At 69.2% G+C, this 56,418-nt stretch carries 53 protein-coding genes and 3 pseudogenes (2 of these 56 cut by a window edge); 33 read left to right on the top strand and 23 right to left on the bottom strand.

Annotated elements, in window-relative coordinates:
• From ABZS64_RS14065 to ABZS64_RS14055, 3 genes are all read left to right on the top strand, one after another.
• A protein-coding gene (locus ABZS64_RS14065) for a transglutaminase domain-containing protein (RefSeq protein ID WP_355827946.1) crosses the window boundary here: on the top strand, positions 1-655 show its 3' portion. 98 nt of this gene lie to the left of the window's left edge; the window shows 655 of its 753 coding nt (coding positions 99-753); its start codon lies beyond the left edge, outside the window; its stop codon occupies positions 653-655.
• A gap of 55 nt (positions 656-710) precedes the next feature.
• Positions 711-1,667, top strand: coding sequence for an aldo/keto reductase (locus ABZS64_RS14060; RefSeq protein WP_355827943.1), 957 nt, complete (start codon positions 711-713; stop codon positions 1,665-1,667).
• Positions 1,668-1,780: 113 nt separating this feature from the next.
• The gene (locus tag ABZS64_RS14055; RefSeq protein ID WP_355827940.1) at positions 1,781-2,221 is read left to right on the top strand and encodes a GNAT family N-acetyltransferase; all 441 of its coding nucleotides are present in this window, start codon (positions 1,781-1,783) and stop codon (positions 2,219-2,221) included.
• A 34-nt stretch (positions 2,222-2,255) separates the two neighbouring features.
• Here ABZS64_RS14055 and paaN read toward each other — a convergent pair whose 3' ends face one another.
• The 8 genes from paaN to ABZS64_RS14015 form a co-directional block, all read right to left on the bottom strand.
• A complete protein-coding gene (gene paaN / locus ABZS64_RS14050) occupies positions 2,256-3,953 on the bottom strand; it encodes a phenylacetic acid degradation protein PaaN (protein ID WP_355827937.1) in 1,698 nt (565 codons plus the stop codon).
• A gap of 6 nt (positions 3,954-3,959) precedes the next feature.
• Complete coding sequence (locus ABZS64_RS14045; RefSeq protein ID WP_355827934.1) at positions 3,960-4,934, bottom strand: hypothetical protein; 975 nt, start codon at positions 4,932-4,934, stop codon at positions 3,960-3,962.
• Between the two features lie 35 nt (positions 4,935-4,969).
• Positions 4,970-6,463 (bottom strand): APC family permease, encoded by a 1,494-nt coding sequence (locus ABZS64_RS14040; RefSeq protein ID WP_355827968.1) that lies wholly within the window; start codon positions 6,461-6,463, stop codon positions 4,970-4,972.
• Positions 6,464-6,923: 460 nt separating this feature from the next.
• Positions 6,924-7,661, bottom strand: a complete 738-nt coding sequence (locus ABZS64_RS14035) for a response regulator transcription factor (protein WP_355827931.1) — start codon at positions 7,659-7,661, stop codon at positions 6,924-6,926.
• Positions 7,662-7,783: 122 nt separating this feature from the next.
• A complete protein-coding gene (locus tag ABZS64_RS14030; RefSeq protein ID WP_355827928.1) occupies positions 7,784-10,441 on the bottom strand; it encodes an FtsX-like permease family protein in 2,658 nt (885 codons plus the stop codon).
• Positions 10,438-11,145, bottom strand: coding sequence for an ATP-binding cassette domain-containing protein (locus ABZS64_RS14025; RefSeq protein ID WP_355827925.1), 708 nt, complete (start codon positions 11,143-11,145; stop codon positions 10,438-10,440). Before ABZS64_RS14025 ends, ABZS64_RS14030 begins: the two co-directional genes overlap by 4 nt.
• Positions 11,142-11,837 (bottom strand): ABC transporter ATP-binding protein, encoded by a 696-nt coding sequence (locus ABZS64_RS14020; RefSeq protein ID WP_355827922.1) that lies wholly within the window; start codon positions 11,835-11,837, stop codon positions 11,142-11,144. Before ABZS64_RS14020 ends, ABZS64_RS14025 begins: the two co-directional genes overlap by 4 nt.
• The gene (locus ABZS64_RS14015) at positions 11,837-12,445 is read right to left on the bottom strand and encodes a hypothetical protein (protein WP_355827919.1); all 609 of its coding nucleotides are present in this window, start codon (positions 12,443-12,445) and stop codon (positions 11,837-11,839) included. Before ABZS64_RS14015 ends, ABZS64_RS14020 begins: the two co-directional genes overlap by 1 nt.
• A 159-nt stretch (positions 12,446-12,604) precedes the next feature.
• On the opposite strand from ABZS64_RS14015, the gene ABZS64_RS14010 reads away from it, so the two are divergent.
• The 3 genes from ABZS64_RS14010 to ABZS64_RS14000 all read left to right on the top strand — a co-directional run bounded on the left by ABZS64_RS14010 (position 12,605) and on the right by ABZS64_RS14000 (position 15,977).
• Positions 12,605-13,891, top strand: a complete 1,287-nt coding sequence (locus ABZS64_RS14010; protein ID WP_355827916.1) for a HAMP domain-containing sensor histidine kinase — start codon at positions 12,605-12,607, stop codon at positions 13,889-13,891.
• A 65-nt stretch (positions 13,892-13,956) separates the two neighbouring features.
• Positions 13,957-14,628 carry a response regulator transcription factor gene (locus ABZS64_RS14005; RefSeq protein ID WP_355827913.1) on the top strand — a complete coding sequence of 224 codons (672 nt, stop codon included), beginning with the start codon at positions 13,957-13,959 and terminating at the stop codon, positions 14,626-14,628.
• Positions 14,625-15,977 carry an ATP-binding protein gene (locus tag ABZS64_RS14000; RefSeq protein WP_355827910.1) on the top strand — a complete coding sequence of 451 codons (1,353 nt, stop codon included), beginning with the start codon at positions 14,625-14,627 and terminating at the stop codon, positions 15,975-15,977. Before ABZS64_RS14005 ends, ABZS64_RS14000 begins: the two co-directional genes overlap by 4 nt.
• Here the strand turns inward: ABZS64_RS14000 and ABZS64_RS13995 are convergent.
• From ABZS64_RS13995 to ABZS64_RS13985, 3 genes are all read right to left on the bottom strand, one after another.
• Positions 15,958-16,770, bottom strand: coding sequence for a hypothetical protein (locus tag ABZS64_RS13995; RefSeq protein WP_355827907.1), 813 nt, complete (start codon positions 16,768-16,770; stop codon positions 15,958-15,960). The two genes, ABZS64_RS14000 and ABZS64_RS13995, sit on opposite strands and share 20 nt — an antisense overlap.
• Positions 16,771-16,840: 70 nt before the next feature.
• The gene (locus ABZS64_RS13990) at positions 16,841-17,788 is read right to left on the bottom strand and encodes a M56 family metallopeptidase (RefSeq protein ID WP_355827905.1); all 948 of its coding nucleotides are present in this window, start codon (positions 17,786-17,788) and stop codon (positions 16,841-16,843) included.
• Complete coding sequence (locus ABZS64_RS13985) at positions 17,785-18,156, bottom strand: BlaI/MecI/CopY family transcriptional regulator (RefSeq protein WP_355827902.1); 372 nt, start codon at positions 18,154-18,156, stop codon at positions 17,785-17,787. The genes ABZS64_RS13990 and ABZS64_RS13985 overlap by 4 nt, the downstream gene beginning before the upstream one ends.
• A gap of 114 nt (positions 18,157-18,270) precedes the next feature.
• Between ABZS64_RS13985 and ABZS64_RS13980 the strand changes: the two genes are divergently transcribed.
• Genes ABZS64_RS13980 through ABZS64_RS13970 form a run of 3 tightly spaced genes read left to right on the top strand, consistent with a single transcriptional unit; the run spans position 18,271 to position 20,236 of the window.
• Positions 18,271-18,939: a DedA family protein gene (locus tag ABZS64_RS13980; RefSeq protein ID WP_355827899.1), complete on the top strand. Its 669-nt coding sequence runs from the start codon at positions 18,271-18,273 to the stop codon at positions 18,937-18,939.
• A complete protein-coding gene (locus ABZS64_RS13975; protein ID WP_355827896.1) occupies positions 18,936-19,541 on the top strand; it encodes a phosphatase PAP2 family protein in 606 nt (201 codons plus the stop codon). Before ABZS64_RS13980 ends, ABZS64_RS13975 begins: the two co-directional genes overlap by 4 nt.
• The gene (locus tag ABZS64_RS13970; protein WP_355827893.1) at positions 19,538-20,236 is read left to right on the top strand and encodes a phosphatase PAP2 family protein; all 699 of its coding nucleotides are present in this window, start codon (positions 19,538-19,540) and stop codon (positions 20,234-20,236) included. Before ABZS64_RS13975 ends, ABZS64_RS13970 begins: the two co-directional genes overlap by 4 nt.
• A 32-nt stretch (positions 20,237-20,268) precedes the next feature.
• Here the strand turns inward: ABZS64_RS13970 and ABZS64_RS13965 are convergent, their stop codons facing one another.
• Complete coding sequence (locus ABZS64_RS13965; RefSeq protein ID WP_355827890.1) at positions 20,269-20,661, bottom strand: DUF5997 family protein; 393 nt, start codon at positions 20,659-20,661, stop codon at positions 20,269-20,271.
• Positions 20,662-20,719: 58 nt separating this feature from the next.
• Between ABZS64_RS13965 and ABZS64_RS13960 the strand changes: the two genes are divergently transcribed.
• Both ABZS64_RS13960 and ABZS64_RS13955 read left to right on the top strand, forming a co-directional pair.
• Positions 20,720-21,481 carry a LysR substrate-binding domain-containing protein gene (locus ABZS64_RS13960; RefSeq protein ID WP_355827887.1) on the top strand — a complete coding sequence of 254 codons (762 nt, stop codon included), beginning with the start codon at positions 20,720-20,722 and terminating at the stop codon, positions 21,479-21,481.
• 122 nt (positions 21,482-21,603) lie between these two features.
• A complete protein-coding gene (locus ABZS64_RS13955; RefSeq protein WP_355827884.1) occupies positions 21,604-22,422 on the top strand; it encodes a DUF2785 domain-containing protein in 819 nt (272 codons plus the stop codon).
• 10 nt (positions 22,423-22,432) lie between these two features.
• Here ABZS64_RS13955 and ABZS64_RS13950 read toward each other — a convergent pair whose 3' ends face one another.
• Positions 22,433-23,071 carry an alpha/beta hydrolase gene (locus tag ABZS64_RS13950; RefSeq protein WP_355827881.1) on the bottom strand — a complete coding sequence of 213 codons (639 nt, stop codon included), beginning with the start codon at positions 23,069-23,071 and terminating at the stop codon, positions 22,433-22,435.
• Positions 23,072-23,151: 80 nt separating this feature from the next.
• Positions 23,152-23,712 (bottom strand): hypothetical protein, encoded by a 561-nt coding sequence (locus ABZS64_RS13945; RefSeq protein ID WP_355827878.1) that lies wholly within the window; start codon positions 23,710-23,712, stop codon positions 23,152-23,154.
• 199 nt (positions 23,713-23,911) lie between these two features.
• On the opposite strand from ABZS64_RS13945, the gene ABZS64_RS13940 reads away from it, so the two are divergent.
• The 6 genes from ABZS64_RS13940 to ABZS64_RS13915 all read left to right on the top strand — a co-directional run bounded on the left by ABZS64_RS13940 (position 23,912) and on the right by ABZS64_RS13915 (position 30,566).
• Positions 23,912-24,736: a hypothetical protein gene (locus ABZS64_RS13940; RefSeq protein ID WP_355827875.1), complete on the top strand. Its 825-nt coding sequence runs from the start codon at positions 23,912-23,914 to the stop codon at positions 24,734-24,736.
• Positions 24,733-25,260 carry a histidine phosphatase family protein gene (locus tag ABZS64_RS13935; protein WP_355827873.1) on the top strand — a complete coding sequence of 176 codons (528 nt, stop codon included), beginning with the start codon at positions 24,733-24,735 and terminating at the stop codon, positions 25,258-25,260. The genes ABZS64_RS13940 and ABZS64_RS13935 overlap by 4 nt, the downstream gene beginning before the upstream one ends.
• 73 nt (positions 25,261-25,333) lie before the next feature.
• A complete protein-coding gene (locus ABZS64_RS13930; protein WP_355827870.1) occupies positions 25,334-25,909 on the top strand; it encodes a hypothetical protein in 576 nt (191 codons plus the stop codon).
• A gap of 263 nt (positions 25,910-26,172) precedes the next feature.
• Positions 26,173-27,195, top strand: a complete 1,023-nt coding sequence (locus ABZS64_RS13925; protein ID WP_355827867.1) for a chitinase — start codon at positions 26,173-26,175, stop codon at positions 27,193-27,195.
• Positions 27,196-27,482: 287 nt separating this feature from the next.
• Positions 27,483-29,018, top strand: coding sequence for a S8 family serine peptidase (locus tag ABZS64_RS13920; protein ID WP_355827864.1), 1,536 nt, complete (start codon positions 27,483-27,485; stop codon positions 29,016-29,018).
• A gap of 141 nt (positions 29,019-29,159) precedes the next feature.
• On the top strand, positions 29,160-30,566 hold the full coding sequence (locus ABZS64_RS13915) for an FAD-binding oxidoreductase (protein ID WP_355827861.1): 1,407 nt from the start codon (positions 29,160-29,162) through the stop codon (positions 30,564-30,566).
• Positions 30,567-30,627: 61 nt separating this feature from the next.
• Here the strand turns inward: ABZS64_RS13915 and ABZS64_RS13910 are convergent, their stop codons facing one another.
• The gene (locus tag ABZS64_RS13910) at positions 30,628-31,632 is read right to left on the bottom strand and encodes a D-cysteine desulfhydrase family protein (RefSeq protein WP_355827858.1); all 1,005 of its coding nucleotides are present in this window, start codon (positions 31,630-31,632) and stop codon (positions 30,628-30,630) included.
• 256 nt (positions 31,633-31,888) lie between these two features.
• Between ABZS64_RS13910 and ABZS64_RS13905 the strand changes: the two genes are divergently transcribed.
• On the top strand, positions 31,889-32,035 hold the full coding sequence (locus ABZS64_RS13905) for a hypothetical protein (protein ID WP_355827971.1): 147 nt from the start codon (positions 31,889-31,891) through the stop codon (positions 32,033-32,035).
• Positions 32,036-32,104: 69 nt separating this feature from the next.
• Here ABZS64_RS13905 and ABZS64_RS13900 read toward each other — a convergent pair whose 3' ends face one another.
• Both ABZS64_RS13900 and ABZS64_RS13895 read right to left on the bottom strand, forming a co-directional pair.
• The gene (locus ABZS64_RS13900) at positions 32,105-34,174 is read right to left on the bottom strand and encodes a SpoIIE family protein phosphatase (RefSeq protein ID WP_355827854.1); all 2,070 of its coding nucleotides are present in this window, start codon (positions 34,172-34,174) and stop codon (positions 32,105-32,107) included.
• A gap of 235 nt (positions 34,175-34,409) precedes the next feature.
• The gene (locus tag ABZS64_RS13895; RefSeq protein WP_355827852.1) at positions 34,410-34,628 is read right to left on the bottom strand and encodes a hypothetical protein; all 219 of its coding nucleotides are present in this window, start codon (positions 34,626-34,628) and stop codon (positions 34,410-34,412) included.
• Between the two features lie 600 nt (positions 34,629-35,228).
• Here ABZS64_RS13895 and ABZS64_RS13890 point away from each other — a divergent pair.
• The 6 genes from ABZS64_RS13890 (at position 35,229) to ABZS64_RS13865 (ending at position 42,635) form a co-directional block, all read left to right on the top strand.
• Complete coding sequence (locus tag ABZS64_RS13890; RefSeq protein ID WP_355827849.1) at positions 35,229-36,332, top strand: crosslink repair DNA glycosylase YcaQ family protein; 1,104 nt, start codon at positions 35,229-35,231, stop codon at positions 36,330-36,332.
• A gap of 233 nt (positions 36,333-36,565) precedes the next feature.
• Positions 36,566-37,561: an ABC transporter permease gene (locus ABZS64_RS13885; protein ID WP_355827846.1), complete on the top strand. Its 996-nt coding sequence runs from the start codon at positions 36,566-36,568 to the stop codon at positions 37,559-37,561.
• Between the two features lie 37 nt (positions 37,562-37,598).
• A complete protein-coding gene (locus ABZS64_RS13880; RefSeq protein ID WP_355827843.1) occupies positions 37,599-39,362 on the top strand; it encodes an ABC transporter substrate-binding protein in 1,764 nt (587 codons plus the stop codon).
• A 122-nt stretch (positions 39,363-39,484) separates the two neighbouring features.
• Positions 39,485-40,495, top strand: a complete 1,011-nt coding sequence (locus ABZS64_RS13875) for an ABC transporter permease (RefSeq protein WP_355827840.1) — start codon at positions 39,485-39,487, stop codon at positions 40,493-40,495.
• Positions 40,492-41,595 carry an ABC transporter ATP-binding protein gene (locus ABZS64_RS13870; protein WP_355827837.1) on the top strand — a complete coding sequence of 368 codons (1,104 nt, stop codon included), beginning with the start codon at positions 40,492-40,494 and terminating at the stop codon, positions 41,593-41,595. Before ABZS64_RS13875 ends, ABZS64_RS13870 begins: the two co-directional genes overlap by 4 nt.
• Before the next feature lie 38 nt (positions 41,596-41,633).
• Positions 41,634-42,635: a dipeptide ABC transporter ATP-binding protein gene (locus ABZS64_RS13865; protein ID WP_355827834.1), complete on the top strand. Its 1,002-nt coding sequence runs from the start codon at positions 41,634-41,636 to the stop codon at positions 42,633-42,635.
• 58 nt (positions 42,636-42,693) lie between these two features.
• On the opposite strand, the pseudogene ABZS64_RS13860 reads toward ABZS64_RS13865, so the two are convergent.
• Together ABZS64_RS13860 and ABZS64_RS13855 are read right to left on the bottom strand one after the other, a co-directional pair.
• Positions 42,694-43,388, bottom strand: a pseudogene (locus tag ABZS64_RS13860) (alpha/beta hydrolase).
• A gap of 88 nt (positions 43,389-43,476) precedes the next feature.
• Positions 43,477-43,656, bottom strand: a pseudogene (locus tag ABZS64_RS13855) (GNAT family N-acetyltransferase); the annotation flags it as partial.
• A 573-nt stretch (positions 43,657-44,229) separates the two neighbouring features.
• On the opposite strand from ABZS64_RS13855, the gene ABZS64_RS13850 reads away from it, so the two are divergent.
• Both ABZS64_RS13850 and ABZS64_RS13845 read left to right on the top strand, forming a co-directional pair.
• Positions 44,230-45,315, top strand: coding sequence for an S-(hydroxymethyl)mycothiol dehydrogenase (locus ABZS64_RS13850; protein WP_355827831.1), 1,086 nt, complete (start codon positions 44,230-44,232; stop codon positions 45,313-45,315).
• Positions 45,315-45,944, top strand: a complete 630-nt coding sequence (locus ABZS64_RS13845; protein ID WP_355827828.1) for an MBL fold metallo-hydrolase — start codon at positions 45,315-45,317, stop codon at positions 45,942-45,944. The genes ABZS64_RS13850 and ABZS64_RS13845 overlap by 1 nt, the downstream gene beginning before the upstream one ends.
• 100 nt (positions 45,945-46,044) lie before the next feature.
• Here ABZS64_RS13845 and ABZS64_RS13840 read toward each other — a convergent pair whose 3' ends face one another.
• On the bottom strand, positions 46,045-46,443 hold the full coding sequence (locus ABZS64_RS13840; RefSeq protein WP_355827826.1) for a VOC family protein: 399 nt from the start codon (positions 46,441-46,443) through the stop codon (positions 46,045-46,047).
• Positions 46,444-46,547: 104 nt separating this feature from the next.
• Positions 46,548-46,625, bottom strand: a pseudogene (locus ABZS64_RS13835) (serine dehydratase beta chain); the annotation flags it as partial.
• 176 nt (positions 46,626-46,801) lie between these two features.
• On the opposite strand from ABZS64_RS13835, the gene ABZS64_RS13830 reads away from it, so the two are divergent.
• From ABZS64_RS13830 to ABZS64_RS13820, 3 genes are all read left to right on the top strand, one after another.
• Positions 46,802-47,164, top strand: coding sequence for a bifunctional 3-phenylpropionate/cinnamic acid dioxygenase ferredoxin subunit (locus ABZS64_RS13830; protein WP_355827823.1), 363 nt, complete (start codon positions 46,802-46,804; stop codon positions 47,162-47,164).
• Complete coding sequence (locus ABZS64_RS13825) at positions 47,161-48,324, top strand: FAD-dependent oxidoreductase (protein ID WP_355827820.1); 1,164 nt, start codon at positions 47,161-47,163, stop codon at positions 48,322-48,324. Before ABZS64_RS13830 ends, ABZS64_RS13825 begins: the two co-directional genes overlap by 4 nt.
• Positions 48,325-48,451: 127 nt before the next feature.
• A complete protein-coding gene (locus ABZS64_RS13820; protein ID WP_355827817.1) occupies positions 48,452-49,600 on the top strand; it encodes an aromatic ring-hydroxylating dioxygenase subunit alpha in 1,149 nt (382 codons plus the stop codon).
• Here ABZS64_RS13820 and ABZS64_RS13815 read toward each other — a convergent pair.
• Positions 49,588-50,385, bottom strand: coding sequence for an IclR family transcriptional regulator (locus ABZS64_RS13815; RefSeq protein WP_355827814.1), 798 nt, complete (start codon positions 50,383-50,385; stop codon positions 49,588-49,590). The two genes, ABZS64_RS13820 and ABZS64_RS13815, sit on opposite strands and share 13 nt — an antisense overlap.
• A 144-nt stretch (positions 50,386-50,529) precedes the next feature.
• On the opposite strand from ABZS64_RS13815, the gene betA reads away from it, so the two are divergent.
• Complete coding sequence (gene betA, locus ABZS64_RS13810) at positions 50,530-52,191, top strand: choline dehydrogenase (RefSeq protein WP_355827811.1); 1,662 nt, start codon at positions 50,530-50,532, stop codon at positions 52,189-52,191.
• A complete protein-coding gene (locus ABZS64_RS13805) occupies positions 52,188-53,018 on the top strand; it encodes a methylenetetrahydrofolate reductase (RefSeq protein ID WP_355827807.1) in 831 nt (276 codons plus the stop codon). Before betA ends, ABZS64_RS13805 begins: the two co-directional genes overlap by 4 nt.
• Positions 53,019-53,085: 67 nt before the next feature.
• Here ABZS64_RS13805 and purU read toward each other — a convergent pair whose 3' ends face one another.
• On the bottom strand, positions 53,086-53,958 hold the full coding sequence (purU, locus tag ABZS64_RS13800) for a formyltetrahydrofolate deformylase (protein ID WP_355827804.1): 873 nt from the start codon (positions 53,956-53,958) through the stop codon (positions 53,086-53,088).
• A 219-nt stretch (positions 53,959-54,177) separates the two neighbouring features.
• Here purU and ABZS64_RS13795 point away from each other — a divergent pair, with 219 nt between their 5' ends.
• Together ABZS64_RS13795 and ABZS64_RS13790 are read left to right on the top strand one after the other, a co-directional pair.
• The gene (locus ABZS64_RS13795; protein ID WP_355827801.1) at positions 54,178-55,647 is read left to right on the top strand and encodes an aldehyde dehydrogenase family protein; all 1,470 of its coding nucleotides are present in this window, start codon (positions 54,178-54,180) and stop codon (positions 55,645-55,647) included.
• Positions 55,648-55,667: 20 nt separating this feature from the next.
• A protein-coding gene (locus ABZS64_RS13790; protein WP_355827799.1) for a glycine betaine/L-proline ABC transporter ATP-binding protein crosses the window boundary here: on the top strand, positions 55,668-56,418 show its 5' portion. Its footprint extends 338 nt past the window's final position; the window shows 751 of its 1,089 coding nt (coding positions 1-751); the start codon lies at positions 55,668-55,670; its stop codon lies off the right edge, out of view.

The raw sequence follows: 56,418 nt of genomic DNA, 5'->3' as shown, positions 1-56,418 counted from the left end.
CGACTGGCGTCATGCCCGGGTGCAGCTCCTGCTTGCAGCCGCCCGGGCCGCCGCTTCCGAGCCCGGAGAGCGCGCGCTGCTGCAGGCGGCGCACGGTCTCATCAGTGAGAAGGTCCAGCCGGTCTACGCACTCAATGACGCGCAGCCCGTCTCCCGGACGCTGGCGAAGGGCGTCGGTTCGTGCAGCCAGCGGCTGGCCGTGCTCGAGGCGGTTGCCCGCGCGGGCGGCATTCCCACGCGTGTGCGTGGCCTTCTGGTGGACGGCTCGTTCTGGTACTCGCGCTTTCCCCGGCTCCGCCGTCTGGTGCCCGACACGGTTCTGCTCGCCTGGCCGGAGTTCGGCATCGGGCAGACGTGGTTGGGCGTTTCCGAGCTGTACGCGCCGCTCGACGCGCTCAGCGCGGCCAACCCCCGCGGTTTCACCAACACCGGCTCGCAGACGCTCTTCGAGGCACTGGCCTCCACCGCCGTGGACTGGGACGGATCGACCTGCGGCTCGGACAGCTGCTCGTCCTTCGACCTGTCGGCGCTCGTGCGCGAGGACCTCGGGCGCTTCTCCTCGCGGGACGAGCTCTTCGCCGCCCACGGTCAGACCTTGTGCCCGCCGGCCAGGATCATCGGCGGTGCGCTGATGGGCCGTCGCGCGGCAGCCTGATCGGACCGGCCGGTACCTGACAGCTGTCCATGATGCTCCGTCGTAGGGTGACGGTGTGACGACGAAGACGGGGACGAGCGGTGGGCGGCTGCTGTACGGGTGTATGGGGCTTGGCGGGAGTTGGGACACCGAGCCCTACGGTGCGCAGGACATCGCAGATGCCGAGGCAGCGATCGAGGCGGCGCTGGAGGTAGGGATCACCACGTTCGACCACGCCGACATCTACCGGCACGGGAAGGCCGAGGCAGTCTTCGGTGAGGTTCTCGCCCGCACCCCAGGGCTGCGTGAGCGCATCGTCGTGCAGACCAAGTGCGGTATCCGCCTTGCGGACGGCGAGCGGCCCGGTATCTACGACCTCCGTGGTGAGACCATCGCCCGGCGGGTCGAGGAGAGCCTGGCTCGTCTGCGCACCGACGTCATCGATGTGCTGCTGCTGCACCGGCCGGATCCCCTGGCGGACCTGGACGACATCGCCGAGGCACTGACGTCGCTGCACCGGCAGGGGCTTGTGCGGCGGTTCGGTGTGTCGAACATGGGCGCCGTGCAGATGGCCCCCCTTCAGGCGCGTCTCGACGTCCCGCTGGTTGCCAATCAGCTGGAGATGAGCCTGCAGCGGCGGGACTGGCTCGAAGCCGGTGTCCTGGTGAACACCCCGGAAGCAGCCGCAAACGGATTCCCGTTCGGGACGCTCGAGTTCTGCCGGGCGAACGATATTTCCCTGCAGGCATGGGGGTCGCTCGCGCAGGGGCGTTTCACGGGCCGGCAGGAGACTCAGGACGAGCACGCGACCGCACAGCTCATCGCGTCATTGGCGGACAAGAAGGGCACGACGCGGGAGACGATTCTGCTGTGGTGGCTGCAGCGCCATCCGGCCGGGATCGTGCCGGTGATCGGAAGTGCGCGTCCGGACCGAATCCGTGCCTGCCGTGACGCCGCGCTGGAGGCGCCGGACCTCACCCACGAGGAGTGGTACGAACTCTGGCTCGCGGCCCGCGGCGTTCCTCTTCCGTGAGCTGCTCGGGAGCGTCCCACCGTCCCGTACACCTGAGCGCGATGGCCTGCCGTCGTTGTGAGGGACGGATATCCCCGTTGACGCCCCGTCGTGCGCACGGGTTTCCTGTGGCGGTGACTGATCTTCGCTTCGTACAGCCGGACGACGATGCCACGCTCAAAGACTGGCAGTACGTCCACAACGTGATCATCCCCAGCGCCGCCTTGTCTCTCGACGAGGTGCGTGAGCGTGTCCAGCGCAACCACCTGGAGGTTGCGTACCTCGGGGATGTTCTTGTGGGCTGCTCGACCGTCCGTCCGCCGACGAGTGACGCATCGACGGCTACCGTTATCGCCCGAGTGCTTGCCGCTCACCGCGGGCAGGGGTTCGGCGGAGCACTCTACGCCCGAGGGCTCGATTGGGCGCGAGCGCTGGGTGCCAGCGAGATCGAGACCCATATCTGGGCATCCAACACGGACGGACTGCGGTTCGCGCACAAGCAAGGGTTCGTCGAAGTCGACCGCTATCTGCTGCCTGGCGACAGCGTCCCCTGGTTCGAGTTGCGACTGAGCTGAGCCACGTCACCGGCTCATCGAGTGCGCCACGCCCTTACGCCCCGACAGAGCTCATGCCCTCCACCCGGGCCGCAGGTCTGCGGGCCTGCACAACACGGAACCGGCCGGTGATGAACGAGGGGTCCGCAAGGGCGGTGTGAGCACCCGCGGGCGCGCCCGACTCGCAGAAATCGCCGTACACCGCGGACTGGTCCATGAAGACGTTCCCGGCGAGGTTCTCCGACAGATGCACCCCGGCGTCGAGGGATGCTGCCTCGGCGGCACCCAGGACCAGCGGGTCCGTCGAGTGGACCGAGGCGTACTGGCCGCCGTGTCCGCGCGCGGTGCGGCGGAAGATGTCCAGGCTCTGCGAGGTCGATTCGGTGGCTATCACGAAGGAGACGGGCCCGGCCCATTCCCGGGAGTACATGGAGTCGTCGTGTGCCTCCAGCCGGACGATCAGGGGAGTGCGGATGTCCGCAGCCGGATGGTCGGGGTGTGCGACCGGCTTGGATTCGTGCACCACCACCCCGCATCCGGCCGCATGCGCGAGGGAGCTGCGGATGCGGTCGCTGCCGATCGCCCCGAGAATCCCCGCCGCGCGCCGCGGCTCTGCCAGAAGCCGCTTCACAGCGCGGCCGAGGTCGACGCTGAACCGCCCTATGGGCTTGTGGCCTTCGTTGGTGGAAATCCCGCCGGAAGGCACCAGGATGTTCTGGGGCGCGGTGCTGCTCTGGCCGCTGCACAGCGACAGGGACAATGCGAGCTCGCGCAGCATGCGGCGGTAGTCGTCGGTGGAGTCCACCAGCACGGTGTTGGCCCCGATCGGTGTGGCGTACACCGCGGCTTGACGGGCGTTGCGGCGCAGCCAGTCGCCGAACCGGGCCGAGCCGGTGAAGTCGATGAGCCGGACCGCGGGGTCGGTCGCGAGCCGGGACGCCAGTTTCTCCCCGGGCCTTTCCGCCGCCAGTGTCACCACGTTGGGGTCGTGCCCCGCCTTCGCCAGTACGTCCCTTGCGACTTGTACGGTCAGGGCGAGCGGCAGGACCGCGCGCGGATGGGGCTTGACGATCACGGGATTCCCGGTGACCAGGCTTGCGAAGAGGCCCGGATAGCCGTTCCAGGTGGGGAAGTCGGGACAGCCGATGAGCAACGAGACGCCGCGTGGAACGACCGTGCACGTGCCGCCCATCTGCACCGGGCCGCCCAGCTTGCCGGACCACTCCCAGGACAGATCGGCGGGATTGCGCACCGACTCGGCCAGTGCTTGGGCCACGGCCGCGAGTCCCCGGTCCTGCGCATGCGGACCGCCCGACCGGTGGGCCGTGGTGTACGCCTGCCCGGTGGTGTGGTGCAGCGCGTGCGCGATCTCATGGCTGCGGTCATGGAGCCGGCAGAGCATCTCCACCGCGAGCGCGGCCCGGCGCCGCGGTCCCGCCGCACGCCAGCCCGCCGTCGCGCGCGTCGCCGCCGTCACCAACTCACGGGGTTCGGAGCGGAGATAGCGCACGCCCAGGGGGAGGCCGTACGGAGAGGACTCGGTCCCGACCCGTTCCTGGGCGCCGGGCTGCCCGAGGTCGACGTCGTGCCCGAGCATCGACCTGAACACCGCGCCCGCACTGTGCGCCGCCCCTCTGCGACGGTCGACAGCACCGGCAGGCCCCTCGGTGAACGGAGCGAAACCCGCACCGCTCACCGCAGCCTGCACCGCCTGCTCGAGCAGGCTGCTCGCGTCGAAGGAGCCGGTACGCATCAGTGGTCAGCCTCTCCGGGGATCCGTATGCTCCGCTGCCGCACGTGACGACCTCTCGCGCCAGCGCACGTACTCCGCTTCCGCCTCGCCCGTGTACGACCAGGGCACGCGGGTGGCCCGTCCCTTGAGCAGATCGAAGACCGTCGCGGATTCGACGAGAAGTCCGGCCAGCGAGAGGCCGTGAGCGAGACAGTTGAGGTCGGCGACGTCCTGCGCGGCCTCGACGGGGGACCGGAAAGCTATCCAGCGCTCCATGGTCTCCACCAGGTCCCAGCGCACCCCGGTCCAGTAGCCGACCATCGAGTGCGGGCTGACGCCTTCATTCTCGGTGCGGTGACGGAACTCCTCCGCGCGGGCGATCTGCGGCAGGACCAGCAGCGGGGAGCCTGCCGGGGCGTAGACCGCGCAGTCACGGGCGAATTCGTAGGCCTGGCCGTGCGAGCCGTGCCAACGAGCCGTCATGTAGCGCAGAGCCTGATGGTGTGCCTCACGGTGGTACGGGTCGCGGGCCAGGACCTCCGACCACCACCGGTTCATCGAGTGGGCCCCGTTCTCGTACAGCCTGCCCAGCGTGATCAGCGACACCCAGGGATGGGGGTCTTCAGGGAAGGCCTCGGAGGCGTTGAGACAGATGTGGGCCGCGCGGTCCAGGCTCTCGGCGCCCGGCATGGCTCCCGTACGGGCGGCCGCGAAGAGCCGCATCACCTCGGTGTCTGCCCGCAGTACGGCGGCGTCCGCGCTGCCCGGCTGGGTGGTCTGCCAGGCCTCCACGATCCTTTTGTCGGCGGCGGTGTGGGCCAGCAGCCGGATGCGGTGACTGCGGCGGTCCCAGTCCCCGTGGGGGCCGGTGGCCAGCAGGTCGTGGGCGCCTTCCCAGCGCCCCATGACCATGTCCTCGCACGCGGCGGACAGGGCTTTGTCGCCGAAGGTCTGGTCGTAATGAGGTGCCGCGGAGCGTCTTCGGGTCCAGGCCGGGGCCATGTCAGGCGTCCTTTGATCAGAAGGCGGAACTGGAGTCAGAAGTCGGTGAGGAGCTCGTCCTGGCTCCTGGCCATGCTGACGGCGTGTGTCTCGTCGTAGTCCGCGCCGCCGAAGGAGTCGTCCATGGCGCGCGCCCGGTCGGCGTCCAGACGCCCGGGCTCGAAGTACGGCCGCTGCCGGAGCCACGCGACGAGCATCGGTACGAGTCCGAGGGCGAGCGTCCCGAATCCGATGACCAGCGCCGGTGTACTCAGTGAGGCAACGGACTCGATCATGATCCACAGCATGAACAGAGCGCCCGCCAGCGGCCAGAGGCCCATAAGGAGGAAGTTGGACACGGAGGTGCGCAGCAGCTTGCGGTGGACGACGACGGCGCCCAGTCCGGCGAGGCTGTAGTAGAAGGTGACGAGCAGACAGACTCCGCTCACGGCGTCCGAGAGGAGCGACTCGCCGGGCTTCAGTCGCGCGGCCTCGACGATGGCGAGCGTGCTCGAGGCGACGGCGATGACGGCGGTGGCCACCCACGGCGTGTGCCGCTTGGCGTGGATACGGCCGAAGACGGGGAGCATCGTCCGGTCCCGGCCCATGGCAAACAGGGTGCGGCCGGCCTGGATGAGCGCGGTCTCCAGCATGGCGACCGTCGACAGCAGCAGCGCGAGCACCAGCAGTGTGCCGCCCACACCCGGCCAGACCTGCTGGCCGAGCTCGATCAGAATGCCGTCCTTGGTGTTCGACACGGCGGACGGTGTCATGAGGACGTTGACCGCGACAGCGACCAGAGCGAACAGCAGGAACGCCAGGATCACACCGATGACCCCGCCGAACCCCGAGCCACGCGAGCCGCGCCGGGTCTCCTCGCCCAGATTGCTGGTCACGTCCCACCCCCAGTACGCGAAGGTGGCGATCAGCGCGCCGGTCACAAAGGACTCCTGGCCCTCGAAGTGACTGAAGCCGAACCAGGACAGGGAGAACTCCGACCCGCCGCCGTCGGACAGCAGGGCGGCCACCGCGAAGCCGATCAGCAGGAACACCTGCACGGCAGTGATGACGGTCAGCGCGCGGGCTCCGATCCGGGCGCCGTACGCCACCACCCCTGCCATCAGGAGGAACCAGCCCGAGCCGACGACCGCGGCCAGGACCGGGTCACCGACCAGGCTCGGCGCGACGAGTGACAACGTCGCATTGCCGGCGGGCACAGTGCTGGACGCCATGAAAACGGTGCAGGCGACCACGAGCGACCAGCCGCAGAGGAACCCGAGGAATGGGTGCAGCGACCTGGCGACCCAGCTGTACGCGGCCCCCGCATTGGGGTCCACACGGCCGAGTTGCCGGTAGGCGAGGGCGATGCCGATCACGGGTATCGCGCAGTAGAGCAGAGCGGCGGGGCTCGCCACACCGACGGCGGCGATCAGCGCGGGAATCGTTCCGGCCACCGTGTACGCCGGGCCACACCCCGCGACGGCCATGACCACCATGTCGTACGTGCTGAGGGCATCCGCCCGCAGACCGCCTCCGGTGCCGGATCTCATGCTCAACTGACGTGCCTTTCAAGAGAAACCACCACGACGCAGCCAACGGCGCCCCAGGGGACAGCAGGCCCGCCAGGGGCTGACGAAGAGGTCAGGATGTGCCGCTTCAGCGACGCAGGGGCCCGCGGGCAGCCAAATCTGCGGCTGACCGGCGTGGCCTCGGCAGATCCTGCCGAAATGAATGTGAATTTGCAAGAGTTCGAGCAGAGGAATATCCACATTCATGCGACTTGGCCGCACGTGGCTTCCGGCCGGTTGGGCTGTGCGGCCGACGCCCGAACGGCACCGTCGTGGTTCTGTGCTCCGCCAAACTCCACCTCCACGAACGGCACCGCGGCCGGGCTGGGTCCGCATTCCCGGTCGGCAGCGCGCCGACCGGTGGGCAGGCGTTCAACGAGGCCCTGTACACCGCCGGCCGCCTTCCCGTCGGCGGCGGCACCGGGCGATCACAGGCCGGCCGTCACACCTCCTGCGCGGGGTCCAGCCGGTAGCCGTGTCCGCGCAATGTCGTGATCTCCGGCAGCTTCAGGGCGAGGGGAGAAGCGTCGGCGGCCTGGTTCAGGCGGCGGCGCAGCGAGGCCAGCGTGACGTCGAGTGTCTTCGTGGGGCCGAACCAGTTCTCGTCCCAGACCTGCGACATAAGGGTCTCTCGGGATACGGCGGCTCCCGCGTGCTGGGCCAGGACGGCGAGCAGATCGAACTCTTTGGGCCGCAGCGCAATCTCCTGGCCGGCGAGCAGGCAGCGTCGCGCGGTGATGTCCACAGTGAGGTCGCCGAGTTGGACCGGTTGCTCGTGCTGGGGCGGACCGGTTGGGCGGCGGCGCAGATGGGCGCGGAGGCGAGCCAGCAGGACGCTCAGGGTGAAGGGCTTGACGAGATAGTCGTCGGCTCCGGCGTCGAGGCCGGCGATGACGTCGATTTCGTTGCTGCGGGCCGTGAGGATGACGATGAGCAGATCGGGGAATTCGGCGCGGAGCGTGCGGGCGACGTCGATGCCGTCGGTGTCGGGCAGTCCGAGGTCCAGCAGTACGACGTCCTGGGAGTTGGTGCGGGCTTCGGCCAGTCCGCTCGTTCCCGTGCGGCACCAGGTGGTGGCGTAGCCGTGGCCGCGCAGTCCGGCATCCAGGTGCCGTCCGATGGTGTTGTCGTCCTCGACGACCAGGACGCGGGTCTCCGGCTGGGGTGCGGGCGTGCGCATGCTTCGAAGCGTAGGTGCAAGCGGGCGGTGCGGCAGGTGCCGCCAGTCCCGCGTGACGTGTCGGACCGGAGCGGGCGCTGCCGTGGGGACGGCGGCGCCCGCTCCGGTCGCTGGTGCGGCCCTCATAGTTCGCGGAGTTCTTCGACGGCTGGTCGCGTCGAGCGGCGTGCGGCGTTCAGGGCTGCCGCGGCGATCGCGGCGACCGCCGTGAGGACCGTGAGGGCGAGATAGTTCCACGGTACGGCGATGGTTGAAGGCGGCGGGTCGAAGACGCCGGTCAGGACCTTGACGAGCATCTGGGACAGGGCCCAGCCGATGAGGGCGCCGCCTGCCAGGCCGCCGGCGGTCATCACCGTCGCTTCGCTCAGGACCAGTCCGCGCAGCTGGCGCCGGGTGGCGCCGAGGACGGTGGTGAGTGCGAAGGTGCGTCGCCGCTCGGCCAGGCCCAGGGCCAGGACGATGCCGCCGGAGGCGGCGGCCAGCAGGACCGCGAAGCCCAGTTCGATACGGGTGAGTCCGGCCAGGTCGACGGAGGTGAGGCTGGAGCCGACCGTGGAGCGGGTCTGGGTGATGTCGGTGACGGTCGCGGAGGTGCCGAGCTGGTGGCGCAACTGGGCGGCGACGGCCTTCTGGTGGGTGCCGCCGGTGTCGATGAGGAACGCGCCCACCGCGTTGCTGCCGGTGGTCTTGGCGACGTAGCCGGCGTTGGCGACGAAGAAGCTGTCCTTGGGGGCGGTCGGGAACTCCTTGACGATGCCCGCGTAGTGGAACGGGACGCTGTGCAGGGTCTTGGTGCGGCTGTCCTGCAGCCGCAGGTTCACGGTGTCACCGGGGGAGAGCTGGAAGTCCTTGACGGTTTCCTGGCTGACCAGGAGGGAGTCGGGGCGGGCGGCGAGCTTGGCCATGAGGCTCTTGGCGGTGCCGCCGGCGAAGTAGGCGTCCTGCAGGGAGGTGGCCGAGGTGACCGTGGAGGGCTGGACCCCGTACAGGTCCTGCAAGTCGGCGCCGACGTAGGCGAATCGGTGCTGGACCGGTTCGACGTGCCGCACTCCCGCCACCTTCAGGGAGCGGTCGGCGTCGGGGCCGACGGCGACGCCGGGTGACTGGGTGACGGTGACGTCGGCCCCGTTGGTGAGCTGGGCGTCGACCTCGGCCTGCTGCTTGTAGGTGGCGTTGAACGTCGCGGTGGAGGCGGCGAACGAGACGGCGAGCGCGAGCAGCACGATGGCGCGGGCCAGCGGGCGGCGCTGTCGGGACATGCTCGCCGCCGTGGTGCCGGCGAGTGTCCCGGTCAGTGGCCTGGCCAGGCGGGCCAGGGGCCGCCGTCCGTGGGCCATGACCAAGGTGGCCAGCCGCCACAGCAGCAGCGCGGAGCCGAACCAGAGCAGGGCAGGACCCAGGAAGGCCCAGTACGACACCGAGATGCTCGCCACGCCTTCCGGGGCCAGGACCAGCGCGTACTGATTGCCGCTGGACGCTCGGAAGACCAGCAGAGAGGCGGCGAGCAGGATGAAGTCCAACCCGAACCGCATCCACCACGGAGAACGGGCGCGGCCCACGACGCGGCGGGCTGCTGCGACCGTGCCGGTGCGCAGATCGCGCAGCGCAGGCACCAGAACAGCGGCGGCCGCGACGGCCGGCCCCAGAACGAGGGCGAGTGCGAACCAGCCGACCGCCGAGGCGCCATGCGCCCCGAACGAAGCAGTGCCGAACGCGGCCTGGCCCGCGAGGGCGGCGATTCCCAGGCCGAGCACGCCGCCCGTCACACCGACGACACCCGCCTCTGCGCCGGCCATGGTGGCGACCTGGCGGGGCGTCAGCCCACGGGTGCGCAGCAGCGCCTGCTCGCCACGCCTCCGGCCGGCTCCGGCGCCTGCCACCGCAGTGGTGAGCAGAGCGGCGAGCACCGCACCGGGCACCCCCAGGAACAGGAACAGGATCTGGGCATAGAGGGCGTCGTTGCGTGCGCTGTCGAGGGCGGCGCCGAGGTTGTCGCCGACCACGGCGCCGCCGGAGGTGCGGGCCTCCAGGTTGTGCGCGGCAGCGGTGACGGAGGTGAAGGCGGCCGCGGGGTCGGCGGGCAGGGGTGCGTTGCGGGCGATGTGGATCTGCGTGGCGACGGCGGCCGGGTCGACGGCCCTGACCGGCGCGGTCAGAGTGTTGAACACGCGTGAGGGGAGCAGCAGGACGTTGTCGGGCGGGGCCGCGGGCTGGGACTGGGGCGGCGCGCCGACCTTCTGGAACAGCGAGTCGGCCTGCGGCAGGTCGACCACTCCGGCCACCTTCACCTGCGCGGGCTTCGTGCCGGGAAGGCTCACGGTGACCTTGTCACCGGGGGCGACGTGCAGATTCGCCGCGGTCTGCTGGGCGATCAGGACGCCGTAGGTGGCGCCGGTCAGCTGGCGGATCTCGCGGGGGAACGTTGCCCGGTAGGTGTCGGACAGGCCGAGGAGGACACCCGGGCCGGTGCTCTGCGTGCTGCCGGCGACGGTCGCCTGGAAACCGCTGCTGCGCGCGAATCCGACGCTCTGGGCGCTCCGTACGCCACCTTGGGTCTGCACGGCCTTGAGGACCGCGCCAGGGTCGGCGCCCGGCTGGACCTCGGCCTGCCAGTCCACTGCGACCGAGCGGACCGCGCGGGTGGTCATGGTGGACTTCGACGCGGTCAGGAACGAGCCCAGCGAGGCCAGGAGGGCAACTGCGAGAGCGATGCCGAGCGCGGTGGCGGTCAGTCGTCCGGTGCGGCGTCGGAGCAGTCCGCCGATCCAGGTGATGATCACGATGTGCCTCCCTGGGGCGCCGCAGCGGTCCGCTCGAACGGATCGGGCGTGGAGTGCAGGCGGCCTTCGTGCATCGCCCACTGCTCGTCCAGGCGCTGGGCGACCGTGGGGTCGTGCGAGGTGACCACCAGCGCGGCGCCGATCGCGTCGGCGGTGGCCAGGAGTACGTCGATGATGTGCTGGCCGGTGGCCCGGTCGAGCTGTCCGGTGGGTTCGTCCGCCAGGACGAGGCGCGGTGCCAGGGCCAGTACGCGGGCGATGGCCACGCGCTGTGCCTGGCCGCCGGAGAGCTCCTCGGGCAGTTTGTCGGCCAGGTCGGCGGCGTCGACCAGGGCGAGGGCGTCCAGTGCCCGGCGCCGGGCCCCGTCTTCGGGGACGCCGGCCAGGACCAAGGGCAGTGCGGCGTTCTCCGCGACGTCCAGGGCCGGGATCAGGCTGGGCCCCTGGAACACGACCCCCACCTGTCCTGCCACAGGCCCCTGGGTGAGGCCGGGCCAGGTGACCCGCCCGGCGGTGGGCTTTTCGAGTGCGGCCATCAGGTGCAGCAGGGTCGACTTGCCGGATCCGGAGGGCCCGGTGATCGCGATCCGGTCGCCCGCGCGGACCTGGCAGGTGGCGCCGTGTACGGCGACGACGGCGGCGGGTCCCTGGCCGAAGGTGCGTGCGGCATCCTGGCAGTGGACGAGCACGTCGTCGGCACTCATGACGGGATCCTTCCGTCGCGCAAGGTGATGACCCGGTCGGCGATCTTGACGGCTTCGGGGCTATGGGTGACGACCAGTACTCCGCGGCCCGCCTCGGCGCGGCTGCGCAGCAGTGAGAGGATCCGCTGCTCGGTGACGCCGTCCAGTTCACCGGTCGGCTCGTCGGCGAGGAGGATGTCCGGGTCGTTTGCCAGGGCGACGGCCAGCCCTGCGCGGGCGAGTTCGCCGCCGGCGAGTTGCTGGGGGAGTGCGCGGCCGCGGTGCCCAAGCCCGACCTGGTCCAGCAGCTCGGCGATGGGCTGCTTGCTCGCGCGGGGGGCGGCGGTGCGCGCGAGGCGGATGTTGGCGTGGACGTCGAGGTGGGCGATGAGGTTGCCGGACTGCAGCAGGACACCGATGCGGTGGGCGCGGACCCGGGCCCGCTCGGCCTCCGGCCGGTGACTGATCCGCTCCCCGGCGACGTGTACGACGCCTCCGTCCGGTTCGTCCAGTCCGGCCAGGCAGGCCAGCAGGGTGGACTTGCCGGACCCGGAGGGTCCGATGACGGCGACGGTCTCCCCGCGCCGTACCTGCAGGGCCACCCCGCGCAGCGCCAGGGTCTCCTCCTCGCCCGCCCGGTAGAACCGGTACAGGTCCCGCGCCGTGAGCGCGTCGGTGTCCGTGCGCGGGGGGAGCGTTCCCGCGGTGGCCATCACTGCCACCTCAGCGAGTCGGTGACGATGTGCCAGGGGTCCACGTTGTCGGCGCCGACCGGGCCGGACAGCGTCAGGTCGACCTGACGGCCGTTGTGCTGGAAGCTGTACCGCTCGAAGGCGTCGTGGACGACCTTGCCGGTCACCGGGTCCGGCGCGCTGTTGCCCTGGTAGGTGACCAGGACGCCCCGCCCCGCCTGCCGGGAGACGACGGTGACCTTCCCCATCGAGAAGGCGGGCACCTGCCGTTGCAGGACGGGGACCACCTTGGAGTTCACCGACTGGGGTGTGGGAGCTGTAGGGGCGTTGGACGAGGCGATCTCGATCCGGTTCAGCTTGTCCGTGAAGGTGACCGCATTGCCGGTGGTGGTGCGGGCCCAGCCCTCGGGCACCTTGACGGTGAACCCGCCCTGGGCCGGCTGGTAGGTGACGTATGCCTGGTTGTCGGGGATGTCACCGGCAGGGTTGGATTCCGCGGGAGCCGGCTTGGCGCCGGCGCTGCTCGTCGTGCTGCCGCTGCCCGATGCGGAACTGCTGCTGCTGCATCCCGCCACTACCCCAGTGGTCAGGGCGAGCGCGGCAATCGTCAGAACAAGTGTGCGTCGCATGATCGTGGTGCCCTTCACGAGTGAGGCGGACGGCCATACCTGCGACGCTAGGCAGCAGCCGGTTAACGCCCGGCCCGCGCACGGCTAGACGACGGTAAAACCGCACGCCCGGGATCTGCCGGGCCCCTCCCGCAGGCCGTACGCCCTCATCATGGGCACATGAGACAGCGTGTGGTCCGTGTGGCCCTGGTGGCCGCCCTGGTGGCTCTCGCCCTGCTGGCCGTGCCGCTCGCCGTGGTGATCCGCGCATCGTTCTTCGCGGACGAACGCGGGGAACTGGAGCGCGAAGCCACGGCCGCAGCCGTCCGCGTGAGCCCAGACTTTGCCGCCGGTGACCCCGTCGAACTGCCCCGCGGGCAGTCCGAGGGACAACTGGGCGTCTACGACCTGGGATTGCGCCTGCGTGCCGGAACCGGTCCTGCCGCAGCCGATTCCGTTACCCGCCGCGCGGTGGCCGGCAGCGTGGTCCAGCGGCAGATCGGTGGCGAACTCGTGGCCGCCGTCCCCGTTTCCAGCGACGAGCGCGTCATCGGCGTGGTCCGTGCCTCGACCAGCACGCAGAGCGTGTGGAACCGCATCCTGCTGGCCTGGGGTGCTCTGCTGGGCGCGGCGCTGCTCGCGCTCGGTGCCGCAGTCCTGGTCGCCCGATGGCAGGCACGCGCCCTCAGTGCCCCGCTGGAATCCCTCTCCCGCACCTCACAGGCCATCGCTGCCGGTGACCTGACCGCCCGGGCCGCCCACTCCGGAATCACAGAGATCGATCAGGTGGCGGGCGCCCACAACGCAATGGTCGAGCGCCTGGCTCACCTGCTCCAGCACGAGAGGCACTTCACGGCGAACGCCTCCCACCAGCTCCGCACCCCCCTCACGGGCATGCAACTGGGACTCGAGACAGCCCTGGCCACCGACGGCACCGATCTGCGCGCCGCCCTCGAAGAGGCGCTGGAGCAGTCACACCACCTCCAGCGCACCATCGACGAAGTACTTCAACTGGCCACAGCAGAACCCACTTCGGCGACCCGCGCCGGAGCTCAAGCGGCCGGCGAACTCCTGGAGCAGGCCGAACGGCGATGGCACGGCCCCCTCGCGAGGGAGGGGCGCCGCATCGAGTTCGTCCTCGACCCCGCGACCGCCACCCTGCCCGTCCCCGGCCGCACCACTGACCAGATCCTTGACATCCTCCTGGACAACGCACGCAGGCACGGCAGCGGAACCGTCACGGTGAGCCTGCGCGACATCGGAGCCGCGCTCGCCCTCGACGTCAGCGACGAAGGAACCCTGAGCGTCGATGCGAAGGCGCTCTTCGACCGCGGTACGACCACCGGGCCCGGTCAGGGCATCGGGCTGTCTCTCGCCGCGGACCTGGCCGAATCAGCCGGAGCCCGGCTGAGCCTGACCCGGACGGCGCCGACACGGTTCACGCTGCTGCTCCCGCACGCCGAATAGCCCCACGCCGACGCTGGTGAGGAGGCTGCGCGGGGTCGGCGCCGGGCTCGGGTGATACTGGCGCAGTGAACGCTGCCCGAATCCTGGTTGTGGAGGACGACCACGGCCTGCGCGACGTCGTGGCCCGTGGCCTGCGCGACGAAGACTTCGACGTCGTGACGGCCGCCGACGGCGCCGCGGCCCTGCGGACCGTCGACCACGCGGTCGACGCGGTCGTGCTCGACGTCGGGCTGCCGGACTCGGACGGGCGGGACGTGTGCCAGGCGATGCGCGGCGCGGGCATCACCGTCCCGGTGATCTTCCTGACCGCCCACGGCAACCTCACCGATCGGCTTTCCGGCTTCGCCTCCGGTGGAGACGACTACCTGCCCAAGCCGTTTCATCTCAGTGAACTGGCGGCCAGACTGCGGGCGTTGCTGCATCGCGCAGGCAGCAGCAACGTCATCGTCGACAGCACGAGCGCGCTGCGTCTGGACCCGGTGCGGCACGAGCTGACCGTGCACGGCCAGACCGTCTCCTTGACGCCCACCGAGTTCCGTCTCCTGGCCTGCCTGATGGCCGGTCCCGGCGCCGTGATCCGCCGCCGGGCCCTGCTGCGCGCGGGCTGGCCGGAGGGCGCCCAGGTCAGCGACAACACCCTCGACCAGTACCTGGCGCGTCTGCGGCGCAAGCTGCGCGAGGCGAACAGCCCGCACGGCATCCGTACCGTCCGGGGCATCGGCTACCGCTTCGCATGAAACGCCTCCTCGCCATCCGCACGCTGCGCGGCCGTCTCGCGCTGATGACCCTGGTCACCAGCGCCCTGTGGATCGCGGTCCTGACCGCGGCGTTCAATCTGGCCCTGGACAAGCGCCTGCAGGCGCAGGCCGATGACGTGCTGCGTACGCGGGCGGAGGCTGTCGCGGCCACGGTGGAGGCCCGGCCGGACGGCAAGCTGATCGTCCGCGAACCCGCTGAGGACCAGGGCCTGGATTCCGGCGTGTGGATCTACCAGGGCACCCGCGTGATCGAAGCGCCGCCCAGCTCGCCCGCCGGCCTGCAGAAACAGGCGGATCGACTGGCCGGACACCGCGGTGTCTTCGCCGACAGTGCCGGACCGGGCGCGTGGCGGCTGTACGCCTTCCCCGTCGAAGCCACCGGCGGGAAGGCGCAGGCGGGCACCGTGGTCACATCCGTGAGCCTGGATCCCTACCGAAGCACGGCCGACACGGCTCTCGTCGGGTCCATCGTGCTGGCCATACTGCTGCTCGCCACCGTGTATCTCCTGACCCGGCTCGTGGTGCGGCGAGCCCTGCGACCGGTCGCCGCCATGAGCGCCCAGGCCGCACAGTGGAGTGAGGTGGGCGCCCCTGAACGTTTCGGATCACAGGCGCGGCCGGCCGAGCTCGCCTCGTTCGCCGCGAATCTTGACGCTCTGCTGGACATACTGGCCGCGGTGCTGCGAAATGAGCAGCAGCAGGCCGCGGAGCTGTCCCACGAGCTCAGGACCCCATTGGCCCGGATCACCGCGGAAACCGACTGGCTGACCCGGCGACCTCGCAGCGCCGACGAGCAGGGCGCCTCCCACGCGGCCATAGCGAGCGCAGCCGCGACGATGCAGCAGATCTGCGACTCCCTGCTCTCCGAAGCCCGCACCCGCGGCTCGCAGGTTCCCGGACGCTGCCGATTCCCCGACGTCGCGGACCGGCTGGCGCAGCAGAGCGCGGCCGAGTACCCCGGTGCTCCGGCGGTGAAGGTCGAGGGAGAGGCGGTGAGCGTCGGGGTCTCGGAGTCGGTCACCGAGCGCATCCTGGTGCCCCTGCTGGACAACGCCCGCCGCTACGCCGTACATGCGATCACCATCGAGTGCACGGCGGAAGCGGGCAGGGCCAGGGTGTACGTCAGCGACGACGGTCCTGGTGTCCCCGAACAGTTCCGCGCTTCACTCTTCGAGCCGGGCCGCCGTGCGCATCCCGAGGACGGGCACGACGGCGCGGGACTCGGACTGGCTCTGGCCCGGCGCCTTGCCCGCGCGGCCGGCGGCGACATCGTGCTGGCCGACGCGGGCCCCGGCTCCCGCTTCGCCGTCACCCTTCCTGTGGGCTGATCCCCTCGGACGGCGCCACGTCACGCTTCGTGCGGGCGAGGAACACGACCAGGGCGAGAATGACCGCGAGGAACAGGAAGCTGGTGCCGACCGTGCCCAGGCCGAGCCCTCCCTCGTCTCGCGGCTGAGACAGGTAGTCGCCCAGTGAGGCGCCGAGCGGCCGGGTCAGCACGTACGCGATCCAGAACGACCACACCGCGTTGAGGTCAAGCGTGTAGTGCGCGGCGGCCACCGCGGCGATCAGGACGGCAAAGACGAGTGCGGAGAGCCAGTACCCGAGGTTCAGACGCTCGGCGGTCAGGTCACCCGCGGAAGTGCCCAGGGCGAACGTGAACAGGATGGCGAGCCAGTAGAACGCCTCCCTGCGGCCGGTCCGGATCGTGTGGATCGACAGGGTCCGCTCGCTCAGATACCAGGCGGCGAAGGTGAGTACGAGAGCCACGGCGAACGCCGCTGTCGTCGTCTCCAGTGGAACTCCGAGGTTGTCGGTGAGGTTGTCGCTGATCAGAGTGCCGACCACGCTGATCAGGACCACTGCGAGCCAGTACAGGCCCGGCACGTAGGCGCGCGCCCGGAACTGGAAGACCAAGCTGACGGCCAGCAGTCCGCTCATCACGTACGACGTGGTGGTCAGACCCAGACCGAGGTTGGCGTTGAGCAGATCGGCCGCGGTCTCGCCCACCGTGGTGCACAGGACTTTGATCACCCAGAAGTAGAGGGTGACCTGGGGGACCTTGTTCCACATCTGCCGCTGCCGGGACTGCGCCTCGGCGACATGCGTGTTGGTTGTCATGGCAGGGCACGCTGCCAGGGCTTTCCTGAACGGATCCTGACTGCAGCGAGCACGCCCTCGGCGCAGGAACTCAGTCCCGGACGTGTTCGCCCTGGGCTACTTCGATGCCGGCGTGCAGGTCGTGTGCGGCTTCCAGTGCCGCGGCGGCCGAGACCGCGAGGCATGCCAGGAGGGCAGCGGCAATGATGCGGCTGGTCTTTCGCTGTACGTGCGTTGCCTGAGCCTCGTGGTCGAGCAGAGCGGCAACGCGCCGCGGCACGGGGCCAGTCGTGGCAGCCAAGGCGACACCCGGGCGTCCGGCGGCGCGTGTCTGCGCAGCGCGGGCTGCCAAGGCGGCTCTGCCGATGGCCCGGGCTGCGAGGTGGCGGTCGCCGACGGCCTGGGCGGCGGTTTCGTCGGCGCTGCGCTCCAGCGCGTAGCTGAGGGGCTCGCGCAGGGCGCGCAGGCCGGGATGGCACCGGGCGGCCAGTTCCACGACGGTGACAAAGAGGTGGTGACGGTCACTCAGGTGGGCTCGTTCGTGGGCGAAGAGAACCTCGCGTTCGGCGGCGGTAAGGGCGCGGAGCATGCCGGAGGTCACGACGACCTTGCCGGGACGTCCGGGCAGCGCGTACGCGTCCGGGTCGTCGTCGTTCAGTACGACCAGCTCTCCGTCCGCGCTGACGGCCAGCTGCCTCGCCCGGCGCAGTTGGGACCTGCGTCGGTGCAGCGTGCGGGCCAGTACGGTGGCGCACCACACGAGGAGAGCCGATGCCATCGATGCCACAGCCACGACAGTGACGGGTGGGCCTGTCGAGACGGGGGTCAGCAGTTCGCCGAGCGCTGCTACGGCGTGCACATGGGTGGCGCCGGGGACGATGAGCAGGGCGAGAGCGGCCGTACTGCTGATGGCGAGGCCCGCTGCGGTGATGGTGAGCAGCCAGGCTGCCGGCCTCGGAGGGAGGCTGGAGACGAGTCGTCGGCCTGCCGGGCCCGCGAGGAACGGCACGAGCAGCGGCACCCACACCATGTAGATCATGCCGGGCCGCCGTCGAGGAGGGAGCGCAGCAGCCGTTCGTCGTCGTCGCTGAGCTGGGAGACGAAGCGGGTCAGCACGGCGCTGCGGTCGTCGTCCTTCTCCAGCTCCGAGTGCATGCGCCGGGCGGTCAGACCGGCCGCGTCCTCTGTCGGGGTGTAGGCGTATCCGCGGCCGGAGCGGACACGGGTCACGGTGCCCTTCTCGTAGAGGCGGGACAGGATCGTCGTGACGGTCGTCCGCGCGAGTGACACGCCCAGGGCGCTCTGCACCTGGGACGGGGTCAGCGGGCCTGCGGCGGCCCAGAGGGTCGCCAGCACGCCGGATTCCAGCTCTCCGGCGGGTCGCCGATCCGTGCTCTTCTCACTCATGGGAACGTTCCTCCCGCGTCCTTCGTCTACAGTGAAGTAGACCGTCTACATCACTGTAGTCAATGGGGCCGTCGCTGTGACCGGCCCTGCCCACCATTATGGGAGCAGCCCACCATGGCCGTATCCGCCCTCGCGGCAGCGCCGCAGGCAGTGAACCTTCTCGACGCGGGGTCACTGCTGTCCGCGTTCGGCGCCCTCGGTATCGCGGTCGTCCTGTTCGCCGAGACCGGACTGCTCGTCGGCTTCTTCCTGCCGGGAGACTCCCTGCTCTTCACCGCGGGCCTGCTGTGCGTGCCCGGCGCACACGGCCCGGTGCACCTCTCGCTTCCCCAGGTCCTGATCGCCGCTGTCGTCGGAGCCCTGCTGGGAGCGCAGGCGGGCTACTGGATCGGGCGGCGCGGCGGCAGGACGCTGCTGGCGCGCAGCCGCAGCCGCAAACTCCACGAGGGCGCCGAGCGGGCCGAGGACCTGCTCAACCGCTATGGCTACGCCAAGGCGATCGTGCTGGCCCGCTTCGTTCCGGTCGTACGCACCGTACTCAACCCGCTGGCCGGAGCCTTGAACGTGCCTGCCCGCCTGTTCACGCTCTGGCAGGTCATCGGTGGTCTCATCTGGACCGTCGGTCTCGTGCTGGCCGGATACGCGCTCGGCTCCTCGGTCCCCAACATCGACCGCTACCTGCTGCCGATCGTGGCCGTGGTCGTGGTGATCTCCCTCCTCCCGCTGGCCGTGGAGGTGGTGCGCGCCCGCTCCCGCCGGACGTCCGAGGACGGTTCGCGTTGAGTCCGCTCGATCTGGACGGAAGCTCCCTGGACGGCGGACCGTACACATCCATCACCGATGCCGCGGGCAACGCACCTGCCTGGCTGGACTCCGTGCTGTCCGCCTGGTCCACCTACGGCCTCGCCCTGTTCGCCGTACTCATGCTGGCGGCATGGTGGCGGGCACGGCCCGGCTCCTCACCGCGGACGGCCATGGCGCTGGCCGCCCCTCTCGTCGTGGTCACGGCGTTCGCCGTCGACGCCATCATCAAGTCACTGGTGCGCGGGCAGCGGCCCTGCCAGACCCTGCACACCGTCACCCTGGAGGCGTGCCCTTCTGCGGGTGACTGGTCCTTCCCCAGCAATCACGCCGCCATCGCCGCCGCGGCAGCCGTGGCCATCTGGCTCACCCACCGCGGCCTCGGAGCCATCGCCGTCCCCGCGGCGCTGCTGATGGCATTCGCCCGCGTGTGGGTCGGAGTCCACTACCCCCACGACGTCATCCTCGGCCTGATCGTCGGAGCGGCCGTCGCCTGGCCACTGACAGTCGCAGCCCGCCGCTCCGCTCCGCTCATCGACCGCCTCCGCAACACCCCACTGCGCCCCTTGGTAGCCCCGCGATGAACGAAACCGCCCCGACGGGCACGCGCATACGCCGCACGGCCGCGCTGAGCATCACCGCGCTGTGCGCCGCACTCTTCGCCCTGCTGGCCACAGCCGTTGCCCTCAACCACAGTCTGCCGTTGCCGCTGGACCAGAGCCTGCACATCTGGTCCGTGCATCACCGCCCCGCCCTCGCGGTTGCCCTGGCACGGGGCATCACCGCGACGGGTACCGGCCCCTTCCCCTATGTGTGCGCCGTGGTGGCGGGACTCCTAGCCGGACGCGACACACGCCACCGCCTGCTCCTGGCGGCCGGCGCCGTCGCATTCCTCGGCCTGGCCCAAGCCGCCCGCTATGCCCCCCTGCACCTGATCGGCCGCCCCCGGCCCGCGATCGCCGACTGGGCAACCCACGCCTCCAACTTCGGCTTCCCCTCGGGCCACGCCACCACGTCCGCACTGATGGCGGGGCTGCTGGCCTGGGCCATCGCCCGCAGGGTCCGCCCCTCCCTCGCACGCAGCAGCTGCGTGCTCCTCATGGGCTGGGCGATCGCGGTCGGCCTGAGCCGCGTCTATCTCGGGGTGCACTGGCCCAGCGACGTCCTGGGCGGCTGGCTGTTCGCGCTGACCTGCCTCGGCCTGGGGGCGGCACTGATGCCGGCCTCGAGGCCGCCTGCGGTCCATGGCGTGACGGTGACCAGCCCCGCCCGTAACTGAGTCTTGTACGTATCCAGTTGGTGGAAACGCGTTCAGCGGGGTTGATCGCCCCGCTCCGCGTTCTTCTCCTTGATGCGCACCGCTTCTTTCCGGACCTCGGCCTGGGTGGCGCGTTCCTTCTGCAGCCACTCGGGATTGTCCGCCTTCAAGGCGTCGATCTGCTCCGTGGTGAGGGCTTCGGTGACTCCGCCGCGCGCGAGACCTGCGATGGAGACGCCCAGCTTCGCCGCGACCACCGGGCGGGGATGCGGACCGTTGCGGCGCAGTTCCACCAGCCACTCGGGCGGATCGGCCTGCAGGGCAGTCAGCTCGTCGCGCGAGACGACACCTTCCTGGAACTCGGCGGGGGTGGCCTCGAGGTACACACCCAGCTTCTTTGCCGCGGTGGCGGGCTTCATCGTCTGGGTGGTCTTGTGCGACGTCATGGGGTCAAGAGTATCGAGCGTGTGCGCTGCCTCTGACCATGACCGGTAGCCTGGCGCGGTGACAGGCTCGGAAGTATCCCCTTCGTTCCGGCTCGCATATGTCCCGGGAGTGACGCCCACGAAGTGGGTGCGGATCTGGAACGAGCGGCTGCCCGACGTCCCACTGACCCTCATCGCGGTGTCCGCCGCCGAAGCGCCCGACGTGTTGCGGGCCGGCGGCGCCGACGCGGGTTTCGTGCGCTTGCCGATCGACAGGACGGACCTCAGCGCCATCCCCCTCTACACCGAGACGACGGTTGTCGTGGTCCCCAAGGACCATGTCGTGGCGGCGGTCGACGAGGTGTCCGCCGAGGATCTGGCCGACGAAATCGTGCTGCATCCCCTCGACGAGACCCTCGAATGGGAGCACCGGCCTGGACGGCCCGCGAACGAGCGCCCCGCCACCACGGAGGACGCCGTCGAACTCGTGGCGGCAGGAGTGGGGCTGCTCGTCGTCCCGCAGTCACTCGCCCGTCTGCACCACCGCAAGGACCTCACGTATCGGCCGGTCTCGGACGCCCCCGAGTCGCGCGTCGCGCTGTCGTGGCCGGAGGACGAGACCACCGACCTGGTGGAGGACTTCATCGGGATCGTCCGCGGGCGGACCGTCAACAGTTCGCGGGGTCGCACCCCGGCCCCGGCACAGCCGAAGGGCAAGCGCCCCGACAAGGGCGGCGCACGGCAGAAGCCCGCAGCAGGCAAGTCGGCCGGCAAGAGCCCACGGAGCGGTTCCGGCGGCCCCAAAGGCGCCAAGCGCGGCAAACCTCGCCGCCGGTCGTAGTCACGGCCTTTCGGCTTCCTGCCTGCTCAGCCGGGGGCGTTTCGTTCGCCCGCGGGGCTGCCGTGCGCGTTCCGGTGCGGGATTCCTTGCCGGTCTTCGAGGTCGCGTGGAAAGCTGCCGCGGTGAGTACTGATCTTGTCCGCTGGTCGTCCATCGCCGCCGAGGGCTTTCCCTTCCCCGACGCCGTGTCCGCTTCCCGGCTCAGCGACGAGCTGTCGGCCATGCTCGTGTCTCCCGACCCCGAGGTCCGTGACGATCACGCCTACACCGCCGCCGCGCGCTGGATACGGGAAGGGCACCTGGATGAGGTCTTGGAAGACCTCGGTGACACTGCCGCGGACCGTTTCACCCATCCTGAGATTCAGGCCCGAACTTTCGCTCCGCTCGTACTCCGGTGCGTTCTGACGCGCGGACACGCCGTCCCCGGCACCGTGCCGGAGGCGGCCGCGGAGCGCTGGTACGCCGGTTTCTCCTCCTGGTATCCCTCCGAGCGCGACACCCGCGGCTGGGACGACTCCCTCGGCTGGCTGCACGCTGTCGCCCACGGCGCCGACGCGGCTGCGGCGTTCGCGCAGGCGCTGCCTGCCCGCCGTACCGAACTGCTGGAACTGTGCGCCCGCCGGATGACCGCCGCGCACGCCGACTACCGCTATGCCCAGCTGGAGGATGCGCGCCTTGCCCACGCGCTCAGCCGCATCCTGCTCGCTCCTGGCCTGACGGCCGAGCAGGCCACCGACTGGTTGAGCGTAGTGATGGACGCCCTCGAAGGTGGAGGCCCCGGCTCCGTACCATCGTGGGCCTTCAACACCTTCGCCACGCTTCAGTCCCTTCATCTCCACCTGACCCACGGCCTTGCCGACGGAGGCATTCCGCCACACGCTCAGGTCGTGGCCGCACGTGTTGCCTCCATCCTCCGCCTGCCGTACAGCTGGCTCGCCTGACATTTCCTGTTCAGCCCGACTCCGGCTCCGCAGCGAGCACTTCGGTGCGGTGCTGGATCGGAGTGTCGTTCGACGAGCCGAGGCACCAGTCGAGGAGTGAGGGCCAGGAGCCGTAGCCCGCGTCCATGTCGAGGTGGGCCGCGCCGGCCAGGACGTTCGCAGGCAGGCCGAGAGGTTCGCCGTACGTGTCCGCGGCGCCTTCAGGGCAGTAGGGGTCGTTGTCGCTGCCGACGATACGGGTGTACGTGGCGGCGGCGGAGAGTTGCACGGTCGTCACCGGCGACGGGGTGAACGCCGCGATCTCCGCGTGCTGTTCAAGCACTCCCGGAGACGGCGGAGCGACGAGGAGGACCCGGTCTACGGGGACCGGTACGGCGTTGCGGGCCACGGCGTGCAGCCACAGCAGGCAGGCCAGACTGTGGCAGATGACGGTGCGTTCCCGGCCGTGCAACGCGCCGAGCCGGGTGCGTAGTTCGGTCAGCCATCGTTCAAGATCGGGGTGGTCCGGGTCGGGCAGCTGGGGATAGTCGACCGCGTGCCCCAGACCTGTGAGCCGGTCGGCGAGCCAGTGCTGCCAGTGTCCGGCAGGCCGGTGGTTCTGCCATCCGTGAAGCAGCAGGAAGCCGCGCTCGATCGTGGTCTCGGTCATGGTCTCTCGCAGTCAGAGGGGAGGTCTGGCCGGGGGCCGTGAGGGTCGAAGCGATTGTGGGCTTGGCGGATCATGCAGGTCTAGTCGTGTCCGGGAGATGGACCGCGGCAGTCGTCCGGCACGCCGTCCGCTGCGGCCCGGACTTGATCACGCAGCTCGCGAAGCGCGTCGGCAGGCGCCCCCAGTCCGTTGATCCTCAGCCGCGCGGCCTCCACCCGGGAGTCCGGGTTCGTGGTGAAGGCGAAGACGAGCGACTGGTGCAGCATCCACTGGTGGTAGGACAGCAGCCGTGCGGCGCGTTCGCGGGCTTCGGCGACGTCGCCGTCCGCAGGCAGGGCGCGCAGCATCCCATGCAGGCGGTGGTAGACGACCACCTGCTCCCCGGCCGCTTTGGCGACGTCCCCTGATACCGGCTCCGGCTCCCCGCAGGCAGCCACCAGCCGGTCCGCCAGCGGCTGCGCGGCGACCGCCGCATCGAGCACGTCCGCCAGGGTCCGCAGCTGCTCCGGTCGTGCGATCCGCACCGGAGGCGCAGGCGCAGCAGGCCACCAGCGCCCAAGCGCCCGGGACGCGCGGTGCAGCAGATCCTGCGCCATGAGGGCTATGCGCGACGGCGGGTCCTGAGCGGCGGGTAGGGGCACGGCTCCTCCTGGTCACAGCCCCCCGGCCAGGGACCGTCAGCGGAAGATCAGCAGTTGGTGAGCGCATCACCGGCACGCTTGGCTGGGTACCTCCAGTGTGCGTCGTCCATCGCCCGAGGCGCGAGCATGCGCGATGAAGCCGTACCGACCGAACCCGACCTCCCCCGCAGGGGAGGTTCCCGCGACTAGCCTCCGCAGCATGCTGCGTATCGCCGACACCGCCACCGGCCGCCTCGTGGAGATCCCCACCGGGAACCGCCATCTGCTGCGCATCTGCGTCCATCTCCCAGTCATCGACACCGGGATCGGCACGGCGCATCTGCGCGCGCCGCTGGTCGGCGACGTACTTGCGCGCACCGCGGAGCTGCACGGCCTGCAGGCTCTCACGGTCCTCACCACACCGAAGCTGCCGCCCGGGCAGGCCCATGCGCTCGACCGAGTCATGGCCGCCCTCGGCATCCACCCGCCCGCCACCGTCGAAGCTCACGAGGTGACCGGTTCACCGGGCGCTCCTGCCGACGTGCACCTCTTCGCTCACGGCTCCGAAACGGACGCTGTCGAAGGTGTCCGGATCGTCGTGGGCAGTGTCAGCCGTGCCCTTCCGGACGAGACGGGCCTCGACGGGAGCGCTGCCTTGGAGGACCGGGACGAGGAGGGGGCCGAGGAGGGGGCCGATCCGCTCGCTCTCAGGATGCTGTTGCTCGGCCAGTCCTACAGTTCGCCGGTCACGGTCACCCGCGCGGGGCTCGCCGAGGCCCGGCGGGCACTGCGGCACTGGCGGCAACAGGTGGCCGACTGGGCGCAGGAGCCGTCCCGGCCGATCCCCGCCGACCTGCTGCGACAGGCTCATGCCGCGCTCGCCGACGATCTGGGCGTCCCCGCCGTCCTGGACATGCTGGTGAGCCTGGAGAGGGACGTGGACGTCCCGGCCGGCGCGAAGTTCGAGACCTTCGCCCATCTCGACCGCGTCCTCGGGCTGGACCTCGCGCGCGAGGTCGGCCACCAGCACCGGGCGATGCCGTGACAGCGGCCGACTCCCGCCGCCTGGTGGTGCTGCGGCACGCCAAGTCCGCCTGGCCCGACGACGTGGCCGACCACGATCGGCCGCTGGCTCCGCGCGGCCGACGCGACGCCCCGGCCGCCGGCCGCTGGCTGCGCGAGAGCGACTGCGTCCCTGACCTCGTTGTCTGCTCCACCGCCCGTCGCACCCGCCGGACGTGGGAGCTCGCCGCGGCCGAGTTCGACGTCACCCCGCCGGTGACCCATGACGTGCGCCTGTACGGCGCGAGCGCAACGGAGTTGCTCGACGTCGTCCGGGAGATCCCCGGACGCGTACGGACTCTGATGCTGATCGGGCACAACCCCGGTGCGCAGGAGCTGGTCCTGATGCTTGCCGGTGAGGCGGACGCCTTCGCACTGGAGCAGACACGTACGAAATTCCCCACGTCCGCCATCGCCGTCCTGCGTGTGCCGGGCCCCTGGTCGGATCTCGAAGCGGGGGCAGCCCGGTTGACGGAGATGGTCGTGCCCCGCGGTGCGAAGCCCTGACGGGCCGCCGCGCTCGTGTCTCCGAACGGAGGTTCGTTGGTGTTGCACAGGTTCGTCGTTCATACTGCCCGCCGTGGAGCAGAGCGTAGATCCCAACATCCGGCTCGAGTACGCCGCGGGGACAGATCCGGCATATATTCCCGGCCTCATGGCCCCTGACCCTGCCGGGACGCAGGACAAAGTCCCTGAGCAGAGCGGCGACAGAACCTCCGACGACGCCGTCCCTCCCGATGACGTTCCTGATGCCGAGGAGTCTGAGGGCACCCCCGACGACTCCGAGTCCAACTCCGACTCCGACTCCGAGCCTGAGCCCGAGCCCGAGTCCGGCTCCGCAGACGCGGCCGACCCCCGTGGCACGGACCAGGCGGAGAACGGCCCCGTATTCGAGGTCAGCGACCGCCGCGGTTCGATCAGGGCGGACCGCGACGGCATCCGGTTCCGGCTCGACGATCAGGAAGCCGACTTCCGGTGGGACGAGATCGGGGCGGTCGAGGTCAAGCCGGCGCGGTTCGGGCGCCGATTCACCGTCACCGTCCACATGTCGACGCGCCGTTGGTTCGACGCCGAGGTCGAGGCGGCGGCCAGGAGCCACCTCAAGGAGTGGGCGGCCGAACTGGACGCCGTCCTGGACGTCTACTTCGAAGACTGAACTGCCCAGTTCCCGGCGGGTGTTCTCGGGGCGAGGACACCCGCCGGCCGGTGGCGGAGGCTTCGGGATCACGCATGTGTGGACATTGAAAAGCACGGCCGGGATCGAGTGCGGGCCTTGACAAAGAGGAATGGTCTGGACCAGCTTGTACGTCCAGCGGTGGCCACCGTTCCGAAACGCGAATTCCCCCCACTCGCGCCGCGCGTTCACGCGCTGCCTCAGCTGCGTGCTGCGGCGTGATCTCCCCCCACGGAGGCCATGCAGTGCACAGGAAAGTACGCCCCCGCACGCTGAAAGCCGTGCTCGCCGTCGGCGTTCTCGCAGCCGCCGGTATCGCCATACCCGCCGCGAATGCGACGGAAGATCCGGCGTCCCGCACCACCTCGGCTGCCCCCACCGCCGTACCCGCGCACGCCGTGACCGGCTACTGGCAGAACTTCAACAACGGCGCCACCGTCCAGAAGCTCAGCGATGTCCCCGCCAACTACGACATCATCGCGGTCTCGTTCGCTGACGCGACGAGCACGCCCGGCGCGGTCGCCTTCAACCTCGACTCGGCCGGCCTCGGCGGGTACAGCGTCGAGCAGTTCAAGTCGGACCTCGCCGCCAAGAAGGCCGCCGGAAAGTCCGTGGTCATCTCCATCGGCGGCGAGAAGGGCGCGGTCGCCGTCAACGACGACGCCTCCGCGAAGGCCTTCTCCGACTCGGTGTACGGGCTGATGGAGGAGTACGGGTTCGACGGCGTCGACATCGACCTCGAGAACGGCCTCAACTCGACGTACATGACGCAGGCGCTGAAGGCACTGGCCGCGAAGGCCGGTTCGGGCCTCGTCGTGACGATGGCGCCGCAGACCATCGACATGCAGTCGACGTCCAACGAGTACTTCAAGACGGCGCTGAACGTGAAGGACATCCTCACCGTCGTCAACATGCAGTACTACAACAGCGGTTCGATGCTGGGCTGCGACGGCAAGGTCTACTCCCAGGGATCGGTCGACTTCCTCACCGCCCTCGCCTGTATCCAGCTCGAAGGCGGCCTCGACCCCTCCCAGGTCGGCATCGGCGTGCCCGCCTCCACCAGCGGAGCGGGCAGCGGCTACGTCGAGCCGTCGGTGGTGAACAACGCCCTCGACTGCCTGACGCAGGGCACCAACTGCGGCTCGTTCAAGCCGTCGAAGACCTACCCGGGACTGCGCGGCGCGATGACCTGGTCCACGAACTGGGACGCGTCCTCGGGCAACGCCTGGTCGAACGCGGTCGGACCGCACGTGCACAACCTGCCGTAGCGCCCCCAGGGGCTGTCGTAGCAGCAGCGCCGCCGTTCACCCGGCGGCGCTGCTGCACGGCCGCGGCCTGGCTAGGGGGGTCCTTCGACGTTCAGCAGACGGTTCGGTGAGCCGGGACCGGGGGTGACCCGTGTGCGCACGGCTGCGGGGGAGTCGGAAGCAGGCGAAAAAGCCCATTGCCGTTGGCCATTGATACGCACAGTTGATCGACGCTAGCTTTCATCGTCACGTACCCCGCCCGTGCCCACACGCTTCGGGCGGTCCCACTGATGATGCGGAGTACCTCCATGGCTCATCTGCGCTCCAGACGCCTGCGTGCCGCCCTCGCGGTACCGGCCGGACTGGCGCTGACCGCGTCGCTCGGCTTTCTGCCGGGCGCCGCCGCCCAGGCCGCTGTGCAGGACACCCCTGCCACAGCGACCTCGGACGGCCCCACGCTTTCGTACGTGGTCAACACCAAGGCGAACCACGGCACCATCAAGGCCGTTGAGAAGGCGATCGCCGAGGCCGGCGGCACTGTTGTCATAACTCACGCGAAGATCGGCGTCATCGTCGTCCACTCGGCGAACCCCGACTTCGCCAAGCAGATGCGCACGGTCAAGGGGGTACAGAGCGCGGGTGCCACGCGTACCGCCGCACTTGCCCCTGCGAGCACCACCGAGGTCGGCGCCCCGGAGTACGTGGACAGCGCCAAGGCCCAGGCCCTTACGGCCGCCGCCGATGGTGCCGAGCCGCTCGAGGCCGACCAGTGGGACCTGCGCGCCATCGGCGCGGACAAGGCCGCCAAGATCAACCCCGGCAGCAGGAACGTCACCGTCGCCGTGATCGACACCGGTGTCGACGACACCCACCCCGACCTGGCCGCGAACTTCTCAAAGAGCCAGTCCGCCAACTGTGTCGGCGGCGTCGCGGACACCAGTGAGGGCGCCTGGCGTCCGTACGACCCGGCGACCGACTACCACGGCACGCATGTCGCGGGTGAGATAGCCGCCGCCCGTAACGGCATCGGCGTGGCCGGTGTTGCCCCGGGTGTCAAGGTCTCCTCGATCAAGGTGAGCGACCCGAAGACCAGCCTCTTCTTCCCGGAGAGCGTCGTCTGCGCGTTCGTCTTCGCCGCCGACCACGGCGTCGAGATCACCAACAACAGCTACTACATCGACCCGTGGCTCTACAACTGCCTCGACGACCCGGACCAGAAGGCCATCGTCGACGCGGTCAACCGGGCCTCGTTGTATGCGCAGAGCAAGGGCACGCTGCACGTCGCTTCCGCGGGCAACTCCAACGACGACCTCGACTCCGACGCGATCGTCGACGACTCCAGCCCCGACGACACGACCCCGGCCACGCGGACCGTCGACCCGCACAAGTGCTTCGACATCCCGACCCAGCTGCCGGGTGTCGTCACGGTCTCCGCGACCGGCGTGCAGAACCTGAAGTCGTACTACTCGAGCTACGGACTCGGCGTCGTCGACGTCGCGGCCCCGGGCGGCGACAAGTACCAGATCCCGGACACGCCGTCGAAGAACGGCCGGATCCTCGCCACCATGCCCAACAACGGGTACGCCTTCCTGCAGGGCACCTCGATGGCCGGCCCCCACGTGGCCGGTGTCGCGGCGCTCCTCAAGAGCACCCACCCGTGGGCGGGCCCGCAGGCTCTGCAGGCGCTGCTCAAGGCCCAGGCGGACAACCCGGGCTGCCCGACCGGACTGTACGACCCCGACGGCAACGGCGTCGAAGACTCCACCTGCAAGGGCGGCAAGCGGGTGAACGGCTTCTACGGCTACGGCATCGTCAACGCGCTCGACGCGGTCACGAGGCACTGACACACCGCGCCGCGCCGCGCCCTGAGGCCTGCAGAATCAGCGGGCCTCAGGGCGCGGACGCCGTCTACCGGTGCCCGCCTGAGCTGGCAGCGCCTTCCGTCCGGTGGGAGGCTTGGCGGTAGAGGGTGAGGAGTAGGGCCCGTGGGCGCAGCCACTGCAGCCGCACGACCGGACGGGACAGCCTTCCAGGAGCTGGAGCGTTCCTTCTCCGGCAGGCTGGTCCGAGCCGGTGACCCTGCCTACGACGAAGCCCGGCACATCTGGAACGGGTCGATCAGCAAGTTTCCCGCCCTCATCGCCTATTGCACCGGCGTCGCCGACGTTGTGGCGGCGCTGCGTTGCGCGAGGAGTAGCGGGCTACCCGTCGCCGTGCGGAGCGGGGGCCACAGTTTCCCCGGGCAGTCGCTGTGCGAGGGCGGACTCGTCATCGACCTGTCGGTGATGAACGGCGTACGCGTGGATCCGGAGAACCGCACGGTCAGGGCCCAGGCCGGGGTGCTGCTCGGGGCACTCGACCGGGAGACGCAGCACTTCGGAATGGCTGTGCCCTCCGGGATCGTGACGCACACCGGCCTCGCCGGGCTGACGCTCGGCGGCGGTATCGGCTGGCTGATGCGGAAGTACGGGCTCACGGTCGACCAGTTGCTGTCGGTCGACATGGTCACCGCGGACGGCACCTTCGTCACGGCGAGTGAGGCGCGCGAACCTGAACTGTTCTGGGGCGTGCGCGGCGCAGGAAGCAACTTCGGCGTGGTCACGGAGTTCGAGTTCCGGCTCAACCCGGTGGGACCCACGGTGGTCGCCGGGCCGATCCTGTGGCCCATGGAGGAGGCGCCGAACGTCCTGCGCTTCTACCGGGACTGGATCACCGATGTGCCGGACGAGCTGACGACCATCGTCGTCCACCGCAAGGCCCCGCCGCTCCCGGCCATCCCGCCGGAGCTGCACGGCAGGCCCGTTGTAGCAGTGATCAGCTGTTACGCCGGCGATGTCGAGGCCGGTCAGGAGGTCCTCCGGTCGCTGCGGGCCTTCGGGACGCCGCTGCTGGACCTGTGTGCGCCCAAGCCCTTCGTCCAGCATCAGGCCATGTTCGACCCATCCTTCCGCCCCGGGTGGTGGTACTACTTCCGGGCCTGCGACGTCGACCGGCTCGCCGACGAGGTCATCGACATCACCGCGGAGCACGCCTTGCGGATCGCCTCTCCGCTCTCGACCTGCGGGATCTTCCACCTCGGCGGTGCCGTCGCCCGCGTCGGCGAGGACGAGACCGCCTTCAGCGGCCGCGGCACCGGCCATACGTTCAACATCAACGGCAACTGCGAGAATGCCAACGGCTTCGCCGAGGAACGCCAGTGGGTACGCGACTCCTGGTCGGCGCTGGAGCCCTACCACACCGGTGTCTACGTCAACTTCCTCATGGACGAGGGCGCGGAGCGCGTCCGGCAGGCGTACGGAGAGAACAAGCTCCGCCAGTTGCGCGCGCTCAAGCAGCACTACGACCCGGCCAACGTCTTCAGCTCCAACCAGAACATCGCTCCGGACGGCTGATGGACACCGCCGTGGCGGCGGCGCTTCAGGCAGTCAAGTGCCCTGCGCTGATGCAGGTGGATCATGCGGAGCCGTATGCAGGCAAGTCCTCGCCGACGAGGGCGGCCTGTGCTTGAGCGAGTGTTGCCGCGTGGCCGAACAGGCCGGGCAGGCCGCCCGTGTGCAGGAAGATCGTGCGCTGTCCGGGGGTGATGTCGCCGTCCTTGACGGCCGCGATCAGGCCGGCCATCGCGCGTCCCGTGTAGATCGGGTCGAGGACGATGCCCTCGGTGCGGGCGGCCATGGTGAGGGCGGCCATGACCGGTTCGGTCAGCGTGCCGTAGGCGTCGCCGACCTGGTCGAGCCGCAGCCTCAATTTCTCCGGGGCGCAGGGCACTCCGGACACGGCGGAGGCCAGTTCGGACACGGTGCCGGCGGGGTCCGCGACGGCACCGCAGTGGACGCCGAGGACGCGTGCGGGACCCAGCTGGTCGACGAGGCCGGCCATGGTGCCGCCGGAGCCGACCGCGACGACGACGGTGGCCATGTCAGGTGCCTGAGTGAGGAGTTCGCGCCCGCACTCGACATAGCCCAGCGCGCCGAGCGGACTGGAACCGCCGAAGGGGATCAGCGCCGGGGCGGCGCCCCGCTGCCGCACCTGCTCGGCCACCTGCATGGCTCTGACGTCGAGCGCCTTGCCGTCGACGGCGCCCGCCCAGACGACCGTGGCGCCGAAGAGGCCGTCGAGCGCGAGGTTGCCCGAGGTCGACGATGTGGGTGTGCCGGCGAGGACGAGTACGACATCGAGCCCCAGCCGGGCACCGGCGGCGGCGGTCAGCCGCGCATGGTTGCTCTGCGGAGCCCCGGTGGTCACCAGGGTGGTGGCCCCGTCGGCCAGGGCCGCACCGCAGAGCCACTCCAGCTTGCGGATCTTGTTCCCGCCGCCGCCCAGGCCGGTGAGGTCGTCGCGCTTGACCCACAGGTCGTCCGGGCCCAGGCCGAGCGCGTGAGCCAGCCGCGGGGCGGGTTCGAGCGGGGTCGGCCACGTGCCGAGACCGGCCCGTTGCGGGGTGCTGCCGGAAGCCATCGTCACTACCTCAGTCCGTCGTGCTGTCGGGTCACGCCGGTGCGGAGCAGTCGCCGACCTCGATTGCCAATGGGGCCAGTATGAGCACGTCACCCCGTCGGTTTCGCCGCCTGACAGCCGCGCAGCCAGGCGACGCGGCTATGTCACCGCACGGGCCGCGCAGGGATCATCTGCTGCAGTCATGCCGCGATCATGCCCAGGCGAGGACCAACAGCGGGGAGTCCTCCGTGCTACGTCCCCTGGGTATCGTGCAGTCGTGACCGTATCGGCCCAGCGTCCACTGCTCTTCCTCGATGTCGACGGGCCACTCATTCCGTTCGGGGCGACGCCGCAACAGCATCTGGACGGGTATCCGACCGACGCGGACTTCGCCGCTCTCGACGAGTGGCTGCGCGCAAACTAGTGAATGGCCGCGGCCGGTGCGGGGAGCTGCACGTCAGCTGCACCGGCAGCGCCGGACCTGGGACATCCCCTACGTTGAAGGACTGCGACGGACGCGGGCGAGGACGAGCACCGTGTCGTCGTCCGGTGGGTCGGGCAGCAGGCTCGAGAGCATGCGGTCCGCAGTTTCTTCCAACTCGCCCGATGCCCGGCGCAGTTCGGCACGTACTGCCTCCAGGCCCTCCTCGATGTCCTGGCCGCGTGCTTCGATGAGGCCGTCCGTATAGAGGGCCAGAATGGCGTCCTCAGGGAGGTCGATCTCCATCGTTCTGAAGGGGTGACCGCCCACCCCGAGGGGGACTCCCAGCACATCGCTGATGGTCTCGACCTTGCCGTCCGGGTGGCGTACGAGGGGCGGGGGATGGCCGGCGCTCGCGATGCGGGCGCGACCTGTCGCGGGGTCGTACAGGATGTAGAGGCAGGTCGCCAGCTCGATTCCCGCCTCCTGGGCGCAGGCGTCGAGTTCGGCGAGCAGGTCGTCCGGTTCCTGGTTGTGCCGGGCAAGTGCCTTGGCGGTGATACGCAGCCTTCCCATGGCAGCAGCGGCCGGCACTCCGTGTCCCATCACGTCACCGACGACCAGGGCGACCCGGTCGCCGGGCAGGTTGATCACGTCGTACCAGTCGCCGCCGACCTCGGTGATGTGGCTACCGGGCAGATAGCGGTGGGCGACCTGCACGTAAGGACTGGTCGCCAGCGCGCTGGGGAGCAGCGCGCGCTGGAGGGTGAGCGCGATGTCCTGCACTCGGCTGTAGAGACGCGCGTTGTCCAGGCAGAGCGCGGCGCGGGAGGCGAGTTCACCGGCCAGGCTGAGGTCTTCTTCAGTGAAGGCCGGCCGGGCCGCTGAGCGTCCGAACATGGTGATGCCCTGGACCGTGCCCCGGGCGATGAGCGGGGCGAGGAGGATGCAGGCCAGGCCGCTGTCTCTGAGGAGCTGCGCGCGGGCCTGGTGGATGACGGTCCGGGTCATGAACTCGTCGTTCACCAGGACGGAGACGGGACGGCCCGTCTGAAGCATCCGGTGGATGGCGGAACCCGGTGGGTACGTCACGTCCTCGAGTCCGCTCACGAGTTCGGTGGCGGGTGGGGGCAGGATGGTGCCGGAGGCGATCCGGTGGGTGACCAGCGGCAGTTCCGGGTCGAACACCTCAGGCTCGTCCATCCACTGCACGACTTCCACGACGGATGCGTCCGAGAAGTCGGGAACTGCGGCCGCGACCAGCTCCCGGGCGGTGACATCCACGTCCAGGGTCGTGCCGATACGGGCCGCGGCCCGGTCCAGCAGGGCCAGCCGCTGCCGGCCGGCGGTTGCCTCGATGATGGCCTGCTCCCGGTCGGTCACGTCCACCAGCAGCCCGCCCACTCCGGTCCGGGTGCCGACGGCCCCGGTGAGAGGGAAGAAGCTGACCGACCGCACCTGATCACGATCGGGGTGACCTGGTGTGCGCACACCCACGAGTGCGCCCACGACGGCGCGTCCCTCGGCGGCGACCGCTCGCAGTGTCCGCTGGTACTCACCGCCGTCGGACGTGATCATGATTTCTTCCATGCGCCGTCCGAGGTGTTCCTCGATGGGGAGGCCGTCCATATCGGCGAGCGCCTGGTTGAGGTGGACGTATCGCAGCTCCTCGTCGAGCATGACCAGGCCGATGGGACAGGTCTCGAAGAGGGCATCAAGGAAGGCCAGGTTGGTCTTCACCCGGTCGAGTTCGTCGCTTCGGCTCGCCAGGGCCATGACCACCGAAGGGCCCCCGGCGCCCGTCACGGGGAAGACTCTGAAACCGCAGTCGAAGTCCGCGCCGTCCTGGTGCCGTGCCCGCAGCCGGCCGCGCCAATACCCCAGGGTGCGGCCTTGCTCCGCCAGCCAGATCGACGTGGCGGGGGCGCCTCGGGGCGGATCCGGGAAGAGGACACGGGCGGGTTTGGACAGCACCGCCCCGGGGTCGTGCCCGAAGAGGTCCTGCGCGCCAGGGCCCCAGTAGCAGATCCGGTCGTCCTGATCGATGCCGAAGACGGCAATGGACACGTGCTCCAGCAGCGTCCCGGGCTCGGACCACAGCGGGCCAGGAGCCTTCTCGCCCCCCGACCGATCTGACGGCACGAAACTCGCCTTCCACCCGCGGCACGCATCGCCTCGCCCCGCCCGCCGGCTGCCGGAGGAGGTTCAGGCGTCTTCGTCATCCATTGTGCAGACATCCGGACGACTCTGGTTCACGAACATGCGTGAACCCCGGAACTGGAGGTTCCGGGGTCCTGGCCGACCTGGTGGTATTCAGATGCACCGGTGGGTCGAGTAATGCTCCTCGGCCATAACGCCTTGTCGCAAAAAGTTGCCGTCAGATGCCGGTGGTCTGCACCGCGACAAGGCTGGAGAGCTGCGAAACGGGCAGGGCGGGCGCGAGGGACTGGACGGTCCCGACGACGTCACCGATGCTCAGGGAGGCGCCTGTACCGGAAACGTCGGCACCGGCGCTTGCGATGCCACCGGAAATGTTGTCCAGCTCGCTGTCGGAAATCTCGCCGGTCGCGACCTGAGGGGTGAAGTCCTTGCGCATGACTTTCCCATCCTTTCCATGCTCTGGGGTTCCTGAACTGGAATGCAATCACGCCGTCGGACCGCCGGGCAACTGACTGCAGAGTTCTTTTCGGCGCACACACCTCGTCACCACAACATGCCCTGAAGTGCTGTTTCGCGCGCCGGCCGGTGACGAACCCATCGCACGGAACCTACTGGTCAACACTCATGAAAAGCCCTGGACATGACCCCGGCAGGGCATATCTGCATTTACGGTTCGACGGACACGCGGTGTTGCGAGATGGCATGAGATGTCTGCATCTTCTCCTTATTGATGCATAGGTGAACCGAAAGTGGTATTTAGTGACGAGGTCTCTTGGTGCGCGTGTCGTGTACCTCCCGCCGGCCCAGAAAATGGCAGGGGCCGTCACGGGGTCCCGCGGAACATCAGTGCCGTAAAGAATTGATTTCGGCAGGCTTCTGCCTGGGAATACTTTTGGTGGCAGGCATCGCCGTGCGCCGCTGGGGCCACGCGGAAGCTCAAGAACTTCGCCCTTGGGGAATATTCAGGGGCCGCAGTGGAACTATGGGTAGGTGCATCGCCGCCCCGGCGACGGGGCCGGTCACCTAACCTCGTGTCGTGACCGTCCACGAGCTCTCTCGTACCGAGGCCCGCCGTATCGCCGTGCGTGCGCAGCTCCTGGATGGTTCGCGGCCGGATGAGATGCTTGATGTGGTGCGCCGGCTGACTCTGCTGCAGATCGACCCGACCGCCGCCATCGCGCCGAATGCCGACCTCGTGGCGTGGAGTCGCCTCGGGTCGTCGTACTCACCGGCCGATCTGAACGCCGCACTGGAGAACCGGACGTTGCTCGAGCTCCGGGCGATGATCCGGCCCAGCGAGGATCTCGCGCTGTACCGCGCCGAGATGGCCGAGCGGCCCGGGCCCGCCGGGCCGATCTCTTGGCAGGCGTACCGCCGCGACTGGGTGCGAGCCAACGACGCGTGCCGTCTGGACATCCTCGACCGGCTCGGTTCCTCGGGGCCGCTGCCCTCACGCGACCTTCCGGACACCTGCAAGGTGCCGTGGAAGTCGACCGGGTGGACCAACAACCGCAACGTCACCCAGCTGCTGGAGATCATGGTGTTGCGCGGCGAGGTCGCCATCGCGGGACGCCGGGGCCGCGACCGGCTGTGGGACCTGGCCACGCGGGTCTACCCCGACGACCCGGTGGTCCCGGTGGACGAGGCGCTCCGCATCCGCAACGAGCGACGGCTGTGCGCTCTGGGCATCGCCCGCGCACGAGGGCCGGAATGCCCGGTCGAGCCGGCGGACGTGGGGGATGCCGGTGAGCCGGCCGTGGTCGAGGGGGTCAAGGGCACGTGGCGGGTTGATCCGTCGCAGTTGGGCCGGCCGTTCTCGGGGCGCGCGGCGTTGCTCTCGCCTTTCGACCGGCTCATCCATGAGCGCAAGCGCACCGTCGAGCTCTTTGAGTTCGACTACCAGCTGGAGATGTACAAGCCCGCGGCCAACCGCCGGTGGGGGTACTTCGCGCTGCCGATCCTGTACGGCGACCGACTGGTGGGCAAGCTCGATGCCACCGCCGACCGTAAAGCCGGGGTGCTGCAGGTCCATGCGATCCATGAGGACGTCCCTTTCACCAGGACCGTGACCGCAGCCATCGGTCGCGAGATCAAGGACCTGGCTCAGTGGCTCGGGCTGGACCTCACGCTGCCCCACTGAGTGCGCATGCCTGGCCGCCCAGGCGTCGCTCCGGCCGCTCGACCCACAGGCCGGTAGTCCTCCTGAATTGCCTCATTCCTTATGGCCGCATTCGACCTATAATGAGGCAATTCTCATAGCCCTGGTCTGGCGACCCATCGGACTGGTGCTGGAGCGATGGTCATAGCCCGCCGGGCCATCCGTCACGGCCGCACCTGGAACCGGTCACCACCGGAACGGGGGTGCACACAGCCATGACGGCACCTATAGAGGTCACAGGCTCCGCCGGCGAGGCGCAGCCGGAGTCCGTGCTGTCCGGGATGGGCGCGGAGATCGAGGGCCGGTCGCTCGGGCAGATCGCGTGGATGCGGTTCAAGCGTGACAAGGTCGCGGTCGCGGGCGGCATCGTCGTTCTCTGCCTGATGGTGCTGGCAGTCTTCGCCAAGGTCATCGAATCCGTCTTCAAACTTGATCCGAACGTCTTCCACCAGGATCTGATCGACCCGGTGCTGCTCAAGCCCGTGGGGGCCTGGGGCGGAATCAGCTGGGATCATCCGCTCGGCGTCGAGCCGCAGTTCGGCCGCGACCTGCTCGCCCGGATCATCGAGGGCTCCTGGGTGTCGCTGGCGGTGGCCTTCGGCGCCACCGTGCTGTCGGTGACCATCGGCACGGTGATGGGCGTGATCGCCGGATACTACGGCGGCTGGATCGACAGCGTGATCAGCCGCCTGATGGACATCTTCCTGGCCTTCCCGCTGCTGCTCTTCGCGATCGCGCTGTCCGCCTCGCTGCAGGGCGGTGCTTTCGGACTGCACGGTCTTACGCTCCACATCAGTGTGCTGATCTTCGTGATCGGCTTCTTCAGCTGGCCCTACATGGGCCGCATCATTCGCGGCCAGACGCTTTCGCTGCGCGAGCGCGAGTTCATCGACGCGGCACGCACGCTCGGCGCCCGGGGGCCGCACATCCTGTTCAAGCAGCTGCTGCCGAATCTGGTCGCACCGATCATCGTTTACTCGACGCTGCTGATCCCGACCAACATCCTGTTCGAGGCCGGTCTGAGCTTCCTCGGCGTCGGCATACAGCCGCCGCAGGCGTCCTGGGGCGGCATGCTCAATCAGGCCATCAGCCTCTACCAGGCGGATCCGTGGTTCATGATCGTCCCCGGTATGGCGATCTTCATCACCGTCCTGGCATTCAACCTGCTCGGCGACGGACTCCGGGACGCCTTGGACCCGCGGAGCAAGTGATGCGCGTACCGATTCCCGTCGGCGAGGGGAGCTCGTCATGAGGAGATCAAAGACCACCGTGGTCCTTGCGGGGGCCGCGGTCGCAGCGCTCGTCGCGTCTGGGTGCGGCGGGGGCAACGGCGGCGGCGCATCGGCGGGGAAGGCCCCCGCCTACAACGCCGGCATCACCGGCGTGGTCAACGCCTCCGACCACACCGGCGGGACAGTGGCGTACCAGCTCTCGAGCACACCGGACTCGATGGACCCCGGCAACACCTACTACGCCTTCATGTGGAACTTCACCCGTGTCTACGCGCGGGCGCTGACCACCTTCCAGCCGGCGCCCGAAAAGGCCGGCCTGAAGCTCGTACCGGACCTCGCGGCGGAGCTCGGCAAGCCCAGTGACAACGGCAAGACCTGGACCTACCACATCCGTCCGGGCCTGAAGTTCTCCGACGGCGCACCGATCACGACCAAGGACGTCAAGTACGCCATCGAGCGCAGCAACTATGCGCCCGACGTGCTGTCCAACGGGCCGACGTACTTCAACGCGCTTCTGGTGAACAACACCCCCAAGTACCAGGGGCCGTACAAGGACAAGACCGGCGACCTGAAGTCCATCGAGACGCCTGACGCCACGACCATCGTCTTCCACCTCAGCCAGCCGTTCGCGGACTTCGACTACCTGGTCAGCAATCCTCAGACGGCTCCGGTTCCGCGGGCCAAGGACAACGGCTCGGACTACGTGAAGAACGTGGTCTCCTCCGGCTCGTACATGTTCCAGAGCTACCAGGACGGCAAGGGCGCAACGCTGGTGAAGAACTCGCAATGGAGCGCGTCCTCCGACCCGATCCGCAAGCAGCTCCCGGACAAGATCACCGTCCAGTTCAACATCGCCCAGACCACGGTCGACCAGAACCTGATCGCCGGTAACGCGACGCTGGACATCGCGGGCGCAGGCATAGCGGCGCAGAGCCAGGCCGCCGCCTTGAGCAATGCGAACCAGAAGGGACACATCGACGACGCGCAGAGCGGCGCCCTCGCGTATGTGGCGATCTCGACCGCCGTGAAGCCGTTCGACAATGTTCACTGCCGCAAGGCGGTGGAGTACGCGGTCGACAAGGTCTCCGCGCAGACGGCGACCGGCGGCGACGTCCACGGTGACATCGCCACGACGATCCTGCCGCCCACGGTGTCCGGCCACACGCCGTTCGACCTGTACAAGACCCCGGGCTACAAGGGAGCGAACTCGCCGGAGGGCCTCGCCGCAGCAAAGGCAGAGCTCAGCCAGTGCGGCCACCCCGGCGGATTCTCCACCAACATCTCCGCCCGGGCCGACCGGCCCAACGAGATCGCGCTCGCGCAGGCCGTCCAGGCCTCGCTGAAGAAGATCGGGATCAACGTCGGCATCCAGCAGTACCCGTCGGGCAAGTACTTCACCGACAGCGCCGGCGCTCCTGCCTTCGTCCACTCGCACGGTCTCGGTCTGATGATGACCGCTTGGGCCGCTGACTGGCCGACCGGTTACGGCTTCCTCCAGCAGATCATCGACGGCAGGGCCATCAAGGCCTCCGGCAACAGCAACCTGTCCGAGCTGAACGATCCCGGCATCAACAAGATGCTCGACGCGGGCATCGGCAACACCGACAGCGCAGCCCGCACCAAGGCGTGGGGTGACATCGACAAGGCCGCGATGGAGCAGGCCCCTCTGGTGCCCCTGCTGTACCGCAAGGACCCGCTGTACCGCCCGGACAGCGCGACCAACGTGTTCGTCACTGAGGCCTACGGCATGTACGACTACCTGAACGTCGGCGTCAAGTAGCCCGTGGACGACGTACGCCCTCGGGCGCAGACCGTATCGGAGCGGAGGAGCTGAGGAGGTGAAGGGCGAGGCGCTCGCCGACCGGGCCGAGGTCCGGGCGGCGGCGGCCCCGCCGCCCAACCGTGGGTGCGTACATCATCCGGCGCGTGGCCGCGGCGGTGATCCTGCTCTTTGTCGTAACGGCCATCACCTTCGCGATCTTCTTCCTGGTGCCACGGCTGGCCGGGGAGACCAGCACCCAGCTGGCGGCTCAGTACGTCGGCCGCGACCCCAGTCCTGAGGCGCTGGCCGCCGTCCAGAAGAACCTGGGCTTCGATCAGCCGCTGTACACGCAGTACTGGCAGTTCGTGCACGGAATCTTCGCCGGCCGCACGTTCCACTTCGGGCCGGACGCGTCCTACTGCCAGGTGCCCTGCTTCGGTTACTCGTTCAAGAGCCACCTGCCGGTATGGCCGCAGATCGTCGAACGCATCCCCGTGACACTGTCGCTGACCGTGGGTGCGGCGATCATCTGGCTGGTCACCGGTGTGGCGATCGGCGTGCTGTCTGCCCTCAAGCGCGGCTCGTTCTTCGATCGGCTCTCCATGGGCATCGCGCTGATGGGCGTCTCGCTTCCGATCTTCTTCACCGCGCTGGTTTCGCTCGCACTGTTCAGCTACAAGTGGCCGATCTTCCCGAACCTGCAGTATGTGCCCTTCACCACCGATCCGTTGCTTTGGGCGAAGAACCTCGTGCTGCCGTGGCTCACCCTCGCCTTCCTGTACTCGGCGCTGTACGCCAGGCTCACCCGGGCCGGCATGCTGGAGACGATGAGCGAGGACTTCATCCGTACCGCGCGGGCCAAGGGCCTCAGCGAACGGACGGTGGTCGTCCGGCACGGCCTGCGCGCCGCGCTCACCCCGATCCTCACGATCTTCGGCCTGGACATCGGTCTGCTGCTCGGCGGTGCTGTACTGACCGAGACCGCCTTCTCGCTGCCGGGAATCGGGCAGTACGCGGTGCAGGCGATCACCGACAACGACCTGCCGAAGATCATGGCCGTGACCACGCTGGCCGCGTTCTTCATCGTCGCGGCCAACCTCGTGGTGGACGTGCTCTACGTCGCTGTCGACCCCCGGGTGAGGTACTCATGAGTCGCAAACCTCCCGAGCAGCAGCCGACGTCGCCCCCGGTCGGCAGTGTCGAGGCCGGCCGCGGCGCCCCGTTCGGTCCCGGCTTTCTCCAGGTACGCGACCTGCGCATCCACTTCGACACCGACGACGGCCTGGTCAGAGCCGTGGACGGTATCTCCTTCGAGCTTGAGCGCGGCCGCACGCTGGGCATCGTGGGGGAGTCCGGCTCCGGCAAGTCGGTGACCTCGCTGGGCATCATGGGCCTGCACCGCACCCTCAACGCCAGGATCTCCGGCGAGATATGGCTCGACGACGAAGAACTCATCTCGGCGCCTCCCGACCGGGTGCGGCACTTGCGCGGCCACAAGATGGCGATGATCTTCCAGGACCCGCTGACCGCCATGCACCCCCTCTACACCATCGGGGCTCAGATCACCGAGGCCTACCAGGTGCACCATACGAAGGCGAGCGGCAAGGAGGCCCGGCTGCGGGCCGTGGAGATGCTCGACCGGGTGGGCATCCCGCAACCCGACACCCGAGTGGACGACTATCCGCACCAGTTCTCCGGCGGTATGCGCCAACGCGCCATGATCGCCATGGCCTTGGTCAACGACCCCGCGCTGCTGATCGCGGACGAGCCGACGACTGCCCTTGACGTCACCGTCCAGGCGCAGATCCTGGACCTCATCCGGGACCTGCAGAAGGAGTTCGGCTCCGCGGTGATCATCATCACCCACGACCTGGGTGTGGTGGCCGAGTTGGCCGACGAGATCCTGGTGATGTACGCCGGCAAGTGCGTGGAGAAGGGCTCGGCCAAGCAGTTGTTCACGGCGCCCGAGCATCCGTACACCTGGGGTCTGCTGGGCTCCATGCCGCGAATGGACCGCGCGATGCAGGAGCGGCTGCTCCCGATCGCCGGGAATCCGCCGAGCCTGATCAGGCTGCCGCGCGGCTGCGCGTTCCACCCGCGCTGCCCCTTTGCCGACCGCAACGGTGACAGGTCCCTTACGGAGGTCCCGGAGCTGACCGATGCATCGGGCGTCGGCCATCTTGTGGCCTGCCATCTGCCGCCCGAGGAACGTCGCCGGATCTTCACCGACGAAGTGGCGCCCCGGCTGTGAGGCCGCACGAAAGTGGCTGGAACGAAGGAAGTGGACCCATGGGACGCACGCAGACCACCCATAACGAGGCTCTGCTGAACGTCGAGGGGCTGGTGAAGCATTTCCCCATCACCCAGGGTCTGCTGCGCCGTCAGGTCGGCGCGGTGCGGGCGGTGGACGGCATCGATTTCAGTGTGCTGCCGGGGGAGACGCTGGGCGTGGTCGGCGAGTCGGGCTGCGGCAAGACCACGACCGGGCGGCTGATCATTCGGCTGATTGAGCCCACCGCCGGGAAGATCGAGTTTGAGGGGCATGACATCACCCACCTGTCCCGGGGCGCGATGCGGCCATTGCGCAAAGACATCCAGATGATCTTCCAGGACCCGTACTCCTCCCTCAACCCCCGGCACACCGTCGGCACGATCGTCGGTGCCCCCTTCCGGCTGCAGAAGGTGGAGACGGAGCACGGAGTGAAGCGCGCCGTCCAGGACCTGCTGGAGCTGTGCGGGCTCAGCCCCGAGCACTACAACCGCTACCCGCACGAGTTCTCCGGCGGGCAGCGGCAACGTATCGGCGTGGCCAGGGCGTTGGCGCTGCGGCCGAAGATGATCGTGGCGGACGAACCGGTATCGGCGCTGGACGTCTCCATCCAGGCGCAGGTGGTCAACCTGCTGGACGATCTGCAAGAGGAGCTGGGCCTCACCTACGTGATCATCGCGCACGATCTGTCGGTCATCCGGCACGTCTCCACGCGGGTGGCTGTGATGTACCTGGGGAAAGTGGTGGAGATCGGCGGCAAGGACTCGCTGTACAGCGGGCCCATGCACCCCTACACGGTGGCGCTGATGTCGGCGGTCCCCGTCCCGGACCCCGAGCGGCGCGTGAAACGCGAGCGGATCCTCCTCACCGGCGACGTACCCTCGCCCGTGAACCCGCCGCCGGCCTGCCGTTTCCACACCCGCTGCTGGAAGGCGCAGGAGATCTGCCGGATGGAGGAGCCGCCGCTGCGTGAGCTCAAGTCGGGACACCAGGTGGCCTGTCACTTCCCCGAGAACGTGTAGGGCGAAGCCGGCCAGTGCCACGACCGGGAGGGTCCGCTGAGAGCGGCCGAGCTGTTGCTCAGGATTCCGTGACTGACCGGTGCAGGATCCGTGCCAGCTCGCGCGGCTGCGAGAACATCGGCCAGTGGCCGGTGTCCATCGTGACCAGCCGCCAGTCCTTGCTGTTCAGCAGCTCGGCCACGTCGTCGGTCGGCTCGGGGCCGTCGAGCAGGCATTTGATGTACGTCGCCGGAAGCTCGCCGAGCGGGCGATCCAGCATGGCCGGTTCAGTCAGCGTGGCGCCCGGGTGCGGCGTCGAGCCGCCCACGATCCGCGCGATCTGCTCGCTGGTGAGGCCCTGGCCGGCGCAGTCGGCCGCGGTCAGAGGTGCCCAGAAGCCGCCGTTCTCGGCAGCTTCCAGTTTCGCCGGGCCCTGCCACCAGGTGGAGGCAACGACTCGCCTTCCGCCGGAACGTTGGAGTCGATGAACACCACGCGGGCCAGCCGGTCGCCGATCCGCTCGGCGGCCTGACCGACCGGGATGCCCGAGTAGCTGTGCCCGACCAGGACGACGTCGCGCAGATCGAGGCGTTCGACCTCGTCGACGATGTCCTGTACGTGGGTCTGCTGCCCGGCCGGCATGCCCTGCTTCTCGGCGAGGCCGGTCAGCGTCAGCGGGTGGGTGCCGTGCCCGGCTGCACTCAGCTCCGGCACCACCTCGTCCCACGCCCACGATCCGAGCCACGCGCCTGCAACGAGTACGAATTCCGTCATGATGGCAACGTAACGGAGGGGTCTGACATCCCGGTGTCGGCCGTCCTCCTTTCCTCGTCCCGGCTCCGCTGAAAACCAGGGCAGGAGCTCAGAGTTCCTTGCGCATGCAGGCCCGCGGGCAGCTGTCCAGGCCGTGTGCGGCCTCCGCGGTCCGGATCTCACGGAGTCCCGGCGTCCACTCCGCCTCGGGCAGCAGCCGGAATCCGAGCTTCTCGTAGTAGGGCCCGTTCCAGACCACCTCGGTGAACGTGGTGAGGGTCAGTGCTGACCTTTCCGGCGGCACGCTCGATGTCCTGCAGAATCGGCAGCTCCGCCGCTCTGGCAAACCGGATCACGGCTCTCCTTCGCAACGCCCGCGCTGCGCAGATTCAGGCCGAAGCGAACTGCGAAGGCTCAACGCACTGTTCCGGTGAGTGAAGCACGACGGTCCGCCTGCGTGAGCCTCATTGAACAGGCGCACAGGATGGCTGAGTTGTACAGGAAGGTATCGGACATCCATGGTTCGGGCGGTACACGCACTGAGGAGTTGCCCGCGCTGAAGGAGGTCCGGGCCAACCTCCGTGAGGAGGACCTTTGTCTCCACCGCCCGAGCTGCGGTGCACGACCTGTAGGTGCCGGGGAGGATGTTCCCCAGCTGACCGAACACCCGGGCCGCTCGGCGGCCGGAGCACAGCCGTCGGCCAGGACGCGTGGACGGAAGGATACGGCTGAATCCGGCAGGCCCGACGTGCGGGATCCTTGACCGCAGGTCCAGCCTCCACAATGCTGTTGTTGCGGCACATGAAGTGCGTGCCGTAATAGGCAACGCATTCCGTGGATTCGCATCAGTCGAGGAGTGGCCATGACGCACCAGGTCCGTGCTGTTGTCGCGCGGGGCAAGGGCGCCCCCGTCAGCCTGGAAACGATCATCGTGCCAGACCCCGGCCCGGGTGAGGCGCTGGTGAACATCGAGGCCTGCGGGGTCTGCCACACCGATCTGCACTATCGCGAGGGCGGCATCAACGACGACTTCCCCTTCCTGCTCGGCCATGAGGCCGCGGGCCGGGTCGAGGCGGTCGGCGAGGGTGTCACCGAGGTCGAGCCCGGCGACTTCGTCATCCTGAACTGGCGTGCGGTCTGCGGCCAGTGTCGTGCCTGTCGGCGCGGACGGCCCTGGTACTGCTTCAACACCCACAACGCCAAGCAGAAGATGACCCTCGCCGACGGCACCGAACTGTCCCCGGCCCTGGGCATCGGTGCCTTCGCCGAGAAGACGCTGGTGGCAGCCGGGCAGTGCACGAAGGTCGACGAGCGGGCGTCCGCCGCGGTCGCCGGGCTGCTGGGCTGCGGTGTGATGGCGGGCATCGGCGCAGCGATCAACACCGGCGGCGTCGGGCGCGGCGATTCCGTCGCGGTCATCGGCTGCGGCGGCGTGGGCGACGCGGCGATCGCCGGGTCCAGGCTCGCGGGCGCGGCGAAGATCATCGCGGTGGACATCGACGACCGGAAGCTGGCCACGGCGAAGAAGATCGGCGCCACCCACACGGTCAACTCCAAGGAGACCGACCCGGTCGAGGCGGTCCGCGAGCTCACAGGCGGATTCGGCGCGGACGTCGTCATCGAAGCTGTCGGCCGCCCCGAGACGTACAAGCAGGCCTTCTACGCCCGTGACCTCGCCGGGACCGTGGTCCTCGTCGGCGTCCCGACCCCGGAGATGAAGCTGGAGCTGCCGCTGCTGGACGTCTTCGGGCGCGGAGGAGCGCTCAAGTCGTCCTGGTACGGAGACTGCCTCCCGAGCCGCGACTTCCCGATGCTGATCGACCTCCATCTTCAGGGGCGCCTGGATCTGGACGCGTTCGTGACCGAGACGATCGCGCTCGACGATGTCGAGAAGGCCTTCGAGCGGATGCACCACGGCGACGTGCTGCGCTCGGTGGTGGTCTTCTGATGACCGCGCGCATCGACCGACTGGTCACCTCCGGCACGTTCTCCCTGGACGGCGGCACCTGGGACGTCGACAACAACGTGTGGATCGTCGGCGACGACCGCGAGGCGGTCGTCATCGACGCCGCGCACGACGCGGACGCCATCGAGGCGGCGCTGGACGGCCGTACGCTGCGCGCGATCGTCTGTACGCACGCGCACAACGACCACATCGACGCCGCCCCGGCGCTCGCCGACCGGACCGGCGCTCCGATTCTGCTGCACCCTGACGATCTGCCGCTGTGGAAGCAGACGCATCCCGAGCGGCTGCCCGACGGTGAACTGGCCCACGGCCAGATCGTCACGGTGGCGGGTGTCGATCTGACGGTGCTGCATACGCCCGGCCACGCTCCCGGAGCGGTCTGCCTGTACGCGCCCGCCCTGAAGGCCCTGTTCAGCGGTGACACGCTCTTCGCGGGCGGGCCGGGGGCGACGGGACGGTCGTACAGCCACTTCGGCACCATCATCGAGTCGATCCGGGACCGGCTGCTGGCCCTGCCGGACGACACCGTCGTGCACACCGGTCACGGGGACACGACCACCGTCGTCGCCGAGGCCCCGCATCTGCAGGAGTGGATCGACCGTGGGTTCTGACTGCGGGCACTGACCGCCCCCAACGGCGGTCTCGCCTCAGCATGCGCTGACGTTGACCGCGAGGCCGCCACGCGAGGTCTCCCTGTCGGCGCCGCGCGGGTCAGCCCTGCGTGGCGGGGCGGTAGAACTCCAGGGCGATGTTGTCCGGGTCCTTGAAGTTGAGATGGAGCCCGGACGGGTCCTCGACGATGCCGGAGTGCGCGATGTCCTGCTCGTCCAGCCGGGACTCCCAGGCCTCCAGCGCGGCCCGGTCGGCGACATGGAACGCGCAGTGGTCCAGCCCGACCCGTGCCGGGTCGAAGACGTCCGCCTGGTTCGTCGCCGCGTGCCTGCGGAAACCGACGACGAAGGCCGGGGAGGCGATGGCCACGAACGGGCCGAACTCGTCCTCCACATCGAGAACTGTCTGCGTGTCAAGCAAGCGGTTGTAGAACTCCGCGCTTCGTTTCACGTCGCTCACCGTCAGGGTGAGGTGTCCGATTCCCAGGGCCTCGGGCATGGACGTCACCTCCTCATGGTGGTGCGCTCTCACTTCCGATGTTACGCCGCGCGGAATCCCTTGTACGGTGCACGGGTCGTGCGGTGCGGTGACGAGGAGTCGGGCGCCTGCAGCGGCCCTACGGTGTGCGAGCTCGAGGGCTCCATACCCACTATGAACAGGTCGAAGACGCTGATGGCCATGTCGTTCCCTCCGCATCGGAAGTTGTGTACTGCGCACAGCGTTGCGTACAAAGAAACATGGAACAGGGGGTCGGCGTGTCCGGGGGATGCCTTGACACGGGCTTTGGGGGACTTCAAACTGGCGTTGCGCTAACCGCAATCCGTTTCGCTATATGCACCCGAGCATCAGAGGTGTCATGATGATTCCCGCGTGCCGTCTCGCGGATCTGCCGCGCGGCGAGGCCATCCGGCTCGACATCGATCCGCCCGTCTCGGTGTTCCACACCGACGACGGCGAAGTCTTCGCCATTGACGACACTTGCACCCACCAGGATGCGTCGCTCGCCGACGGATGGCTGGAGGGCTGCGAGGTCGAATGCCCGCTGCATGCCTCGAAGTTCGACCTCCGGACGGGGGCCGTCGACTCGCCGCCGGCCAAGCTCCCCGTGCGTACGCACGAGGTCCTGATCGATGACGGCATGATCTACGTCCAGCCGTCCACGGACGCGCCGAATCTGCCGCCCTGCATCGCAGCGCGGCTCGCCGGAGGTCCCGCGTGAGGACAGTGGCCGTCGTCGGCGCCTCGCTCGCCGGACTGTCGGCCGCACGCTCCCTGCGCAAGCAGGGCTACGACGGACGGCTGGTCGTGATCGGTGACGAGCCGCACCGCCCGTACGACAGGCCGCCGTTGTCCAAGGAGTTCCTCGCCGGCACGATCCGCGAAGCTGATCTCGCTCTGGAGACGGACGGCGAGGACCTGCAGGCGGAGTGGCTGCTCGGCGTGCGCGCCGCGGGATTCGACCCCGGTGACCGCGCCGTGCGGCTTGCGGACGGCCGGTCCGTCCGGGCTGACGGGATCGTCATCGCCACGGGTGCGACCGCGCGCATGCTGCCGGGCAGCGACGGTCTCGAAGGGGTGCACACGCTGCGGACTCTGGACGATGCCCGGGCCCTGCGGGCCGATCTGGCCCGCGGCGGGCGGCTGGTGGTGATCGGCGGTGGGTTCATCGGAGCCGAGGTCGCCTCGACCGCGTACGGCCTGGGACTTGACGTGACGGTCGTCGAGGCCGCGCCGACCCCCCTGGCAGGACCGCTCGGCGAGGTCATGGGAGGCGTCGTCTCCACGCTTCATGCGGACCACGGCGTACGCCTGCTGTGCGGGGTCGGCGTCAAAGGTCTGAGCGGGGAGGCCCGCGTCGAGGCGGTCCTGCTGGAGGACGGCCGCAGCATCCCGGCGGACACGGTCGTCGTCGGCGTGGGCGCCCGCCCGTGCGTCGAGTGGCTTCAGGGCTCCGGTGTCGCGCTGGGCGACGGCGTCACGTGCGGCGTGGACGGCCGCACCAGCATGTCCGGTGTGGTTGCGGTCGGCGACTGCGCCTCCTGGTACGACCCCGTCGCCGGGGTCCACCGTCGCGTCGAGCACTGGACCGGCGCGCGCGAACGGCCCGACGCGGCCGTGGCCGCGCTGCTCTCCGGCGGCGCGGCAACACCGGCGGTGCCCAAGCCGCCCTACTTCTGGTCGGATCAGTACGGCGTACGGATCCAGTTCGCCGGGCATTCCGCCGGCGCCGACAGTGTGACGGTCGAGGAGGGACTCCCGGACGACCGCAGCTTTCTGGCGGTCTACCGGCGGTCCGGGCAGCCCGTCGCGGTCCTCGGGATGAACCAGCCGCGCCTGTTCACCCGCTGGCGCAAGCAGCTCGCTGCCGCCACCCTCTGACGCCACTCGCGCGGCGTCACGCGCCACTACTCAGCACGCCATTCATGCATACCGCACTGCGCCGCTCGGACCCCTTCGTCCCCGGCGCGACGACCGACCGACGACGTCACCCCGCGAGGAGTGCCCAGTGACCTCGACCAGCCTGCCGGACAGCCTGATCGCCACCCTCCCCGGCTCCTACTACACCGATCCCGGGATCTTCGCCCAGGAGCAGGAGCACATCTTCGAGGCGATGTGGTTCTGCGTCGCGCGCTCCTCCGATCTGGCCGGGCCGGGCGCCTTCCGGACTGTCGAGGTGGGCCGCGAGAGCATCCTCGTCACCCGTGCCCGGGACAACTCGGTCCGCGCCTTCTTCAATGTCTGCAGGCACCGCGGCGCCAAGCTCTGCACGGAGGAGAGCGGCGAGGTCAAGCGCGCCTTCCAATGCCCGTACCACGCCTGGACCTACGACCTGACGGGCAAACTCGTCGCGGCTCCCAACCTCACCAAGATGCCGGACGTCGGCCGTGTCGAGTACGGCCTGGCGAATGTGGCCACGCGTGAGTGGCTGGGCTACGTCTGGGTCTGTCTGGCCGAGACCCCGCCCTCCTTCGAGGAGCAGGTCGTCGGAGACGTCGTCGCACGGCTCGGCGATGTGGAGTCGATCGAGCGCTACGACATGGACAGCCTCCAGGTCGGCAGGCGGATCGTCTACGACGTGAAGGCGAACTGGAAGCTCATCATCGAGAACTTCATGGAGTGCTACCACTGCGCCACGATCCACCCGGAACTGACCGAGGTGCTGCCGGAGTTCGCCGATGGCTATGCCGCGCAGTACTACGTCGGCCACGGCGCCGAATTCGGCGCGGAGGTCAAGGGCTTCACCGTGGACGGCTCCGAGGGCCTGGAGCGCATACCCGGGGTCGCCGAGGACCAGGACCGCCGCTACTACGCGATCACCGTCAGACCGCAGGTGTTCATCAATCTCGTCCCCGACCACGTGATCTTCCACCGGATGTACCCGGTCGCCGTCGACCGCACGATCGTCGAGTGCGACTGGCTCTACCTCAAGGACGTCGTGGACAGCGGCAGGGACGTCAGCCGGTCCGTCGAGCTCTTCGACCGGGTCAACCGGCAGGACTTCGACGCCTGCGAGCGCTGCCAGCCCGCCATGAGCTCCCGCCTGTACGCCAAGGGCGGCGTACTCGTACCCAGCGAGCACCACATCGGCCTGTTCCACGACTGGATCCAGGAGCGGCTCGGGTCCGCCTCCGGCGCGCCGGGTCAGCCCAGGTAGCCCATGCGGTGACTGATCTCTTCCGCGCCCTGGATCAGCACGGGGGCGACCTCGCGCATGCGCTCCTCGGTGAACCGGTACGAGGGCCCTGAGGCGCTCAGTGCCGCGATGACCTCTCCGTCCCGGGAGCGGACCGGCGCGGCCATGGCGTGCAGCCCGAGCTCCAGCTCCTCCAGGGTCCACGAGTAGCCGTGTTCTCGGGTTTCGGTGAGGCTCTTCTCGAGCTTCGTCTTCGCGGTCAGGGTGCGCGGGGTCATCTTCTTCAGGCCCGCATGCGCCAGGAGCTCGGCACGCTCCTTGGCGGGCATGTGCGCCAGCAGGACCTTGCCGCTGGAGGTGGCGTGCAGCGGGGTCAGCTGGCCGACCCAGTTGTGGGCCGCGACCGCCGCCGGGCCGCGCACCTGGAAGAGGTTGATCGCGAATTGTTCCTGCTTGACGGCGATGTTGACGGTCTCGCCGATCTCCTCGGCGAGGCGCTCGCAGACCGGGCGGCCCTGCTGTGTGATGTCGATGCGGCCCGTGACGGCACCGGCCAGGCGCACGATGCCGAAGCCGAGGCGGTATTTGCCGCGCTCGCCCGCCTGCTCCACCAGGCCGCGCGACTCCAGCGCGCCGAGCAGGCGGAAAGCGGTGGATTTGTGGACGTCGATCTCGGCCGCCACGTCACTGACGCCCGCCTCACCGTGCTGGGCAAGGATTTCCAGCACGCTGATGGCGCGGTCGACGGACTGGACCCCGCCGGGGTGCGAACCGGTCGTTTCGGTATCTGGACTGTAGTTGCTCACAGCGAAACTATACGCGCAGTAAACAACGACTGCGTGGAGAGGCGCGCAGCCCAACAAGTTGCGTTGCTCGCAACCTGGTGCGTATGGCGCTACTCGTACTAGCATGCCGGGCGTATCGAACGGCGCGATCGAGACGAGGCAGCCATGGCTCCCCTGCAGTACGACTTCGTCATCGTCGGCGGCGGATCGGCCGGCAGCGCACTGGCGAACCGGCTCTCCGCCGACCCGGGCAACCGCGTGCTGGTGCTGGAGGCCGGCCGACCCGACTATCCGTGGGACGTGTTCATCCACATGCCCGCGGCGCTGACCTACCCGATCGGCAGCCGCTTCTACGACTGGAAGTACGAATCCGAGCCGGAGCCCCACATGGGCGGCCGGCGCGTCTACCACGCCCGCGGCAAGGTGCTCGGCGGCTCCAGCAGCATCAACGGCATGATCTTCCAGCGCGGCAACCCCATGGACTACGAGCGGTGGGCGGCCGACCCGGGCATGGAGACCTGGGACTATGCCCACTGCCTGCCCTACTTCCAGCGCATGGAGAACTGCCTGGCGGCCGACCCCGACGACGAGTTCCGCGGCCACGACGGCCCTCTCGTCCTCGAACGCGGCCCGGCCTCCAGCCCGCTCTTCCCCGCCTTCCTGGAGGCCACCCAGGAGGCCGGCTATCCCCGCACCGACGACGTGAACGGCTACCGGCAGGAAGGCTTCGCCCCCTTCGACCGCAACGTCCACCGCGGACGCCGCCTCTCCGCATCGAAGGCGTACCTCAAGCCCGTGCGGCGGCGGCCGAATCTCACCGTCACGACCCGTGCCCTGGTCACCCGCGTGCTCTTCGAGGGCATGCGCGCCGTCGGTGTCGAGTACCGGCGTGGGCGTGGCGAGCCCCAGCAGGTCCGCGCCGGTGAGGTCATCCTCTGCGGCGGTGCGATCAACTCGCCGCAGCTGCTGCAGCTCTCCGGAGTCGGCAACGCCGGGGAACTGAGCGCGCTCGGCATCGACGTCGTCCACGACCTGCCCGGCGTCGGCGAGAACCTCCAGGACCACCTTGAGGTCTACATCCAGTACGCCTGCAAGCAGCCGGTCTCCATGCAGCCGTACATGGCGAAGTGGCGCGCTCCGTTCATCGGCCTGCAGTGGCTCTTCCGCAAGGGCCCTGCCGCCACGAATCACTTCGAGGCAGGCGGCTTCGCCCGCAGCAACGAGGACGTCGACTACCCCAACCTGATGTTCCACTTCCTGCCCGTCGCGGTCCGCTACGACGGCTCGTCGCCGTCGGGCGGACACGGCTACCAGGTGCACGTCGGACCCATGTACTCCGACGCCCTCGGCTCCGTCAAGATCAAGAGCAAGGACCCGCACGAGCACCCGGCCCTGCGCTTCAACTACCTGTCGACCGAACAGGACCGTCGCGAGTGGGTCGAGGCGATCCGGGTGACCCGCAAGCTGCTCAACCAGCCCGCGCTCGCCCCGTACAACGACGGGGAGATCTCACCGGGACCGTCGGTGGCGAGCGAGGAGGAGATTCTCGCCTGGGTCGCGAAGGAGGGCGAGACGGCCCTGCATCCCTCCTGCACCTGCAAGATGGGCACCGACGACCTGGCCGTCGTCGATCCCGCCAGCATGCGCGTGCACGGACTTGAGGGACTGCGCGTCGTGGACGCCTCGGTGATGCCCTATGTCACCAACGGCAACATCTACGCGCCGGTGATGATGATCGCCGAGAAGGCCGCCGACCTCATCCTGGGCAAGGACCCCCTGCCGCCCTCGAAGGCCACGTACTACCGGCACCGCGACGCCGCCGGATGACCGTGCTCCGTTCGCTGCTGCACCAGGTCCGCTACGAGGTGCTCCCCGCCAGGGCGACGCACGACAAGGTGCTCGCCCATGTGCCGCGCGACGTGGCGGTCACGGTCACCGCGTCGCCGGTCAAGGGTCTTGAACCGACCCTCGACCTCGCCACCCGGCTGGCCTCGCACGGCTATCGCACGGTGCCGCACCTGCCCGCGCGGCTGCTGCGGGACGGCGCCCACGTCGCGGAGGTCGTCCACCGGCTGCGCGAGGCGGGCGTGGACGACATCTTCGTGCCTGCCGGGGACTCCGATCAGCCCGCCGGCCCGTACGAGGGAGCGCTGCCCCTGCTGCGGCACCTCGCCGAGCTGGGCAGCCCCTTCGCCAGGGTCGGCATCACCGGCTACCCGGAGAGTCATCCGCTCATCGACGACGACATCACCGTCCAGGCGATGTGGGACAAGCACGCCCATGCGACGTACATAGTCAGCAACTTGTGCTTCGACGCGCGCGTACTGGGGGAGTGGGTGTCGCGGGTACGGCGGCGCGATGTCACACTCCCGGTGCACGTGGGTGTGGCCGGACCCGTCGAGCGTACGAAGCTGCTGGCGATGGCGGCGAAGATCGGTGTGGGGGAGTCGACGCGCTTCCTGGCCCGGCACGCCTCCTGGTTCCTGCGTTTCGCGGCGCCGGGCGGCTACGCGCCGGAGCGGCTGCTGCGGCGCAGTGCGCCCGTGCTGACCGCTTCGTCGTCGGCGGTGGCGGGCCTGCACCTGTTCACGTTCAACCAGATCGCCGAGACCGAGCGCTGGCGCCGCCGCATGCTCGACCGTCTCGGGGAGTGAGGCGAAGCGTGCATCGGCGGGCGGCCCGGGGTGCTCCGGCCGCCCGCCGATCGTGTACGAAACAGGCTCAGCGGAAGACGACGGTCCTGTTCCCGTCGACCATGACCCGGCTCTCGCTGTGCCACTTGACGGCGTGCGCCAGCACTTGCGCCTCCACGTCCCGCCCTACCGTGACCAGTTCGTCCGGGTCGAGCGAGTGGTCCACGCGGACCACGTCCTGCTCGATGATCTGCCCCTCGTCCAGGTCCGGCGTCACATAGTGCGCCGTGGCACCGACGAGCTTCACACCCCGGTCGTACGCCTGCCCGTACGGGCGTGCGCCCTTGAAACTGGGCAGGAAGGAGTGGTGGATGTTGATGGCCCGGCCCTCGAGCTGCTTGCACAGGTCGTCGGAGAGGATCTGCATGTAGCGGGCGAGCACCACCAGGTCGATGTCCAGCTCGCGCACCAGCTCCAGCAGACGTGCCTCGGCGTCGGCCTTGTTGTCCCTGGTCACCGGGATGTGGTGGAAGGGGATGCCGTAGGTGCCGGCCAGCTCCTCGAACTCCTCGTGGTTGGAGACGATTGCCGGGATCTCGATGTTGAGCGCGCCGGTGCGCCGGCGGAAGAGCAGGTCGTTGAGGCAGTGACCGAACTTCGACACCATGATGAGCGTGCGGGTGGGCGTCGAGGCGTCCCGCAGGGTCCACGAGATCCGGTACGCCTCTGCAACAGGGCCGAATCGGTCGCGCAGTTGTTTCACACCGGTGTCGGGGTCGGACACATCGAAGTGGACCCTCATGAAGAACCGGTCCTGAAGCCGGTCGTCGAACTGCTGGCTCTCCAGAATGTTGCCGGAGTTCCTGACCAGGTAGCCGCTCACGGCGTGCACCAGTCCGGCCTGGTCCGGGCACGAGAGGGTGAGGACGTATTCACGGCCAGGTTGCGGTCGAGGGGACATGCGCGGCCTCCGTCGATGCGTATTGCACAACACGGTGAGTGATACGCAACATGGTCAGTCCCTCGCGGGTCGTGGTCAAGAGAGTCGGGACAACTGGGTCTCGGGGCGCAATCGGCCTGTCTCGCCCTCTTGACGTGGGTCACACGTTCGGCCAAGGTGTTCCACCACAAGCAATGCAGTGCATGATGCGCAACGAACTTCGGTCGAAGGGCTCCGCTCGTGGCACACCTGTATGTGGACGGAGAATGGCGCGATGCGGTGGCCGGTGGCCACCGGGAGATTCTCTGCCCCGCAGATGGCACGCTTGCGGCGGTCGTGTCCGAAGGGACGCGGGCCGACACCGAAGCCGCGATCCGAGCGGCCCGCCGGGCTTTCGACGAAGGCCCCTGGCCGCGAACCCCCGAACGCGAGCGCGGCGCACTGCTGCTGCGCACCGCCGATCTGATCGAGCGCGACGCCAAGGACTTCGCCCGCGCCGAATCGCTGGACACCGGCAAGCGGCTGGTGGAGAGCGAGTACGACATCGCCGACGTGGTCTCCTGCTTCCGCTACTACGGCGGGATAGCCGGCACCAGCAGCGGCCGGGTGGTCGACACCGGACGCGACGACGCCGTCAGCCGCGTCACGTACGAGCCGGTCGGCGTGTGCGGGCTGATCACCCCGTGGAACTACCCGCTGCTCCAGGCGTCGTGGAAGGTCGCCCCAGCTCTGCTGGCCGGCAACACCGTCGTGGTGAAGCCGAGCGAGCTCACCCCCTCGACAACGGTCCTGCTGATGCGGGCACTTGAGGAGGCCGGTCTGCCGGCCGGCGCGGCCAACCTTGTGCTCGGCGCCGGTCCCGAGGTCGGCGCACCGCTGTCCGAAGACCCCGCCGTCGACATGATCTCCTTCACCGGGGGCCTGGACACCGGCCGAAGGATCATGGCCACGGCCGCCGCGACCGTGAAGAAGGTCGCCCTCGAACTGGGCGGCAAGAACCCCAACGTCGTCTTCGCCGACGCCGACTTCGAGACGGCTGTGGACTTCGCTCTCACGGCCGTCTTCCTGCACTCGGGGCAGGTCTGCTCGGCAGGCGCCCGCCTGATCGTCGAGGACTCCCTCCACGACGCCTTCGTCGACGAGGTCGTGAGGCGTGCCGGGCTCATCCGGCTCGGCGGCCCCTTCGATCCCGAGGCCGACACGGGACCGCTGGTCTCCGCACAGCACCGGGCGAAGGTCGAGGCCTATGTCGCAGCGGGCCTCGCCGAGGGCGCCGTACTGCGCTGCGGCGGCAGCCGCCCAGATGACCCCGCGCTCGCGAATGGCCACTACTACCCGCCGACCGTGCTCGACGAGTGCAGCCAGGACATGCGCGTGGTCCATGAGGAGTCCTTCGGCCCCGTGCTGACCGTCGAGCGCTTCAGCGGCGAGGACGACGCCGTACGCATCGCCAATGACACCGAGTACGGGCTCGCCGGAGCCGTATGGACGCAGGACGCAGGCAAGGCCCAGCGGGTCGCCGGGCGGCTGCGCCACGGCACTGTGTGGATCAACGACTACCACCCCTATGTACCGCAGGCCGAATGGGGTGGCTTCGGGCACTCGGGCGTGGGCCGGGAACTGGGGCCGACGGGCCTGGACGAATACCGCGAGCCCAAGCACATCTGGCAGAACATCCAACCCCGGCCGCAGCACTGGTTCCGCGGCTGAATGCCGAAGAGAGGTCGATCGTGACCCCAACACAGACTGAACTGCCGCAGCGGCGCGGCATGTCCAAGGACCAGGACACGCCCCCGGTCGTTTCCGTGCGCGGGCTGTGGAAGGTGTTCGGGCCCAAGGCCGACCAGGTGCCGGATTCCGAGGAGCTGTGCGGGCTCACGCGCCGCGAGCTCATGGACCGCACGGGATGCACCGCCGCCGTACGGGATGTGAGCTTCGACGTGTCGCCCGGCGAGGTGTTCGTCGTGATGGGCCTGTCCGGCTCCGGGAAGTCCACGTTGGTGCGATGTCTCACCCGGCTGATCGAACCCACCGCGGGCGAAGTCAACTTCGAGGGCGAGGATATCCGCGGCGCTGACGCCAGACGGCTGCGCGAGCTGCGGCGCCGCAAGTTCTCCATGGTCTTCCAGCACTTCGGCCTGCTGCCGCACCGCCGGGTCGTCGACAACGTCTCGTACGGCCTGGAGATCCGCGGCATGGGCAAGGCAGAGCGCGCCAAGCGGGCCATGGAGGTCGTCGAACTCGTCGGCCTCGCCGGATACGAGAACTCCTATCCAGACCAGCTCTCCGGCGGTATGCAGCAGCGCGTCGGTCTTGCCCGTGCGCTCGCCGGCGATCCGGACGTGCTCTTCTTCGACGAGCCGTTCTCCGCGCTCGACCCGCTGATCCGCCGCGACATGCAGAACGAGGTCATCCGCCTGCACCACGAGGTCGGCAAGACGATGGTGTTCATCACCCACGACCTGTCCGAGGCGCTCAAGC

Origin of the sequence: Streptomyces sp. NPDC005408, from assembly GCF_040606445.1 — a bacterium.
Lineage (GTDB): Bacteria > Actinomycetota > Actinomycetes > Streptomycetales > Streptomycetaceae > Streptomyces.
Note: the sequence above shows the minus strand (reverse complement) of the source record. Positions and strands in the feature narration are given on the sequence as shown.

Coding starts and splice junctions, on each gene's coding strand:
- paaN (WP_355827937.1), bottom strand. CDS start 3,953: ATGCGTACCGGCTCCTTCGACGCGAGCAGCCTGCTCGAGCAGGCGGTG.
- ABZS64_RS14045 (WP_355827934.1), bottom strand. CDS start 4,934: ATGGCCCCGGCCTGGACCCGAAGACGCTCCGCGGCACCTCATTACGAC.
- ABZS64_RS14040 (WP_355827968.1), bottom strand. CDS start 6,463: ATGAGATCCGGCACCGGAGGCGGTCTGCGGGCGGATGCCCTCAGCACG.
- ABZS64_RS14035 (WP_355827931.1), bottom strand. CDS start 7,661: ATGCGCACGCCCGCACCCCAGCCGGAGACCCGCGTCCTGGTCGTCGAG.
- ABZS64_RS14025 (WP_355827925.1), bottom strand. CDS start 11,145: ATGAGTGCCGACGACGTGCTCGTCCACTGCCAGGATGCCGCACGCACC.
- ABZS64_RS14020 (WP_355827922.1), bottom strand. CDS start 11,837: ATGGCCACCGCGGGAACGCTCCCCCCGCGCACGGACACCGACGCGCTC.
- ABZS64_RS14015 (WP_355827919.1), bottom strand. CDS start 12,445: ATGCGACGCACACTTGTTCTGACGATTGCCGCGCTCGCCCTGACCACT.
- ABZS64_RS14010 (WP_355827916.1), top strand. CDS start 12,605: ATGAGACAGCGTGTGGTCCGTGTGGCCCTGGTGGCCGCCCTGGTGGCT.
- ABZS64_RS14000 (WP_355827910.1), top strand. CDS start 14,625: ATGAAACGCCTCCTCGCCATCCGCACGCTGCGCGGCCGTCTCGCGCTG.
- ABZS64_RS13995 (WP_355827907.1), bottom strand. CDS start 16,770: ATGACAACCAACACGCATGTCGCCGAGGCGCAGTCCCGGCAGCGGCAG.
- ABZS64_RS13990 (WP_355827905.1), bottom strand. CDS start 17,788: ATGATCTACATGGTGTGGGTGCCGCTGCTCGTGCCGTTCCTCGCGGGC.
- ABZS64_RS13985 (WP_355827902.1), bottom strand. CDS start 18,156: ATGAGTGAGAAGAGCACGGATCGGCGACCCGCCGGAGAGCTGGAATCC.
- ABZS64_RS13980 (WP_355827899.1), top strand. CDS start 18,271: ATGGCCGTATCCGCCCTCGCGGCAGCGCCGCAGGCAGTGAACCTTCTC.
- ABZS64_RS13970 (WP_355827893.1), top strand. CDS start 19,538: ATGAACGAAACCGCCCCGACGGGCACGCGCATACGCCGCACGGCCGCG.
- ABZS64_RS13965 (WP_355827890.1), bottom strand. CDS start 20,661: ATGACGTCGCACAAGACCACCCAGACGATGAAGCCCGCCACCGCGGCA.
- ABZS64_RS13950 (WP_355827881.1), bottom strand. CDS start 23,071: ATGACCGAGACCACGATCGAGCGCGGCTTCCTGCTGCTTCACGGATGG.
- ABZS64_RS13940 (WP_355827875.1), top strand. CDS start 23,912: ATGCTGCGTATCGCCGACACCGCCACCGGCCGCCTCGTGGAGATCCCC.
- ABZS64_RS13920 (WP_355827864.1), top strand. CDS start 27,483: ATGGCTCATCTGCGCTCCAGACGCCTGCGTGCCGCCCTCGCGGTACCG.
- ABZS64_RS13910 (WP_355827858.1), bottom strand. CDS start 31,632: ATGGCTTCCGGCAGCACCCCGCAACGGGCCGGTCTCGGCACGTGGCCG.
- ABZS64_RS13895 (WP_355827852.1), bottom strand. CDS start 34,628: ATGCGCAAGGACTTCACCCCTCAGGTCGCGACCGGCGAGATTTCCGAC.
- ABZS64_RS13885 (WP_355827846.1), top strand. CDS start 36,566: ATGACGGCACCTATAGAGGTCACAGGCTCCGCCGGCGAGGCGCAGCCG.
- ABZS64_RS13880 (WP_355827843.1), top strand. CDS start 37,599: ATGAGGAGATCAAAGACCACCGTGGTCCTTGCGGGGGCCGCGGTCGCA.
- ABZS64_RS13870 (WP_355827837.1), top strand. CDS start 40,492: ATGAGTCGCAAACCTCCCGAGCAGCAGCCGACGTCGCCCCCGGTCGGC.
- ABZS64_RS13865 (WP_355827834.1), top strand. CDS start 41,634: ATGGGACGCACGCAGACCACCCATAACGAGGCTCTGCTGAACGTCGAG.
- ABZS64_RS13850 (WP_355827831.1), top strand. CDS start 44,230: ATGACGCACCAGGTCCGTGCTGTTGTCGCGCGGGGCAAGGGCGCCCCC.
- ABZS64_RS13845 (WP_355827828.1), top strand. CDS start 45,315: ATGACCGCGCGCATCGACCGACTGGTCACCTCCGGCACGTTCTCCCTG.
- ABZS64_RS13840 (WP_355827826.1), bottom strand. CDS start 46,443: ATGCCCGAGGCCCTGGGAATCGGACACCTCACCCTGACGGTGAGCGAC.
- ABZS64_RS13830 (WP_355827823.1), top strand. CDS start 46,802: ATGATGATTCCCGCGTGCCGTCTCGCGGATCTGCCGCGCGGCGAGGCC.
- betA (WP_355827811.1), top strand. CDS start 50,530: ATGGCTCCCCTGCAGTACGACTTCGTCATCGTCGGCGGCGGATCGGCC.
- ABZS64_RS13805 (WP_355827807.1), top strand. CDS start 52,188: ATGACCGTGCTCCGTTCGCTGCTGCACCAGGTCCGCTACGAGGTGCTC.
- purU (WP_355827804.1), bottom strand. CDS start 53,958: ATGTCCCCTCGACCGCAACCTGGCCGTGAATACGTCCTCACCCTCTCG.